The following is a 49,731-nucleotide window of genomic DNA, read 5'->3' as shown; positions in this document are numbered from 1 at the left end:
TTGGATAGGCGTGGCGTTAGCATAAAGTTTGATGTGGCCAGCAATCCTGAGTTTTTGAAAGAAGGAAATGCCATCAAGGATTTCATGAGTCCCGACCGTGTTGTGGTCGGCGTGGAGAGTGAGGAGGCCAAGCGTTTGTTGACAAGACTGTATAAGCCATTCCTTATCAATAATTTTCGTGTGATTTTTATGGATATACCCAGTGCGGAAATGACGAAATATGCCGCCAATTCCATGCTGGCTACCCGTATATCGTTTATGAATGACATAGCCAATCTGTGTGAGCGGGTTGGAGCTGATGTCAACATGGTACGTCAAGGCATAGGTAGCGACACGCGTATAGGTCGTAAATTCCTATATGCCGGGTGTGGCTATGGGGGCAGTTGTTTCCCAAAAGATGTGAAGGCATTGATTAAGACGGCCGATGACAATGGTTATTCCATGGAAGTGTTGAAAGCCGTCGAGCGGGTCAATGAGCAGCAAAAGCGTATTCTCTTCGAGAAGTTGCAGCGTAGTATTCCTGACCTTTCAGGGAAAACAATCGCCTTGTGGGGACTTTCGTTTAAGCCTGAAACTGATGATATGCGTGAGTCTACCGCATTGGTGATGATAAAATGTTTGTTAGACGCCGGTTGTACAGTCAGGGCTTATGACCCCGTGGCTATGGAAGAGTGCAAGCGAAGGGTAGGAGATAAGATAACATACTGCAGGGATATGTACGAGGCAACGCTCGGTGTGGATGCACTTTTATTGCTGACGGAGTGGAAAGAGTTTCGCTTGCCCAGTTGGGATGTTATCGGGAAAACCATGCGCAATAGGCTGGTCATTGATGGCCGTAATATCTTTGATAAGCACGAATTAGAGGAAGCCGGCTTTGAATACCATTGTATAGGAATGCAATAAATGAGTGAGTTTATGGATAAATCATCTTTCTTATTTAAAATAGGAACCGCTTGCGTCTTGTCGATAATGGTTTTAGGGCTGGCAGCTTGTAAGGGGAATAGTACCCACTCGTCGCCTGCGGTAAAAGAAAGCGCGGCGGCCAAGCGAATGCTGCAAGGCATGTGGCTCAATGAGGACGATGAGAGTTTGTCGTTCAGAGCCAAAGGGGATACCATTTATTATCCTGATTCAACGTCAATGCCGGAGTATTTCAAGATTGTGGCCGATACGCTTTTTATGGGTGATGAGGATGATGCTACCGCCTATGCCATTGTGAAGCAAACTCCCCATTTGTTCGTTATGAAAAATCAGGGTGGTGATGTGATTAGGTTAGTAAAGACCGAGGACCGTTTTTATTTGCAGCAGTTTGAGCAGACCAAAAGGCATTTCCTCAACCAAAGGAAGTTAATTAAGAACGATTCTGTTATCGTGTATGGTGACGATCGCTATCATTATTATATTCAGGTGAATCCCACTACTTACAAAGTTGTGAAGGATACATATAACAGTAATGGTGTAGAGGTGGGAAATGTTTACTTCGATAACATTATCCACTTGAGTTTTTTCAAAGGTGCCGGTCAATTATTTTCAAAGGATTTCCATAAAAAGGACTTTGCCCGTATGGTTCCTCCGGAGGTTCTGCGACAAAGTGTGTTAAGCGATTTGAAGTATAAGAACACTGATGTTTCAGGCTTTCATTTCATCGCCTATGTCGTTGTGCCGGATAGTCCCACAAGCTATTTGATAGAGATAACGTTGAGTTTCTCGGGTAAAATGTCAATGAAAGTCTGATGAATCGTTAGAAAGCATTGCTTATACATAATTCAGTGTAGGCAGGATTTATGAGGTTTATCTTTATAGTTAACCGGATCTACGATGGCAATATAACCATCATAGGTCCGGTTTTTCGTATTATCCGGTTAGTATTTTTATTTGTTATTTTGATTTATTTGTGGATATTATGTTTACTTTGCTCTGTGGTTTCAACCTTTTGACAGCCATTTAATCAGCGGTGGGCGTGTAGCGGAAAAAGTCAAACCAAGCGGTGCTGCCATTATAGTTTCCTTCTGCAAACAGTCCTAAGTAGGTACCCGTGAAGCCTCCTTGCGTTTCTGTGCTCAGATAGCGAGTATCCATCTTGCCGGCTTCTTGGTAATGTAATCCATCCGTAGAGTAATAGAAGTAATATGTATCGGGCGTACCTTTTACACGGAGATATACGGTTGGGCCGTTGAGTGTTGTGATGTGTTGCCGGTGGAGTAGGGTTCCTAAACGGTAGTCAAGGTAAAGTTTATTCCCTTTTGTATAGAGGTCATAATGTCCTTGTGGTCCGCGAAACACGGTCAGTCCGGCTTTTGAGGTGCCGCTACGCCGGCAAGTGGTTGCTTGGAAATTGATATGCTGTTGACGGAATCCTACGAATGAGGGTGAGCCGTTATCATCGAGTGTTTGTGTAGACGGCTTGATTCCAAGCCATCCTTTGCGAGCGTTGAGCGTGTAACGGGTGCTGTCGGGGTTGCGAAGGTAGTTCCACTCGGGACCCAATTGAGCTTCGTTAAAGTCATAGTTGGTATTGTGTTTTACGGGATATTGGGGTAATGTCTTTACATTCATCACTTCGCTGATGGTACCGTTGCCGTTCACCACCGGCCATCCCTCTTTATTCCAGCTTACGGGAGCCAAGAATGTTTCTCGTCCTAACAGATGGTGAGTCCCCGTTTGTGGGCGAAAAGCAAGGAATATCAACCACCAAGACCCATCATGTGCTTGTATCAGGTCGCCATGTCCCGTGCCTTGGATGGAACTTTTCTGCGTTTGCTTGTTGATATGTGTCAGGATGGGGTTGGCCGGATTGCTTTCGTATGGGCCGTTAATCTGTTTACTACGGGCAATGGTTATCTTGTGTCCGTATTCAGTTCCTCCTTCAGAAATGAGCAAGTAATACATTCCGTCTTTCTTGTAGATATGTGGTCCTTCCGGGTAGCGCCCGCCGGTGCCTTCCCATATTTTCTTTGATGGTGTCAATGATTTACCGGTCATGGGGTCTATCTCGCAAATCCAAATGGCGTCATCAGGGTTGCTTACCATGTAGCATTTGCCATTCTCAAAATAGAGTGACGGATCAATACCGCCTTGTTCCAGCCATACGGGCTCGGACCATCCTTTTGAGAGGTCGCGGGTATAGACGAGAAAATTGCCTTTATCTGATATGTTTGTCGTTATCATGTAGAACACGCCATCGTTGTATCTTATCGTAGGGGCGTATATGCCGGTCGAAGGATTACACCCTTCCAAATTGAGTTGGGAGCGGCGGGTCAGCACATGCCCAATCTGTTGCCAGTTCACTAAATCGCGACTGTGGAACAGTGGCACGCCGGGAAAAAACTCAAAGCTGCTGTTTACCAAATAATAATCGCTGTCGACACGGCAGACGCTGGGGTCAGGATGGAGTCCTGATATTACGGGATTCCTATACTGCGTTTGCTGTGCGCAGACTGTCGTTGTGGCTGTGGCCAATGTGAGGGTGACCACCCAATTCCTAATCTTCATTTTGTTTCAGGTAATTTAGTTATAATATTTAGTTTGTTTATCAGTGCGATTCCTTTTTCTTAATGCTTGTACTTAGCCATGTTTTCTATAGGCTTGTTCCTATAATGAAATGAGTAGCAGTTCATTTGTCATCACGGGTTCTTGTATTTGGCCTTGACTATGTTGTATGAGTTTCGTGTCAGTTCACGCAGAAGGTCATTGGGCGCAGTGTTCGCGTCAATGCCAAGCCAGTACTTGGGTGACATGTTGAATGGTTTGACAATACAGCTATATTGTGTTTGCAGTTCTTCAATACGCTCTGGCTGGCACTTGAGCGTAATTATACCGAAGTTGTCACAATCAAAGAACGAGAACATGTGGCCATGCACATAGAATACCAAAACGCTACCGGCGTAATGAAAGGCCGTGAAAGGTAGTTTCTCTTCCACGTCATTGCCCAACGAAAGGCAATATTCGCGATAATCTTCAATATTCATATTTCTATCGTTTCTCCTTCTTGGGCTATCTCCCAAAGAGGAATGTTCTTGTTATCAGTAAACTCCTTCATGCGCCAAGCCGATTCAAAACCGCATGCGACGAAGTGCATGGGCACGAATAATCCTACCTTGAAGCGCTCAATAAACTGTCTGCCGCCAAGTGTGTAGCCGTTGCCTATTCGTCCATCTATGGGGAACATGACAATGTCAAAGCTATCGGCAACCTTGCGAATGTCCTTCAGTTCGCCCAAATATTGCTTTTCGTGGGCTATCGGGTCGATATTTTCCTCAAACTCCTCACTGTAGATTGTCTGTCCGGGAATGGCATTAGACAGAAACCTCGCATACCAATTGTTCAAGTCACCGGCATGGAAGATGCGTTTGCCTTCTACCTCTATGATATAAGAAACGCCAATGTCGGTGCTACCTAAGGCCTTGACGGAGATACGATCGTCCGCCCATGAAGCTCCTTTGGCCAACCAAATGTCGGCTTCCTCCCTGCCGGCTCTTCTATGTTTGAGAATGTCTTTGCTCAATAGGTAGGTAATGTTATCTTTACGATTCCTCCATTCGAGGATTTCCCGAGTGAAGTGGTCTTCGTGAAAATGGCTGGCGAAAACATAAAGAGGCTTGGCGCTTCCGAGTATGTTTTGCATTACATTGCAGGGATCCATCCAATAATCGAATACGAGGATGCAACGCTCCGCTTCAATCGCAAATCCGCTATGGAATATGTAGGTCAGTTTCATCTTATCTCTATTCTTGGTGTCACGGGGGCAGAAAGTTGGTTGATGTAGTCGTATTCTACCATTACGATTCCTTTAACTTCCTTAAAGTATTGCATCGTTTCCTCAAGCGTTTTTCCTTCAGGTTTCTTCAGTGCCATGCCGTAGAAGTGCTTGTAATCATAGACAATCTCACAGTTGTATTCCTTGATGGCTTTTAGCAGAGCTGCTTTATCTGTCTTCGCATTATACATGATGAGGAAAACGTTTGGAGAATGATCGCTTTCGAGCTGATGTTTTTGTATGGATGTTGCTGATGCAATGGATTGATTGCCCTTGCAAGAAGTCAGCCATATAAGGACTGTTTGGGTAATGAGAATCAACGGAATGCCATACTTGAATTTCTTGTGCATTGTTTTGTGGTGCCACACTTTCATGCCCAGCCAAGCTCCAACACTGCCACCTATGGCTGCGAGTCCTAATAACGTAGCCTCGGGAATCCGCCATTTAGCGTGCTTTGCTTTCCATTTGTCAATCCCATACAAAAGGAATGTGACGATATTAATGGTTATAATATATATGGATGTGATTTGTTTTATAGTCATATTTTTACTTTTCTGTGGAATTTCCCGGTGCATATACTGTGTAGCTTTCACCCTTTCCAAAGAGTGGGACAGCGTATTTGGGGATGGTTGCCGCATGCAGGTAAAGGCTTCTGCAAGTGTTTGTTGTCAAATAACAGCAGGCAGATGCAAATGTAGTTATTTGCTTTGAATTTATATTCTTTTGCATTCATAAATTCTGTTATTAATCCGTTTTATCTTTGGAATTCCCTTCTTGTTTTATCTTGTTTCTCTTTCAAAACGATATTCTTTTTAGAGTAAGGTTATACTTTTCGTCAGGTAGTAGGTAGCGGGCTATTGTCTTACTTTGCCAAAGCAGCCTTTTGATGAGATAAAAAGGCTGTGGTTGGTGGCTCAAAGCGCTGCTTTGGCATGGCGAAAGGGTAGCTTTGGCAAAGTAAAGGGATGTATTGTAATTGTCAAGAGATAGATGTTTGCTTTATTGTGTCTGTGTAAAGTGTTTGTTGTTAATTGGTTATAGACTGTTCTTAAAGGATTGTTTGTTGTCCTTTTATCCATATACTTTGCAGTATTTATTTGTTATTTGGTTAATAAAATAAAAAAAGTGTTTTGTTAACAAAATTAATCGCTATATTTGAAACATTGTTTTAGCACCTATTTATCTCGGTTGAATACAATCTGTTAGCATTGAATAAAACGTATTGAAGATTTATTTTTATGCGTTGATGATGAATCCTTTAATAATTAAATAATACGAGTATGAGAAATTTGGCATGTGTTTTAATGTTGCTACTGCTGTCGTTTGGTAGCGCGTTGGCCCAAGAGAAAAATGGTTTTTATGTAGATTTTTTAGCGGGCTTCTCTAATGAGTATCCCGATCACTATGCGCTTTTGACACCGGGTATTGGTTATCAGTTGAATGAGCGTTGGGCTGCTGGATTCAGAACGACGTTTGGAACTGATAACAGTCCGGCTATTTGCATTTATACTCCTTATGCCCGTTTTACCTTTTTACGTACGAATCGTTTAGGCGTTTATACGGAAGGAATGTTATCTTGGGCCACGCTTCGTGGCGAATTGGCGGATATACCGGGTGTTGCCACTGAAGATAATCGCCCTTATTTTGAGGGTGGAATGAACCTTGGCGTAAGATATGATGTTTCAAAACATTTCGGAGTGTTTTTGCAAGGGCTGTTCTTGGGGTATAGCCATACGGAGTTTACCCACAAAGGAGCTGTCGTTGGCAATGGCAGATTCGTGTTGGATGCGAATTGGCGCAGGGCGGCGTTAGGCGTAAGGGTGACCTTTTAGAATATAGATAAGTAGATTTTTCAAGGAAAACTTAGGGAAACAGAACGTTTGTGTTGCTAAGTTTGTGTAAAAAAATAGTGCATAATCGAGTAAAATAAGGATATAGCCTTTCAGGAAAAATAGGGCTATGAATCCTAAGTTTATCGATTATGCACTAATTATAGTTGGTTGCTGTTTAAGCCTTAGCTATGCTTAGGCTCCACAGAAGAATAGCACTATGATTTGAGCGGTAAAGATTCTGAGGAACATACTCAGCGGGTAAACCGTACTGTAACCTACCGCCGGGGCTTCCTTAGAGCAAATGCTGTTGGCATAAGCCAATGCAGGTGGGTCGGTGTAGGCTCCGGAAATCATACCCATAATGGTGAAATAATTGAATTTAAACTTCAATCGGGCAATAGGACCAACGATTAAGATGGGGATGATTGTAATGAGGAATCCGGTATAAACGTATTTCAAACCGTCTCCGGCGATAACTGTGTCCCAGAAACCGGCACCGGCTTTAATGCCCACAGACGCAAGGAACAGAGCTAATCCGAACTCACGCAACATCATGTTGGCCGAGGTTGTGGTGTAGGTAACGAGCTTCACACGATAGCCGAAGCGACCTATGAGGATGGCGATAATCAACGGGCCACCGGCAATACCAAGTTTAAGAGGAACGGGCATTCCGGGAATAGCCAATGGAATGCTACCAAAGAGAATACCAACCAATATGCCTATGAAGATGGTTGCGATGTTTGGAGCGTCAAGACGCTTGATGGAGTTACCCATGATTTCGGCTACCCGGTTAACATTATCTTCAGGACCGACAACCATAACGCGGTCGCCCACGTGGAAATGGTGGTCACGGCTGGCAAATAAATCCATGCCTTGACGAGTGATGCGGGTAACATTGACACCGTAAACGCTGTTGAAGTGCATCTTACCGAGTGTCTTTCCGTTCATTGACGGACGGGTAACAACGATTCTTCTTGATACCATCGGTTGCTTTTCAGCTTCAACATTCCAAGGCGTGTTCAGCTCGGGGCCGATAAAAGCTTGGATGGCTTCAGCGTCGGCTTCAGCGCAAACGATGTAGAGTTCGTCATCTAACGCAAAGACGGTATCACGTGTCGGAATTGTAACTTGTCCGTCGTGAAGCATGCGTGAGCAAACCATGTCACGGTTGAGGAATTCCGAAATCTCACCAAGTGTGCGTCCTGCGATGTAAGCATTAGTCACTTTTACGTGCATCTGATGAGGTTTGGCATGGGGATTCTCGGCCTCCTGCTCGTCAAGTGCTTCTTCTTCCTTCTCTAATTTTACACGGCAGATATATCTGATGGCAATTGTCGCACCGATGATACCCAAGACACCAAGAGGGTAGGCACAAGCATATCCGGAGGCAATTTGGGGAACTTCGCCTTTGGCGAATACGCTGTTCAGTGCTTCATTGGCCGCGCCAAGACCCGGAGTGTTGGTTACCGCGCCATAGAGCGTGCCGACCATCATGGGCAGGTTGTTGATACTGCTTGTGTCGAAGAAGAGATAGTAGCAGGCAAACATAACAAGTATGTTAAGCACTATCATTGCCGACGCAAGTCCATTAAGCGCCACGCCGCCTTTGCGGAAGCTCTCAAAGAAGCCCGGACCCACTTGAAGACCTATGCAGAATACGAAAAGTATCAAGCCAAAGTCTTGAACGAAAGTGAGAATGTTAGTCGGGGCAGTGAATCCTACGTGGCCGGCTACGATACCCGCAAACAGAACAAACGTAACTCCCAAAGAAATACCGCCGACTTTCACTTTGCCAAGTAAAACGCCGACGGCAATAACTATGGAATACAATAGGGCGATATGCGCTACTGAATCTTGGGTTGTAAAGAGATTTATTAACCAATCCATTTAAGCATTTAGTTTATAGTTATTAAATAATTGTTTGCAAAATTACATATTTCTTCCTAATTCCCAAAATGTTACTACACATTTCACTTTTCTTTCTATCATTTTGGCATTGATATATTTTTTTGTTACCTTTGCCCTCATTATTTTATATAGTATATTGTAATAAAAAGAAATAAGAATATGGCTAAGAAGTTTGCCGAGCATAATGGACTTGATTTGCATAGAACGAATCAAGAAATACTGGCAGAATGGAATAAAAAAGATGTTTTTCATAAAACGATAGATGAGCGTGAAGGGTGCCCACAATTTATTTTCTTTGAAGGTCCTCCTTCGGCAAATGGCCATCCGGGAATTCATCATGTCTTAGCCAGAGCTATTAAGGACACGTTTAATCGATATAAGACGATGCAAGGGTATCAGGTAAAGCGTAAGGCTGGCTGGGATACTCATGGACTTCCTGTGGAGTTAGGCGTGGAGAAAGAGTTGGGTATCACCAAGAAAGATATTGATAATCATGCGTCGGAAAAATATATTTCCACGGCGGATTATAATAAGAAATGTCGTGAGAATGTGATGATGTTCACGGCCGAATGGCGTGAGCTTACGGAGAAGATGGGCTATTTTGTAGACTTGGATAATCCGTACATTACTTATGATAATAAATATATCGAGACATTGTGGTGGCTGTTGAAGCAGCTTTATAATAAAGGATTGCTATATAAGGGGTATACGATTCAGCCTTATTCTCCGGCTGCCGGTACCGGTCTGTCGAGCCATGAGCTTAATCAGCCCGGCTGCTATCGTGACGTGAAGGACACGACTGTTACGGCTCAATTCCTTATTAAGGATCCAAAGGCTGCATGGACGAACCATGGCAAACCTTATTTTGTAGCATGGACGACCACTCCATGGACATTGGCTTCCAATGTAGCGCTCTGCGTTGGCCCTAAAATTGATTATGCGGTAGTAGAGACTTATAATCTTTATGACGGCACCCCCATGACATTGGTTATTGCTGAAAGCCGTATTAGTGCTTATCTGAATCCGGAGCAAGAAGTGAAGGAAGGAGAGCTTGGTGGTTTTGACAAGGAGAACAAGAAATGCCCTTGGCGCATAATAGACCGTGTAAAAGGTACTGATTTGGAGGGACTTCATTATCAGCAACTCATGCCTTGGGTGAAACCTTGTGAGAAAGTGGATGATTTTGCTCCGGGATTTGTTGTAGACTATGCGGCTTCTTATCCGGAGAAAGTGTTTGTAAGCGAGGATGGTCGTGATAAGTTTGTCGAAATGGAAAGTGAGGCTTTCCGTGTTATCTTAGGCGATTATGTCACAACCGAGGATGGTACGGGTATTGTGCATATCGCTCCCACCTTTGGTGCTGATGATGCCAAGGTGGCTAAAGACGCAAATATTCCGGCTTTATATTTAATTAATAAACAAGGTGAAACCCGACCGATGGTGGATCTTCAGGGTAAATATTATCTTGTAGAGGAATTAGACAGTAACTTTGTAAAGGCGTGTGTAAGCCTTGATGGCTATGGTCGTCATGCCGGTGATTATGTGAAGAACTCCTATGCTCCTAAGTATAATCTTAATGGCGTATGGGACAAAAAGGCCAGTGAGAAGGATGAGGATTTGAATGTTATCCTCTGCATGGAGATGAAGCAGGATGGCACTGCTTTCAAAATAGAGAAGCATGTGCACAACTATCCTCATTGCTGGCGTACCGATAAACCTATTCTTTATTATCCTCTTGATAGCTGGTTTATTAAAGATACGGCAAAGAAGGAGCGGATGGTAGAGTTGAACAAGACTATTTGCTGGCAACCGGAGTCAACCGGTACGGGCCGATTCGGTAATTGGTTGGAAAATCTAAACGATTGGAATCTGTCTCGTTCTCGTTTTTGGGGTACACCATTACCCATTTGGCGTGATGATCGCCGTAATGAAAAGTGTATCGGAAGTTTGGAAGAACTTTATAATGAGATAGAAAAGAGTGTTGCTGCCGGTATAATGGCAAGTAATCCTCTCAAAGAGAATGGCTTTGTTCCCGGCGATTATTCAAAGGAAAATTATGATAAGGTAGATTTGCATCGTCCTTATGTTGATGAAATAGTGCTTGTAAATGAGGCTGGCGAACCCATGCGACGTGAGAGCGACTTGATTGACGTTTGGTTCGATTCTGGTTCTATGCCTTATGCACAACAACACTATCCATTTGAAGGCGAAATTGCAGTTGAAGGGTTGAAGGCAACGGGTAAAAGCGAGGAAGAGTATCGTCGCGAGTTAGTTTCTTCCACATACGAGGGAACGCCTGTACCACCTGCGTTCTATCCTGCTGACTTTATTAATGAAGGTGTAGACCAAACACGTGGATGGTTCTTTACTTTGCATGCTATCTCAACGATGGTATTTGATCATGTTGCGTTTAAAAATGTAATTTCAACAGGCTTGGTGCTTGATGCGAAAGGCAATAAGATGAGCAAGCATGTGGGTAATGTGACCAATCCATTTGAAATGATCGAAAAGTATGGAGCTGACCCGGTTCGTTTCTATATGATGACTAATTCAGAGCCATGGGATAATCTTAAATTTGATCCCAGTGGAGTGGATGAAGTTCGTCGTAAGTTCTTTGGAACTCTTTATAATACATATAGCTTCTTTGCGCTTTATGCTAATGTAGATGGTTTTGACTTGGAGACTCCTCAAGTGGCTTTGGATAGACGTCCGGAGATTGACCGCTGGATTATATCAAGAGCCAACTCATTAATTAAGGGTGTAGAAAAAGAACTTGAAAATTATGATCCTACCCGTGCCGGACGTCTGATTGATACCTTTGTTAATGATGATTTGAGCAATTGGTATGTGCGTTTGAACCGTAAACGTTTCTGGGGTACAGATATGAGTGAGGATAAACTTAGTGCTTATCAAACACTACATACCTGCTTGATGGCTGTTGCTAAGCTGTTAGCACCTTTTGCTCCTTTCTATTCTGATGAGCTTTACCATGATTTGGGTGGCAAAAAGGAGAGTGTTCATTTGGATAAGTTCCCCATAGCGGACGATTCTGCCGTTGATGCGGATTTAGAAACTCGTATGGGAATGGCTCAAAAGATAACCTCCATGACTTTGGCTTTGCGTCGTAAAGTGAATATAAAGGTGCGCCAACCTTTGGCTCAGATTATGGTTCCTGCGGTTGATGAGAATCAAAAGAATCACATTGCTGCTGTTGCAGACTTAATCAAGAACGAGGTAAACGTTAAGGAATTAAAGTTTGTAGAGGGGCAAGGCATTTTGGTGAAGAAGGTAAAATGCAACTTCCGAGTGATGGGCAAGAAGTTTGGAAAGTTGATGAAACTTGTTGCTTCTAAGATGGATGCGTTGAACCAAGATGAGATTGCAGCATTGGAAAGCAATGGCAGTATGAGTTTTGAAGTTGACGGACAGCCCGTAACTGTTGATGCGGCTGATGTGGAAATCATCAGCGAGGATATTCCCGGCTGGCTGGTTAGCAATGAAGGAAACCTTACTGTAGCGTTGGAAGTGGAGCTGACTGAAGAACTTAAACGTGAAGGTATGGCTCGTGAATTAATTAATCGTATTCAGAATTTACGTAAGGAAACCGGATTGGAGATAACGGACCGTATTGTTGTAGCGGTGGCTCCGCATGCTGAAACGGATGCAGCTATCGAATCCTTTGGGGAAATGATAAAGAGCCAAGTCCTTGCTAACGACATCAGAATTGAAGTCAATGACGGTGTAGAAACCGAATTTGATGAATTCAAATTGAATATCAAGGTTGAAAAGAACTAACAAATATGTGGAAGAGGAGTGGAATGTAAATTCCATCCTCTTTTCTACAATTTAATTATACGCAAACGTAATCTTAATATTTATGGAAACAAAAGTAAGATACAGTGATGAGGACTTGGAGGAATTCCGCAAGATCATCAATGATAAGTTAGCGATAGCCCGTCGTGATTATCAGTCAATGATGAGACAGTTGATGAATCAAGAAGGCAATGGAGTAGACGACACGTCTCCTACTTATAATAAAGTATTGGAAGAAGGTGGTGCTAACCAAAGTAAAGAAGAGATGATTCAATTGGCTCAGCGACAACAGAAATTCATTAAAGGATTGGAAGCTGCGCTTATAAGAATTGAGAATAAAACTTATGGAATAGATCGCATTACAGGCGAACTGATACCGAAAGAGCGGCTTCGCATTGTGCCTCATGCTACCTTGAGCGTAGCTTCAAAGAATGCAAGAAAGTAGAATGAATAAAATTAAAAGATTATTCCCTGATTTAGTTTTGGCCTTTATCTTGATGTTTGTTATCGTTTTGATAGATCAAATCATCAAGATAGAGGTCAAGACGAATATGTATTTGGGTGAGTCCATCCGTGTTACAGACTGGTTTTACATAACTTTTATTGAGAATAACGGAATGGCTTATGGGATGACATTTATCAATAAGATATTCTTAACGTCCATGCGACTTGTTGCCGTGGTGCTTCTTATTTGGTATTTGGTGAAACTTTCAAAGATGAAACACAAACGGAGTTATCTTTTTTGTATAGCGATGATAACGGCCGGTGCGGCTGGTAATATCTTTGATTGTGTTTTTTATGGGCAAATATTTACAGCTTCTTCCTCTTTTTATCTTTCAGAATGGACAAATATAGGCAGTGGATATGCTCCTTGGTTGCAAGGGAAAGTCGTAGACATGTTTTATTTTCCTTTGATAGTAACGACTTGGCCAGATTGGGTTCCGTTCAAAGGAGGAGAGCAGTTTATATTCTTTTCGCCCGTTTTTAATTTCGCCGATGCGTGTATTTCTGTAGGAGTAGCTGCCATGTTGCTATTTTTCAGGCATGATTTGGAAAGTATTTCTGAAGTCTTTAGCTTTAAAAAGAAGGATTTGAAGAATGTAAAGAATCTCTTGCTTTTACTTGGTTTTGCCGGTACAGTAGCTTCATGTAAGCCCGGTGTGCCTTCTCGCTACATTCAACCGGACGACATGGAGGATATACTATATGATTATCATATAGCGGATGGGATAGCGCAATTGCCGAATACTGACTCTACGAGCCTGATGACTTATCATCAGGCAGTTTTCAAAAAATATGATATAACGAAAGCTGAATTTGATTCTTCCATGGTGTATTATATGCGGCATACAGAGCTGTTGCATGATATTTATCAGAAATTGTCTGATAGAATGAATGGGGAAGCAATGGCTTTAGGTGGCGCCTCGTCCATAGATAATTCATTTATGGCATCAGCCGGCGATACTGCTAATATTTGGAAAGCTGATCATGTGCTTGCGTTGTCGACCATCAAACCAGCTAATTTATATAGTTTTAAGCTGGAAGCAGATACTTCATACCATGTTGGCGATCGGTTTATGCTAAATTTTGACGCTCAATTTCTTTATCAGGACGGTGTTCGTGATGGGTTGGCCGTAATGGCAGTTGAATTTAAGAATGACAGTGTTGCCAGTCAAACAATCCACATGTCCAGTTCTTCTCATTATACGATGAGTATTGGGGATGATGAGCATGTTGGTATTAAGCGCATTCGAGGGTTCTTTTTATTGAATGGAAATGTTGCGATGGAGCAAAACGTATCTACCTTGAAATTGATGTTTATTCAAAATATTCGTCTTGTCAGAATGCACGAGCGGAAAGAATCTCCTCAAAAACAAGATCCCAATGATTCTGTTCCTTCACCAAGAGAGAAAGGAGTCTTTTCAAATAAAGAGATAAAAATAGAAAGATAAAATACTTATTTAAGGATATATTATGTTGTCAGTAGAAGAATTAGAAGATAAGTTGATTGATTTAGCTTTTGCGGAAGATATTGGGGATGGTGACCATACCACTTTGTGTTGTATTCCTGATGAGGCGCAAGGGCAGTCACATTTGCTTATAAAAGAAGAAGGAGTCTTGGCCGGAGTGGAAATGGCCAAGAAGGTTTTTGCACGTTTTGACCCAAGTTTGCGTGTAAATGTTCTTATAGAAGATGGGGCAGAAGTAAAGCCCGGGGACATCGCTATGATAGTTTCCGGCAAGACGCGTTCCTTGTTACAAACGGAACGTCTCATGCTGAATATTATGCAGCGTATGAGTGGAATTGCGACTATGACCCGCAAATACGTGAAACTTCTTGACGGCACAAATACACATGTGCTGGATACCCGCAAGACAACGCCGGGGCTCAGAATGCTGGAGAAGCAGGCTGTGAAGATTGGTGGTGGTATGAATCATCGTATCGGTCTTTTCGATATGATTCTTTTGAAGGATAATCATATCGATTTTGCAGGTGGCATAGAGAATGCCATAGATCGTTGTCATGCCTATCTTAAAGAAAAGAACTTGGATTTAAAGATAGAAATTGAGGTCCGAAATTTTGCGGAACTCCAGCGGGTATTAGAACATGGTGGGGTAAATCGTGTTATGCTTGATAATTTTTCAATTGCCGATACCAAGAAAGCCGTGGAATTAATCAATCACCGTTTTGAGACCGAATCAAGCGGTGGTATAACGATTGATACGCTTAGAGCCTATGCGGAGCAAGGTGTAGACTTTATCAGTGTCGGTGCGCTCACCCATAGTGTGAAAGGTTTGGATATGAGTTTTAAGGCTTGTTAGTATGAAAAAGTTTGTTTTTTTAGCTGTAAATTTACTGCTGGTATCTGCTTATTCTGTGGCATGTACTAATTTTATAGTAGGTAAGAAAGCCAGTGTTAATGGTAGTGTGATTTGCACATATAATGCCGATGACTATGGCATGTTTATCGGTTTGGCACATTTCCCGGCCGGTACTCATTCTAAAGGTGAGATGCGCCAAGTGTACGATTGGGACACTAATGTATATCACGGACAGATTCCCGAAGCCCCTGTTACTTACAATGTGATAGGTAATATTAATGAGTATCAGGTGACAATAGGTGAAACAACCTATGGAGGTCGTGAGGAAATGGTCGATTCTACCGGTATTCTTGATTACGGAAGTCTTATCTACATCGCCCTCCAACGTTCTCGTACAGCTCGTGAGGCCATTCAAGTCATGACGACTTTGGCCGATACTTATGGTTACAACAGCGAAGGTGAGACCTTCACCATTTGTGACCCGAATGAAGCATGGATAATGGAAATGATGGGATGTGGTGCCGGAAGCAAAGATGTTGTTTGGGTAGCGCAGCGAATTCCTGACGATGCAATCTGTGCTCATGCCAATCAAAGCCGTATCGGTAAGTTCAATATGAAGGATAAGAAGAATGTGCTTTATAGCAAAAACGTTATTTCTTATGCTCGTAAACAAGGATGGTTTACGGGTAAGGATGCGGATTTCTCATGGAAAATGACGTATGCCAAACCTGATTTTTCGGGCCGTCGCTTCTGCGATGCACGTGTATGGGCCTTCTTCAATCATTTTACGGACGGTTTTGAACGCTATCTTCCTTGGGCAGAGGGCAAAGACCCGAACGCGGAAGACATGCCACTTTGGATTATTCCGAAACATAAATTAAGTGTGCAGGATATACAAATGGCCATGCGCGATCATTATGAGGGAACCCCGCTGGCTACTGATACACTCGATATGGGCGGTGGAATTTGGCAAATGCCTTATCGTCCAACGCCACTTACTTTTACGGTCGACGGAAAGAAATATTTTAATGAACGTCCCGTCAGCACGCAGCAAACAGCTTTCTCTTACGTGAGTGAAATGCGTTCATGGCTGCCGAGAGAAATAGGTGGAGTACTTTGGTTTGGCAATGATGACGGCAATATGATAGCTTATACACCCGTTTATTGCGGCAATACCGTGCAGCCTGAATGTTATAATACGCAAGGTGCTGATGCGGTGAACTTCTCTTTTAAGAATGCCTTTTGGGTATGCAACTGGGTCAGCAATATGGTTTATCCCCGTTATAATCAGCTTTTCCCGGAATTAAAAGCTGTTCGTGACAGCTTGGAAAGCAGCTATTTCGCTCAGCAAGCAGAAGTTGAAGCTAAGGCTAAGGCTTTATATGCAAGCGATAAGCCGGCCGCTTTGAAGTTGCTGAATGATTATAGTAACGTGAAAGCTCAGCAAATGCTTGACCGTTGGAATCAATTGGCTGTTTATCTGATTGTGAAATACAACGATATGGCCGAGAAACCAACCAAGAATGGTGTATTCTTGCGTACCAAAACCGGTCTTGGCGCTAAGGTAAAACGCACCGGTTATCCTGAAGCCTTTGCCAAGAAACTTGTTAAAACAACAGGAACAAAGTTTGAGGTTCCCGAAGAAAAATAAGTTGGAGAACCATTATTAGAAAATAATAAGAGGATGTGTTCATAATAGAATACATCCTCTTATTGTTTTAAAGCCTTTCTTCTTTTTTCTACATGTGAGTCTTTTGACTTGCAGGCTTCTTACTTTACCTCGATTTCTTCTTTCATATCAATAAACTGTCCCTCCTGATTGTAGAATTCATATTGCAGGAATGCTAACTTCTGTGATGGTATGATATGAATATTGAAACCATATTTGAGCTGCCATTTTCTCTTGAGAGAAATCATGCCTTGATTAATGTAGGCGGCAACGTAGGGGTGAACGTGAAGATAAAATTTCTTTATGCCGATTTTATTAACCAGTCGGTCGATTTTGCCTTCCAGTTGATCGGTAAATAATATGCTGGATCTGATTTTTCCACTTCCATTGCATGTGGGGCATGTTTCGTCCACATTGACGTCCATGGCCGGGCGCACACGCTGGCGAGTGATTTGCATCAGTCCGAATTTACTTAGCGGCAGGATGTTGTGTCGGGCCCTATCGTTCTGCATATTTTTGCACATGCGCTCGTAGAGCAACTGTCTGTCTTCCGCTAAGTTCATGTCGATAAAATCGACAACAATGATACCACCCATATCGCGAAGCCTTAATTGCCGTGCCAATTCGTCAGCGGCTCCTAAGTTCACGTCAAGCGCATTGGCCTCCTGACCGTTTCCCGAGCGTGAGCGGTTACCGCTGTTGACGTCGACAACATGCAACGCCTCTGTGTGCTCAATGATAAGATAAGCTCCATGTTTGTAATTGATAGTCTTGCCGAAGCTGGATTTTATTTGCTTCGTGACATTGAAATTATCAAAAATAGGAACCTTTCCCGTGTAGAGCTTGACGATATTCTGCTTCTCGGGCGAGATAAGGGTGATGTAGTTTTTGATTTCTTTGAAAACATCCTCGTCGTTGACATAGACATTCTCAAAGGTTTCATTGAAAAGGTCGCGCAGCATGGCGATAGCCCTGCCTGTCTCTTCAAACACGAGCTGAGGCCGCTTTTGCGACTTTTGTATCTTCACTAACGTGGATTCCCACTGTTGTGCTAAAATCTTTAATTCCGTATCCAATTCCGCAACTCTTTTTCCTTCGGCCACTGTTCTTACGATAACGCCGCAATTCTTGGGCTTTACGCTTTGAATCAGTTGCTTCAGACGAGCTCGTTCCTCTCCGCTTTTAATCTTGGAAGACACAGAGACTTTGTCTCCAAAGGGAATCAGTACCAAATATCTGCCGGCAAACGATAACTCGCCCGTCAGGCGTGGACCTTTAGTCGAAATAGGCTCTTTTACAATCTGTACAAGCACTTCCTGTCCTACAGTAAGCGTCTGTTGTACGCTGCCGTCTTTCTTTAAATCGGGTTGCTTAGAAGCCTTGGCATGGGGATAGAGTTTTTTTCTATCGCTCACAACCTGCTTCAGGTATTTGGAATAAGAATTAAATTGGTTGCCTAAATCAAGGTAATGAAGAAAGGCATCGCGCTCATAGCCCACATCTACGAAACAAGCATTCAGCCCCGGCATTATCTTTTTTACTTTAGCCACATAGATGTTTCCTACTGTGAAAGAAGCTTGTTTGGGTTCATTCTGATACTCTACAAGGTTCTTGTCTTCCAGCAGGGCAGTCGAAATTTCTTTCTCACGAACATCAATTACAACTTCGCTGGTCATTTCTTCCTTCCTTAAATGGTTCTTAATACTTAAAAATTGGGGGTATGTCAAGAGATCACTTGATGAAATTGACATACCCCATAGGCTGTTTAGACCATAAAACAAGTAACTAATTACTTGCTCTTATGTCTGTTCTTACGTAATCTCTTCTTACGCTTGTGAGTTGCCATCTTGTGGCCCTTCTTTTTCTTTCCGTTTGGCATAATCTAAAAATTAAAATATTTATTATATATATGTTATTGTTATTATTCGCCCTTCATCTGCTCCACGAAACTCTTGGCCGGCTTAAAGCTTGGCAAGTCGTGTGCGTCGATTGTCATTGTAGTGTTCTTAAGGATGTTGCGAGCGGTCTTGGCTGCTCTGTGTTTGATAATAAAACTTCCAAACCCACGCAGGTACACACATTCTCTTTTTTCTAATAGGCTATCCTTAATAGTTGCCATAAAGCTTTCTACAACTACTGTCACATCTTTTTTAGCAACGCCAGTTTCATTTGCAATCTCGTTGATGATATCTGCTTTGGTCATAATTCGTCTATATGTTATGATTTTTTACTTTTATATCTTTTCGAAATGCAAATATACGAGTTTTTCGGTTGATATGGAAATTTATCTTTGTTTTTTTGTAAATAAGTCCTGCTTTTCTTGACAGAACTGTCTAATGCTCACTTGATTATGGATATTTATGAGGTGAAAAGTGGGAGATTGGAGGGTATGAGACCGGTAGGGTAGTCTGTGTTAGGAACGGCTTGAGTTGTCATGGAAAACAAGTCTGAATAATCTTTACAATGGCTTTGAAATGCGTGCGTTATTTGAAAATAAATTGTCTGTTGATTGAAAAAATGCCTTTTATTTGATTTTAGTAAGTGGTTGATTTTCATCGGGTTGACGAAGTGGTGTCATTAGGAAGGCTTGTTGTGGTCCACTCAAACCTATGTTTTGGGCTTTCTATTGTAGCTTTTTGAGTAGATGAAAGAGGGCTATCCGGGTGGTGAAAGCTATGCTTTTATTCCCTAAAATCATGGATTGGGGCGATTTGTTGTTTCCGAATGGAGGTGTTGTTGTGCAACAAGACTGTTTTGATTTTCTAAATGAAGGAGTTTGAGAGATACATTTTTCGTACAAAAATCTTTACAAATCGTGAATTTGAAAAACACGGAGAAGCGGGATAATCAATGTGTTTTTGCTGCTTCACTTGGGAAGAAGGAAGAACGTTCGTAGATTGGCTAGGAAGTAAAACAGCCGTGCCACCAACTTCAACTTATGAAAGAAGATGTTGGCGGCACGGCGCTTTAGGGCTTCGGTAGCCATAGTAGGGAATGGAATAAATTCTTATTCTATCGCTTATGTGTAAAAATATTGGCCTTTCTTTTTAGTGAATCGCCCAAATTCAATGGCGTGTCGAGGGCAGTGGTGGTAGCAGTTGAAGCATGTAAGGCAGCTATCGTTATGGAGCCACGTCGGTTTTTGGCCGTGTCCACCGGCAATATCGTTCACCGGACAGACGTTTGCGCATATTCCACATTTGATACAACGCTCATCGTCTACCCAAAATTTTTGGTCATTGATGAGTCTTTTCACAAAATATTCACCGATGATGTAGCTCTTGGTTCGTGGAAAACTGCCTTCCTTAATTTTATATATAGGCTTCCGCTTCATGATTTGTTCTGCGACTTCCATCAGTCTGTCAGCAGCTTTTTTTTTCTTGCTCTTGGTGTGGTCAGGCGTATCCACGTCCATCATGGGAAGCCCCACGTAGGTGTTGGGCATAATGATAGAGTAACCACTACGTAATGTTAAACCTTTGCGTGATAAGTCTTTTGCTAATATATTCATAGTCATGCCTATATCATCACCTGCTGTCACAATGCTATAGATGAAACGTTGCTCACTTCCTTCCGAGCGGAGTTGCAGACGGTTGATAAACTCTCTGACTATTTTAGGTGGCCGCCAGCCATGTATAGGAAAGACAAATCCCACCGGCTCGTCGGGTGCTAAGTCAAAAATGCAGTCACCCTGAAGAGCTGATGGGATATAAATTAATTTGTCGTGTAGTAGCTGTGATAGTTTATTAGCGGCCCACCGAGTATTTCCTGTGGCTGAAAAATAAAATATCATTTGCGCTTATTTCTTGTCTTCATTCATTGTTCCTTCAATGTAAAGACGGGTCATTTCGGTGGCGCCATTCGTGCGGATGGTAATGCTTTTCTTGAAATGGCCGGGGAATTTGCCCTTACCGTTGTAAGTAACTTCTATCTTTCCCTTTTCTCCGGGCTTAACGGGAGCCTTAGTGAACGATGGAATGGTGCAGCCACAACTGGCCATGGCCTGATTGATTACAAGCGGGGCATTGCCTGTGTTGGTAAAGACGAAGGTGCATTTCTGTACCGGATCGCTTTCAGAGAATGTTCCAAAGTTATGCACAAGTTTGTCAAACTTGATTTCGGCTTGCTGCTGTGCAAATGCCAGCGAAAAGGTAGCAAACCATGCAATCATAAATATAATAACTTTTTTCATATTCATTTCATTTTTAATAATTATACAATTTCCTTAGTTAAGTATTTGATTGCAAAGTTAATATTTAATTTAAAAGCATTGTTAAGGGTTAACATTATTTTGTATTATTTCCCCGCCAATCCTTTATTGTTTGGGAATTTTATCGTACTTTTGCGTTAAATCAATTTAATAAAATAATGTTTAGGACAAATACTTGTGGCGAGTTGCGACTCTCCGATGCCGGCAAGAAAGTAACCTTGGCGGGATGGGTTCAGCGTACCAGAAAGATGGGCGGAATGACATTTGTCGATTTGCGCGACAGATATGGTATCACCCAGTTGGTATTCAATGAAGCTGTAGACAAAGAACTTTGTGATAAGGCGAATAAATTAGGGCGTGAATTCTGTATCCAAGTGAAGGGACAGGTTAATGAACGCTCAAATAAGAACGATAAACTTGACACGGGCGATATAGAGATTATCGCGGAAGAGTTGGATGTCTTGTCAGTCAGTCAGACACCACCGTTCACGATAGAAGATAATTCGGATGGTGGCGATGAGCTCAGAATGAAGTATCGCTATTTGGATTTGCGCCGTACTCCGGTCAGAAAGAATATGGAATTGCGTCACCGCATGACTATTCTGATACGAAATTTCTTGGATAAGCATGATTTTATAGAGGTAGAGACACCTATATTAATAGGTAGTACCCCGGAAGGCGCACGCGATTTCGTGGTGCCCAGTCGTATGAATCCGGGGCAGTTCTATGCGCTGCCTCAAAGTCCGCAGACATTGAAACAGCTCTTGATGGTGGCCGGATTTGACCGCTATTTCCAAATAGCCAAATGTTTCCGTGATGAGGATTTGCGTGCCGACCGTCAGCCGGAATTCACACAGATAGATTGTGAAATGAGTTTCGTAGATCAGGATGATGTCATCGACTTGTTCGAGGACATGGCGCGATACTTGTTTAAGGAGATTCGTGGCGTGGAACTTCCAAAGTTGGAGCAGATGACTTGGGCTGACGCCATGAAACGTTTCGGTAGCGACAAACCCGATTTGCGTTTTGGTATGGAGTTCGTAGAATTGAAAGAAGCCTTTACCGGTAAGGGTAATTTCTCCGTGTTCGATGAAGCCAAGTATATTGGTGGTATCTGCGTACCGGGCTGTGCTGACTACAGCAGAAAGCAGCTCAATGAACTGACAGACTTTGTAAAGCGTCCGCAGATTGGTGCTAAGGGCTTGGTTTACATTAAATATAATGCAGACGGTACTGTGAAGAGCAGTTTGGATAAGTTCTATTCTGAAGCAGAACTCATGGAGATAAAGCAGGTCATGAACGCTAAGGATGGCGATTTGGTCCTGATACTTTGTGGCGATAATGTTAATAAAACACGTGTTCAGCTCTGCGCCTTACGTTTGGAAATGGGCGATAGGCTCGGACTCCGTGATAAGGATGTGTTCAAGTGTTTATGGATTGTCGATTTCCCACTCTTTGAATGGAGCGAGGAGGAGAATCGTCTGATGGCTACCCATCATCCGTTTACCTTGCCTAATATGGAGGATTTGCCTTTGTTGGATTCGCATCCGGAGCAGGTACGCGCCAAAGCCTATGACTTTGTTTGCAATGGAATAGAAGTTGGTGGTGGTTCTTTGAGAATTCATGACACGAATTTGCAGGAGCGCATGTTCGAGGTGTTGGGCTTTACTAAGGAGCGTGCCGAGGCTCAGTTTGGCTTCCTGATGAATGCGTTTAAGTATGGTGCGCCTCCTCATGCCGGTTTGGCTTTCGGTCTCGACCGCTTTGTAAGTATCATGGCAGGCCTTGATAGTATTCGTGACTGCATCGCGTTCCCGAAAAATAATAATGGACGTGATGTCATGCTGGACGCTCCGGGAGAATTAGATCCCAAGCAGCTTGATGAACTTCAGATAAAGATTGATTTAAGTCAAGAAAACGAATGATAGAGCTGTGTGGCCTTTGAAATTGTTACTTTAATCCGCAATTAACGCAATAAATAGAAATTATTGTGCTAAATTTGTAGCCGTAATGAAGATATAATTTCTAATAACATTAGATGGATTAAATATTTTTACTGAATTATGGCAGAAAAAAAAGCAACAACTAAGGCTGCGGCAGCAAAGGTAGCGCCGAAGAAGGCAGTCCCTAAAAAAGCAACTCCAAAGAAAGTAGAAGCAGTAGTTAATGCTGAGAGCGTAGGCTTCCGTGCCGGTGATGTTTATCAGGCTTTGGCCGCAGCGGGCAAGGCTATGAGCATAGCAGAGATAGCTGGCTTGGCTAAAATTACCGTGGAAGAAGCATATCTTGGTATTGGCTGGCTTTTCAAAGAAGGTAAAGTTAAAGATGAGAACGGTCTGATTGCCTTGGCATAAACCGATCGTCTTTATTGATAAAGTTAAAAAGAGTTGCGATTCTGATACGAATTGCAACTCTTTTTTTATATTTGCGAATGACTTACGATAGTGAGATAATAAAGGTGCTGGCCGAAGCCGGTGACAAAGGGTTAAGTGTAAAGAAAATTGCGCAGCATGTCTTTAATGCGTCGAATAGCTTATTTAATATGATAGTCTATGAGGACGTCTATGCGTATGTAGCCCAATTTTTGGCACAAAATGCGAAATCGCAAAGCTCATTGATAGTCCGAGGTGAGGCACGTGGCATCTATAAACTAAATACTAAAATAGATGAGGGACAGCAGCTGATGATAAAATTCGGGCGTCATGAGGAGGAAGATTTTATTACGCCTCCTATAGAGGAGGAGAATGAGTTGTTTCTCTTTTGACAAAGTCTCTTTAGTCTTGTAACTATTTAAAACTATTCATTATAAAACACGCTATGAAATCTCAAAACTATATCCTTGGGTTTGATATTGGAAGTAGTTCCGTTAAAACCTCTTTGGTGGAGGCTGCCACTGGTAATGTAGTGGCCTCGGCTTTTTATCCTAAGACCGAAGCGCCAATCATATCGCTAAAGCCCGGTTGGGCCGAGCAAGATCCACAAATGTGGTGGGAGAATCTGAAGCTGGGCTTGGCAAGCGTTATGCGTGAGGCGGGTGCTTTGCCTGCGAATATCATGGCCATCGGTATATCTTATCAGATGCACGGTTTGGTGTGTGTAGATAAGCAACAGCGAGTTTTGCGTCCGGCTATCATTTGGTGTGATTCACGGGCTGTACCCTATGGGGATAGGGCTTTTCAGGAGTTAGGAGCCGATGTGTGCCTTCCTCGTCTTTTAAATTCACCGGGCAATTTCACTGCGTCAAAGTTAGCATGGGTAAAGGAAAACGAACCTGAAATCTTTGAGCGAATTGATAAAATCATGTTGCCCGGAGACTATATAGCCATGAAGTTGAGCGGAATTGTCAATACGACAGTCAGCGGGCTCTCTGAAGGTATGTTATGGGATTTTCAAAATCATTGCCCCGCCAGTTTCCTGACGGATTATTTTGGGTTCTCACAGACGATATTGCCGGATGTAGTGCCCACGTTTTCAAAGCAGAGTGTGGTTTCCAAGGAAGTGGCTACCGAATTGGGACTGTGTGAGGGTATTCCTATAGCTTATCGAGCCGGCGACCAGCCTAACAACGCATTGAGCCTGAATGTTTTGAATCCGGGAGAAATAGCCAGCACGGCCGGAACGTCGGGAGTGGTCTATGGTATTTTGGACAAGATAAATTATGATAAGCAGAGCAGGGTTAATACGTTTGCTCATGTGAATCATTCAGCGGAGCAAACACGGCTGGGCGTATTGCTGTGTATTAACGGAACAGGCATACTCAATGCGTGGATGCGACGGAATATAGCACAAGAACTTAGCTACAGTGATATGAATGAGCTGGCTTCCGGTGTTTCCATTGGAAGTGACGGAGTAAAGGTGATTCCTTTTGGGAACGGTGCGGAGCGTGTTATTCAAAACAAGGAATTGGGATGTTCCATTCATGGGGTGAATTTTAATAACCATACGAAAGCGCATTTGTTACATGCGGCGCAGGAGGGAATTGTGTTCAGTTTCTGTTATGGTATGGAAATCATGCGACGGATGGGTATGGATATTCATAAGATTCATGCGGGCGAGGCCAATATGTTCTTGAGCCCAATCTTCCGTGATATGCTTGCCGGTGTCAGCGGTGCTACAATAGAGTTGTATAATACGGATGGCAGTGTTGGTGCGGCGAGAGGTGCCGGACTGGGCGCCGGTATCTATCAGAGTGCGGAGGAGGCTTTCGCTACTTTAGCGAAAGTTGCTGAGATAACGCCAAAAGAGAATTTGCGAGGACACTATCTTGAAGCCTATGCGGCATGGAAAGAAGTGTTAGAGCAATCTATTAAATAAGAAAATGACTATATTATTTTAAAACCTTAAAATTAAACAAACTATGTCGAAAGAATTTTTTCCTCAAATCAGTAAGATTCCCTTTGAGGGAACTGAAAGTAAAAATCCTTTAGCATTTCATTATTATGATGCAGAGAAGGTTGTATTAGGTAAGAAAATGAAAGATTGGTTGAAGTTTGCCATGGCTTGGTGGCACACGCTGGGACAGGCTTCAGGAGACCAATTTGGCGGTCAGACCCGTGATTACGAGTGGGATAAGTCAGCTGATCCGATACAGCGTGCAAAGGACAAGGCCGACGCGGGCTTTGAAATCATGGATAAATTGGGTATCGATTATTTCTGTTTTCATGATGTAGATTTAATAGACGAGGCTCCGACAATCGAGGAATATGAGTCGCGCATGCAAATAATAACGGATTACCTAAAAGGGAAAATGGCACAGTACCCGGGTAAGAAATTGCTTTGGGGAACGGCGAATGTCTTTGGGCACCAGCGTTATATGAACGGTGCGGCTACGAATCCTGATTTCGATGTGGTAGCTCGTGCTTGCGTTCAGATTAAGAATGCCATTGATGCGACCATAGCATTGGGTGGAAGTAATTATGTTTTCTGGGGTGGTCGTGAAGGTTATATGTCCTTATTGAACACCGATCAAAAGCGTGAGAAAGAGCATTTGGCAACAATGCTTGCCGCTGCACGTGATTATGCACGCTCAAAAGGTTTTACGGGAACATTCTTAATAGAGCCTAAGCCGATGGAGCCTACCAAACACCAATACGATACTGATACGGAAACGGTAATAGGATTCCTGAAAGCTCACAATCTTGATAAGGATTTCAAGGTGAATATTGAAGTTAACCATGCGACATTGGCGGGCCATACTTTTGAGCATGAACTTTGTGTCGCAGTAGATAATGGCATGTTGGGTTCTATTGACGCAAATCGTGGTGATGCGCAGAATGGTTGGGATACGGACCAGTTCCCCATTGATAATTTTGAATTGACGCAGGCTATGATGCAAATTATTCGCAATGGCGGTTTGGGTAATGGTGGTTCTAACTTTGACGCAAAACTGCGTAGAAATTCTACCGATCCGGAGGATATATTCATCGCTCATATCAGTGGTATGGATGCAATGGCTCGTGCATTGGAGAATGCCGCTGCTATTTTAGGTGAAAGTGGAATCCCCGCTATGGTTAAGGAACGCTATGCAAGTTTTGATACCGGTATCGGTAAAGATTTTGAGGAAGGCAAATTGACCTTGGAGGAAATAGTAGCTTACGCAAAGCAGAAGGGCGAGCCTAAAGTTATTTCAGGCAAACAAGAGCTTTATGAGACAATCGTTGCTCTATATACGAAATAAAAAGATAGTATAGTAAATATGTAAATAGAAAGAGAGGACGTGTAAAGAGCGTCCTCTCTTCTGTTTTTTATAGAATATCATCTTTTATTTGCTTGGAATCTGTTTTTGACATCGATTCCGTTATTTTATGGAGCTGATATTATGTTTGTTAATATATTTTTTATAACTTTGGCCTAAACTATTATTTTTTAGAATATGAACAATCACTTGGTAATTATGGCCGGTGGCGTCGGAAGTCGATTTTGGCCAATGAGTACATCAGATAGACCAAAGCAGTTTATTGATATTTTAGGTGTAGGAAAATCTCTGCTTCAATTGACTTTTGCAAGATTTAGCGGTATTTGTGAACCGTCTAATGTGTGGATTGTTACAAATAAAAAATATTTCAATCTGATAAGAGAACAGCTACCGGAAGTCTTAGAGGATCATATTCTGTTAGAACCTTGCAGGAGAAATACTGCTCCTTGCATAGCTTACGTAAGTTGGAAGATTAAATCGCAGGACCCTAATGCGAATGTTGTCGTAACTCCGAGTGATCATATTGTTACAGATGAGGTAGAATTTAGGCGTGTGATAGAGTCTTGCCTTAAATTTACGGCAGAAACGGACGCTATCGTTACCTTAGGAATGAAGCCTAATCGTCCGGAAACCGGTTACGGATATATACAAGCGGACCTTACAGCTCGGTCTCCAAGGAATAAGGAGATATTCAGAGTAGATTCTTTTAAAGAAAAGCCTGACTTGCAAACTGCGGCCACTTATATTCGACAGAATAACTATTTTTGGAATGCAGGAATTTTTATTTGGAGCGTAGAGACAATTGTCAATGCTTTCCGAGTATATCAGCCTTCTGTATCTAAAGTGTTTGAACGGCTGCTGCCTATCTATGGTACTGAGAATGAACAGCGGATTATCGATGAGCTTTATCCTGAATGCGAGAATATCTCTGTGGATTATGCCATAATGGAAAAAGCTGAAGAAATATTTGTTTGTCCGGCTAATTTTGGATGGAGTGATTTGGGTACATGGGGCAGTTTGATGCAGCAGTCTCATAAAGACCTTTATGGTAATTGTGCTATTGGCTCGGACATTGAATTTCATGACAGTCATAATTGCATTGTTCATGCTACACAGGAAAAGAAAGTTGTCGTACAAGGCTTGGAGGGTTTTATCGTATCAGAGAAGGATGGAGTTCTATTAATTTGCAAGTTGAGCGAAGAGCAACGAATCAAGCAATTCTCGGGTGAGGAATAGTCATCCTTTAATATAATCTTAATTACTCTATATGAAAAACAAAATCTTTTTAGTCATGTACTGCTTTTGGAGCATAGTGGCTATGGCTCAGCAAGCGGGTAAACCTACTTCTTATGAAGCGGTAACCTCTATTGATAATATGAATGAGGGTGAAGATTACTTCATTACTTATAAAAATGTAGATAGGTATTATGCTTTTGCAGAAAGAGGTAGCAGCAATGATCTTTCGTTGATAGGGTATAGTCATTATAAGGATGGCGTGAAAGTTGACAATATCATGGATAAGATGTTCTTGGTAACTTCTGTCAGTAACTTATTCAGGCTTGAAAAACGCGATGGTAGAGTCGCTTTGGTTGATAAAAAGCATGGAGCTTATTTGGCTAATAGTAGAGATAATTTTGGTTCTTTTAAGTTGAAAACCGAGTATGACGAGTCATGTGCTGTAACTTTTAGTAAGAGTAAGACGGGGATTGATATACTGATTGATGGGAAATACCTTCGTTTGAGGACGAGCGATGATGAGTATAGACTGTATTCTTCTAAGACATCTGCGGCTAAAGATATAACTATCTTGCATGTGGAGTATGGCGAGAAATATGTTGATAAAGTCAGCGGGTGGGGAGTAGATACGAAGTTTCATGCTACATCAAATATCCATTTTAAATGTAATTTTGTAGATGATACGGATAATACCTTTATTGCTCCTTTCTATGTTTATGATTATAAAAAGGTTTTTGGCAATCAAGTAACAGCTTATGAGATAGATGATGTAAACGAGAATGAATTAACTTTCCATGAAGTCAAGCGTGATTTAAAAGCTGATACACCTTATATATTAACGGGTAAATTCGATAAAACAAGTACAAATGAGTATATAGCCCGAGCTACTCAAGTGGCTTATGAGGGAATGGATATAGAAAAAACAGTCGGAAATTATACCTTTAAAGGTGTGTATCGAGAGTCTGTTGATGTAAGCGGAAAGGACTCTAAAGGTCAAGTATTGACTTCTAACGCTTTTATTCTTTATAATGGAGCATTCTATGCAACAGCCAATAGTCGTAATATAAAAGTAGCGCCCTATCGTTGGTATTTTACAAGAAAGGCTTCATCTGCCATAAAGATGAATAAAATAGCTTTCAAATTGGAAAGTTTAAATGCGATTCCTAAGCATGACACTACAACTTCCGTAAATCTTGTTCATAAGAAGTGTATTAATGATGAACGTATTTTTGATTTGTGGGGAAGAGTAGTGAGAGAACCTTTGCGTGATGGTATCTATATTCAAAATGGCAAAAAGTTTGTCGTTCGTCATTAAAGTGGAGTTGCAAATCCTAACATGTTAAGAATATTTTTGTGGCATATTACGCTTTAAAACCATAGAAGTGAGGTGATAGAAGGATAGCTTTTGTGCTCCAATTTAGGCTTTATTCCATCAAGTATCATGCGTAATTCCTATAAAAAACATAAGAAATATTTTGGTGTTGTATAAAAAAATATTACCTTTGCACTCGCTATTCAGAAAGGCGGTAAGCCTAAACTAATAGTGTGTAGGCGCCCTTAGCTCAGTTGGTAGAGCAACTGACTCTTAATCAGTGGGTCTAGGGTTCGAATCCCTAAGGGCGTACCTAACATTAAATACATTATGCACCCTTAGCTCAGTTGGTAGAGCAACTGACTCTTAATCAGTGGGTCTAGGGTTCGAATCCCTAAGGGTGTACTCCCTTGTATTAATGTATTTAAGCACCCTTAGCTCAGTTGGTAGAGCAACTGACTCTTAATCAGTGGGTCTAGGGTTCGAATCCCTAAGGGTGTACACTGCTAAGATTAGAGAAATATCTCTATTAGAATAGTCCTCGGAAGTAAATATAAATACTTTCGGGGACTATTTTTTTTATTTAATTTGATAAATGTCTTATCTTTGTAATATGGAAAAAGAAAGAGTATTATTCAGCAAGAGGTTTTTGATTTTGTGTGGAGTTCTGTTTGGGTTCATGGTAACAACAACACACGCACAAAGCCGACTTGCTCCATGTAACAAGCAGGATTATGAACTGTTGTCTACTTTTCTAAAGGAATATTTTGAACCTTGGGCTTCGGAGCAGTATTTGGTGATGGGTGGTAATAAAGATAAATACGCTTTGTACCTAAAGAAAAAGGGGATTACTTATCAACCTTATGGAACTTTATCCGTAAAAGACACTACGGGGACTTATGTAATGCGTGATGATAGCTTGTGTTATCGCAAACTGGCTTCCTTGTTAAGATTTTCTGTATGTGCTTCCTCTTCTTTTGTACGGGATAAACTTGGAAGCAAAACATGGTATCTTTTCTTTGATTTATATGATGGAGCACAATATTGGGGTGACAAGAAAGATATACAAGATGGGAGTCTGATTGATATTCTTGAAAAGACTTGTCATGCGGTAAAGAGTAATAATCCGCAGATGATTAGGCATTTGTTTCCGCAGATAGATTCATTAACTCAGCATTTTAAAACTTATGAATTAGAGGATAGTTGGGCTGTTGAAACCTCGGAATACTATCAAAGAGAGGTATTGGTGACAAAGTTATCAACTCATTATCATGGCTATAGTTTTGATTTCTTCAAGACAAATGTTTCTCGGGAAGCGCTGTTAGAGCAATATGGACCTTTGTTGAGGAAAACTGCTAAATGGCTATTTACACATTCGACAGTACTTGATTTTAATGAGAGAGTGTATGTTCGTATTGTCCCTGATATGCCTACGGAGGAAGAACGATACTCGTATAGTTACGGACATTATTATCTAACAGTGGCTGAAAGTGAGTTGACAGAAGGTAAATTGCTGCAGTTGTTAGCAAAATATTTCGGCAATGCTTATAACTGACAGTATGCTATGTGAAGAAAAAAGAAGGGAATTAAAAGTGATAAGAATAATCAATTGATTATTAATTGTGAGCGGTATACGGGGGTCGAACCCGCGACCTTCGGCTTGGGAAGCCAACGCTCTGCCAACTGAGCTAATACCGCATACCAAAAGATGTAGGAATTTTACCTTGGAGCCGATACCGGGACTCGAACCCGGGACCTATTCATTACGAATGAATTGCTCTACCAACTGAGCCATATCGGCAATGTTTTATTTGCTCGTGCAAAGGTAAATTATTTTTGGTTAAACACCAAATTCTTGCATATATATTTTTTCGAATTTATCCCTTAATAAGGACTTGTCTGCTATGATTTCCCTTATTTTAGTCAGGTTGTGTTCATTTGGGGAATTTCTAATCCAAAGACGAATATATCCATTGGTTGCATATTTTTCTTCCATGTGGTCGCGGAATCTTTCCCACATTTGCTCTTTGGAATGTGAGGGATAATGTTCTGCTCCATATAAAATAGCTCTTTTAAAAACAATTTCCGGGTCTAAATCTCTATCAGCTTCTGCAACAATTTTACCATAAATGCTTCGTGGTGCATGGCTACTGCTGGCACGATGGTCTTCCACGGCTTCTTTCATGAATTGAATTTGCTGAGTGGTAAACCATTTCTTTAACCGTATATCTGCCATTAGTATTTTGCCACTTGTTATATGATGGATGGCTCTTGGGCCCTCCATGCCTAAGTCATGGTAGGCAGCGATCGTATATGCCATGTTAATGTCGGCTCCGGCTTGTCGTGCTAGTATCAGGGAGTTCCTGATAACGCGAGTTACATGTTCCATTCCATGGCTTCGGCCAAAAGCATTATATCTTGGGAGAATGTTTTTCTCGACAAACTCCATAAGATCCAAATTCACTTGTTCTTGCATAATGTCTGATATTATAGAATGAGAATGGCTAAGGATGTGGTAAGACCGAAGATAAACATGTTACGCGCCGTTTCTCCTAAGATGATATTTAACTCTTTCCCTTCCCATATTTTTTTCATTTTCATATATGTTAGAGTATGAAAAATGGAATATGGGAAAGTAATTAGCAGTAGGCTGGGGATAATCTTTTGCAGGCTATCTGTAGAATAGATACAAGACGTAATGGCAAGGCTTATACCAATATAACCAGCTAATAGATAAAACAGCAGGCCCGTTGTGGGGCCTACTTTGGTAATTAACGTGTATTTACCTGAAGCTATATCATTGTCTCTATCGCGAAAATTGTTGATGAGTAATAATGTATCGATTAAAAATCCACAAGCCAATGACATCAAAAAAACTTGGAGGGTGATAGGTGTTGTGGCATGAAGTTCTACATAAAATGTCACACAAATAGGGACTATTCCAAAAAAGACAAGCACCAAAACATCACCCAGTCCCATATAGGATAGGGTAGTTGTGTAGAGGAAACAAAATATTGTGCACAGTAGTCCTACAATAATCATTTGCCATCCTCCGAAATAGACGAGTGGCAAGCCTATGAAACAAGCCAAAAGGGTGGTTATCCCTATGCCGTATTTCATAGATTTAGGAGCTATCCAACCTTCAGAACAAGCACGCAAAGGTCCCAATCTATTCTCTTTATCGTTGCCATGCTTGAAATCGAAATAGTCATTGATGAAATTTGCATCGATTTGCATGATAAAAGCAAACAAGAAACATAACATTGCTGCTATTGGTTGGAAGGATTGGCTTCCTTCGTTTTTTAACGCAAGAGCTGTTCCTATCATGATAGGAACAGCTGCACCGGTTAGCGTCTTAGGTCTGGCTGCTTTCAGCCATGCTGTAAGTGAATTTGTTTTGATTTGACTATTTACCATCGTGCTAATTAAAGAAATTCCAACTTAAACCGAGACGTAATACTCTTTCATTAAATGGATAATGGGGTGATGAGAAATAACGTTTGTCGCCCAAACCGGCGTTTATATGGCTCATCATAACGAAGAAGCGTGTATGTTTGAGGTGGAAATTAGCATATACATTAACGATAGGATAGTTTCCTATCTTTACACGATTATCAATAGTGTTTGCGTCTGTTGTAGTAGGAATGGCTTGCACTGCGAATTGACCAAGAGCCGGGCTATAGTCCGGCGCATAGTAATTTGAGAAATACCTGACATCTGCTCCAAAATCACATTTTAAGACCTTGGCAATCTTGAACTTGAAGTATAGGTTAGAATACAAGTTTAAATCTGGCACCGGAAGTTGGTTTTGATCGCTGGATTTCTGATAGGTAATTACGTTTTCCCATCTTAATGGACCAAAAGCAAAGTCTTGGGTCAATTGCGCCGTTAGCAGATTGATATTTTTATTGCTTTGAACCACCCATACATTTGTTTTTGTATGAGCTTCTCCATTGCTAACATAGCTCCGGCTTAAATACGTATAGTTGCTTATATTATCAACAGCCACACGAAGTCGTGTTTTTGTTTTGGTATAGCTCAAGGTGCCTTGTATTCGCGTATGAGTTATTTTTTTCAAATCATCATTATCCCATTGGAAGTGACGACTGCTGTAATGCCTATAATAGAAATTGGGCCTTTCATTGTGCATGAAGGCTTTTGCGTCAAGTGTGATGGTATCTCCTAAAAACTTTAGGTTGATGTCTGCGTTGGCATCTATCTTTAAATCGCCGATATTAGGGCCGGCAACGTTTGCTTCAATCATAGCTTGGTAGTGTAGGAATTTGCCTTGGGTCTTTGCCAATTGGCCACCAACGCTAATGTCGTTTTCTGTATAAGTGTGTGTACCAACCTTTGCCGGTAGTTGATAATGCTTTAAATCCCATGAGGCAAAACCTTTCAAACCGGCTTTCGCCCACTTATTGAAGCCCTCAAGAAGGGATATGGCAAATGTGTTATTAAGACGATAGTGGGTTGTCTTGTCGTAAATTTGATCCGGTTCAAGTTTTTCCTCTACATCATACTTGTTGGCATAATAATCTGCCGGAGTATATTGGGCCACATATATTCTCTTGTAATTATCGAACCGAGCTGTATGGATAAAACTTGTAACGGGAACATATTCATTTTTAAGCCATGCCGTATCTTGAGCCTTTTCCTTTTGGACTTGGATAAGACTATCGGCCATTGCCTTGTCTATCTTGGTCCTTTCTGTGTTTGCAACGCCTATTTGAGGCTCTGCTCCAACGATAACAGCGTCCTTAGGTCTTCCTTCTAATCTCTTTTCTTCGTCTTTAGAAGAGCCTCTATCAAGGCGTTGCCCGTCTTCCTTCTTTTTATTATTCTCTTCCATCGAGGCCATGGCAAATTTCTTAGCCTTGATTTCCTCCTCCGTCATCGGGACTTTTCGATTAAAGCCTATGCTATATTTGTGATTGAAGAGAATGCGTTGGTTGTCATTTCTATTCCCGTTTTGATCCAAAACTGTTGGTATTTCACTGGTAGAATAGTTATCTGCAAAGCTCTCGGGGTGTGTGATATAATCATCATTGGTCACACCACCGTTCTCTGAATATTTCTGATGATTTAACGCTATGAGTAGGTGAGCTTGGTACCTATCACCTAAATAACTTCCATACATGGAGTAGTTGAAGTGTGATGTGTTTTGGTTTTGATAATAGCCCTTAGCGTAGAGATAATCAAATTTAAAGCCGAGACCAATTCGTTTACCTGTATTCACTCCGAATTTAGCTGTAAAATGGTCATCACCATTCGTGCGATTACCGGCGGTATTGTAACTTAAATTGGTAAATGGCGACAAAGTTTGTGTGAAATGGAAATCTTCAAAGGGAGTAATGAAGAAGTCGAGTGGGTTAGCAAAGATGAAAGGATTATTATCTTTCCTATCAATAAAGATTCTATTTAGGCGCGGAGTTCCTAAATTACCGGTAGTATTATATTCTCCCCGAAGGCCGGAGGTGAATATAGTATTCATAAACATGTGGGAAAGTGTATCAGGAACAGCTGGTTTCCTATCTCCAAATTTAGTGTCAATAGTCCAAACTTTTATTCCTTTGGGTATTTCTTTGTCATGGCCCAATGAATCCGGTTTATTGGAATTATGTCGGGTAATATTGCCTGACGGGTCTATTTGATTGAATTCGTTGTCATCAATTTGCGCCTTTATGGGTAACGCAAACACCAAGAATGTCAACAAAGAGGTGATTATCTTCATCTTTTATTTATGAAAAATACGCAATGAAACTTCGCTGATTTTAAACGATACAGCGATGATTAGAATGATGGAAGCCATCGTTTCTCCCTTGTCTGAGAACAAATAGAGATAAACTCCGATGATGGCTATAATAATAAACAAGAGATTTAATATATTGCGTATCTTAAATAATAAATCTGCTTTCTGTTTCTTATTCTTCAACTGATGACGGGGCTTAATGGCGTAGCCTTTTTCATCATTGGTTTGTGTATCCTGTGTCATTGTTATAATTTAAATGCACTTTTTATATTTTCAAATATTTGCTCTTTCCTATCAATGGTCTTACGTCTGAATTTTCCCGTAAGCCTATTCAGCTTATTACCTTTCTTATTGAGCGCTTCCTTGTCGGTAATTAATTCCTCTGCCTTAGCCTTAAAGCCTGAAGGACGATCAGTTTCGTATTCATAGGAGATGCGTTCGAGTGTTAAGTTGAGCTTGTTATCTTCACATTGGGCTATGATCGTGTAGTTAAAAATAGCTCGGTCAAGTGAAAGGAAGTTGTTATTGAATACAAGCCATTCTTTATATTTGGCCGCAATAACCTTTGTCTGTGGATTTACGAGGGCAATAGAACTCTCATCAAATTGGTTCTCATCTTCCGTCAACATGTAGAGTTGTTCGTAGATGGTATCGTATATTTCTTTTGCGGTTTTATTGGGGATATTGAGTTTGAGTGCAAACTTTACTTTTCCGTCAGCGTCTGTGGTAACGGCGCCGGCGTGATATTTCTCGTCGTTTTTATTATCTTTTGCGTTATTTGTAGTTGATTTGGCAACCGTGTTGTTTTTTTTGCTTTTAGTTACGGGCACCACCCAACCTGCTGAATTAGATTGTTTCTGCTCTTTGCTTTGAGAAGCCTTGGCCGCTTCCTCCATTTCTTTTTTAGCTTTTTCCAGTTCTTTTTGAGCCTTTTCTAATTTCTTTTGGGCTTCCTCCAGCGAACCGTTGGTGCTTTGAGCGTGCATGGATACAGGCATGAGTACAACGAACAATAAGGTTGTAAACAGTTTGTTGATTTTTTCAGTACGCATAATCATTTTTTTTCTTATTGTATAGAGCAAAATTACAAAATAAAAGTGTTAACGTATGGCTCGTTATGGATTATCTTGGAATATTTAACATCCTTTCAGTGGCTTATTGAGCCTAATCTTTTGTCAGCGGAGTTTCTATGACTATTTTAATTCGAGTTGCTCTTGTAATCTCGCTATTTCGTCTCGATACTGCGCTGCTTGGATAAAGTCGAGGTTACGGGCAGCCTCTTTCATTAATTCCGTTGTGTTGGCAATACTCTTTTCAAGCTCAGGGCGTGTCATCCGCTTAATGATGGGATCAGCGGCAAAAGTTCCGAATTCGGGTTCCATATACACCTGCTTAGTCGGCTTGTTAACCATCGGTATAACCTCGTCGCTCTTGCTTGTAGGTAATGTGTTGCTAACGGCTTTAACGATTTGCTTGGGTTTCAGACCGTGAGTTTCGTTATATTGCATTTGTATGATGCGTCGCCGTGCGGTCTCGTCAATGGTTTTTTGCATGCTTTCAGTGATGGAATCAGCATACATAATCACTTTTCCATTGACATTTCGGGCCGCTCTTCCGGCTGTCTGTGTCAAACTTCGGTGTGATCTTAGGAAACCTTCTTTGTCAGCATCGAGGATAGCTACAAGTGATACTTCCGGCAAATCAAGGCCTTCCCTTAGAAGATTGACTCCCACGAGAACATCAAACAATCCGGCTCTAAGGTCATTCATAATCTTCACTCGGTCCAAAGTAGCGACGTCACTGTGTATGTAATTGGCTTTGATATTATGATTGAGTAAATATTCAGTGAGTTCCTCGGCCATTCGCTTGGTCAATGTCGTGACGAGTGTTCTTTCTCCTTTCTCATTACGAGTGATGATTTCATCCAATAAGTCGTCAATCTGATTCTCGCTGGGCCTGACTTCTATTTCCGGGTCGAGTAAACCGGTAGGACGTATAATCTGCTCTACGACTACTCCTTCAGCCTCGTTCAATTCGTAATCTGCGGGGGTTGCACTGACATATATGATTTGATTGATGAGACTATGGAACTCGTCAAACTTGAGTGGTCTGTTGTCGAAAGCGGCCGGGAGTCGGAAACCATATTCTACCAAATTCTGTTTGCGTGCCCTGTCTCCACCATACATGGCGCTGATTTGGGGTACGCTTACATGACTTTCATCAATAACCACCAAAAAATCTTTAGGGAAGAAGTCAAGCAAACAGTAGGGACGGTCGCCGGCTTGTCGGCCATCGAAGTATCGGGAGTAGTTCTCTATTCCGGAGCAATGCCCGAGTTCTTTAATCATTTCCATGTCGTACTCTACACGCTCTTTAATCCTTTGAGCTTTAATAGGATCATGAATTTCGTTAAAGTAATCTACTTGTCTTGTTAAATCATCTTGAATATGACGTATGGCTTCGTTTGTTTGCTCTTTTGAGGTTACGAATAAGTTAGCCGGATATATCTTATATTCATTGAACGTGGCAATCCTATGGAATGTTATAGCGTCAAGTTCCTCTATCGTATCTATTTCGTCGTCCCACCATGTCACTCTAAGAATGTGGTCGCTATACGCCATGAATATGTCTACCGTGTCCCCCTTGACACGGAAGTTGCCACGTTTCAACTCTATGTCGTTACGTGTATATAAGGCGTCGACCAATCGTCTGAGAAAGACGTTACGGTCGATGATTTGGCCTTTTTTTATGCCGATAACACTGGATTGCATAGCGACGGGACCGCCCATACCGTAAATGCAGGAGACGGACGAAACCACAATAACGTCTTTGCGCCCGGAGAGTAAAGCTGAAACGGCACCCAATCGTAATTTGTCGATTTCATCGTTGATAGCCAAATCTTTTTCTATGTAAACATCTGTGGCCGGCAGATAGGCTTCGGGCTGGTAATAATCGTAATATGAGACGTAGTATTCAACAGCGTTTTCGGGAAAAAAGTTCTTCATTTCCTGATATAGCTGAGCTGCCAAAGTCTTGTTGTGGCTCAATATCAGCGTCGGTTTATTGACATTCGCGATTACATTTGCCACCGTATAAGTCTTTCCCGAACCGGTAACACCGAGTAGAACTTGTGCGAAATCGCCGTTCTCTATGCCTTGGGTTAATTGCTCAATGGCTTGTGGCTGGTCACCCGTGGGAGAAAACTTTGAGGTCAGTTTAAAATTCATTTCTATAAGTCTTGTGTGTTGCAAAATTACTAAAAAACCATATATTTATGTAAATAAGGATTCCGTTTTTACTAAAAAATAGTTATTAAGCTTTGTAAATCATCGAAATATAATTAACTTTGCAACTCAAAATTGTAAATATAGATGAAGAAAACAACAATTTTTTCACTCACATTTAGTGTTTTCTTATTGTGTAGTTGTGCACATGAGTTTAATCAGGTCTATAAGTCCTCTGATAACAACTACCGTTATGAGTTTGCGAAAGAATGTTTTGTAAAAGGCAAATATACCAATGCGATTACGCTTTTATCAGAATTAATTACTGTTCAGAAGGGTACTGAAAACGCTCAAGAAAGTCTTTATATGCTGGCTATGGCTAATTACTTTAACCGTGATTACGAAACAGCCGCCCAAACTTTCAAGCGCTATTACCAGTCTTACCCAAGGGGCGTGTATGCAGAAATGGCTCGTTTCTACGAAGGACATAGCCTTTACCTAAGTACTCCTGAACCTCGTTTGGACCAATCGCAGACAGTTAGCGCTATCGCAGCTTATCAAGAATACCTTGACGCTTATCCTGATGCGAAGTTGAAGAAGGAAGCCCAGCAGCATTTGTTCGAGTTACAAGAGAAATTAGTTGACAAAGAACTCTATACCGCTCGGCTTTATTACGACTTGGGGCCTTACTTCGGTAACTGTACTGAGGGTGGTAACAATTTTGAGGCTTGCATCGTGACGGCTCAAAACGCGTTGAAGGATTATCCATTTACAGATAAACGTGAGGAATTTTCGGCGCTTATCATGAAAAGTAAGTACGAATTGGCCCGCCAGAGCGTGGAGGAAAAGAAACTGCAACGCTATCAGGACGCGGAAGATGAGTGCTACGGATTTATCAATCAATATCCTGACTCAAAGTTGCGGAGTACTGCCGAGAAGTATATTGCCCGTTGCAAAAGTGTGACAGGGGAGCAAAGTGCTCCGGTGGAGTAGTTAAACGATAAATTAATAAACAAAATATAATTATGGATTATAAAAAGTCTAAAGCTCAGGTAAACACCGTTACGCGTAATATTATGGATCTTTGCGAAGATACCGGGAACATTTATGAGAGTGTTGCCATCATCGCGAAGCGCAGTAATCAGATTTCGCTTGAGATTAAGCAGGACCTTAACAAAAAACTTGCAGAATTTGCTTCGTACAACGATTCTTTGGAAGAAGTGTTTGAAAACCGTGAGCAAATCGAGATTTCACGCTATTATGAGAAGCTGCCCAAACCAACTCTTTTGGCAACACAAGAGTTTATTGACGGTAATATTTATTGGCGTGATCCTGCTAAGGACGTAGAAGAAAATTAATAGGAATGATTCAGCGCAAACAAACTCTGTATCTCTTCCTTGCGGCAATACTTAGCTTGGCTTGTCTTTTTATCCCTTTAGGGAAACAGATTCCCGAGGGGATGGGCTTGCCCGCAGTTCTTTATAATATTGGTATAAAGAATCCGCAAGGAGCCATTAATTTTATAGCAAGTCCTCTTTTTGTGCTCTTGGCCACAAGTGTTTTACTCGCTGTGTATGCGATATTTCAGTTTCGTAAGCGTATGTTTCAGGCGAAACTTTGCTTAATGAACATCTGTATATATGTCGTATGGTGCGCGTATTTTGCATTTGTAGTGGCAAGCCAAATGATGGCTTCCGGCAATTTTAAAGCGAATATAGGTGTATGTATGCCACTATTGGCTTTGATTTTCACGGTGATGGCCCGTCGGGGAGTGCTTGCCGATGAGAAATTAGTAAAGAGTATGGATAGAATCAGATAGTCTATCCATACTCTTTATTGATTGTATAGATTTTTATTTTAGTTGTTTTCCCTTTTTATGTGCGGATAGAATATTATGATTTTGGGTTATCCGTGAATCATTTTAGACTGTTTCTTTTACCGCTGAATTACTTATGAAAAAGCTTGTTTATCTTCTTATAGCATGTGCTTTCTGTCTGAATTCTTATTCGCAGATGCGATGGAATTCCGTTTATCAGGCTTATATCAATCAGTATAAGGACTTGGCTATTCAGGAAATGTTGCGTTACAACATTCCCGCCAGTATCACGTTGGCACAAGGTCTATTTGAAAGTGGGGCCGGGAGAAGCGAGTTATCAGTAAAGGGAAATAACCATTTTGGTATAAAATGCCACGGCTGGTCGGGCCGAACGCTTTATCATGATGATGACGAGCGGGGCGAATGTTTCCGTGCTTACGATAATGCCTTGGAAAGTTTTGAAGACCATAGCAAGTTCCTGAGCAGACAGCAGCGTTACGCCCGATTGTTCCAATTGGACCGGCGCGACTATAAAGGTTGGGCTCGGGGACTAAAGGCTTGTGGTTATGCCACAAATCCGCGTTATGCCGACCGACTGATAGAGATTATTCAACTCTATCGGCTCTATCTGTATGACGAGGCGACGAGTTACGACAAGTTCATGGCCCATCATTCGGCGGTCGATCAACCGGCTGCCAAGGGGCAGACATTGCACCCTATTTCTATCTATAACAAGAACTATTCTATAAGGGTAAGACCGGGTGATACGTTTAAGTCGATAGGTAAGGAAATCGGTATATCCTATAAGAAGATAGCCAAATATAATGAGCGTGACAAGGACGACGTACTTACGGTAGGTGAGATTATCTATCTTAAAAAGAAGCAGAAGCATGCCGAGAAGATTTATAAACGCAGACCGCATGTTGTAAAGGCGGGCGAGAGCATGTACTCTATAGCCCAGTTCTATGGCATACGATTGAAGAGCCTTTATAAAATGAATCATCTTTCACCTGACCATGAATTGCGAGTGGGTGAGGAGTTGCGTGTTTACTGATAAGGTCTTTGGTTTGATTGTGCGTATTATTATGGCGTGGTAATGTGTACGTAGCTTTCGTTATAGGAAGTTTTTATCTGAGAATTATTTTGTCTTATCATTGAGGGCAAAAGTTGATAGTCTGTTTTCGGTTTTATAAAAGTAGCGTTATGGGCATGCTAAAGCAGGCTTTTGACCGCATGAGAGTGGGCTTTTCACAGTGTAAAAGGGTTACTTTTAGAGTGTAGGAAAGCTGGTGTTAGTAAACGAGAGAATAACAGTGTAGCTGTTGTATATGAAGAAATTGCAGATAGAATAACTGCTTTTCCAACGTTTTAAATCTTTTGGGATATAGCGAAAATAAAGAGGTGAGCCAATATAAGATTTGGTTCACCTCTTTACTTTTTTAGTTAGTTATGACTATGGGGCGTGTAGTCTTTGGCTGTTTATTTGATATTAGGTTCTTCAAGGCCCAATCCTTTCTTCTTATCAACAGCCTTCAGGATAAGTCCTATGATGAGTGCTGCCACGCCCAAGCCGGCCAACATGATAAGCGGAGCGGTGTAGTTGAGTTGAGTTGCGTCTGTAATGCCGGGGTTGGTCTTATCGAGCACCTTACCAATCAATAGGGGGAAGAGCCACAAACCGATATTCTGAATCCAGAAAATCAAGGCATAAGCCGAACCGATAATCTTAGCGTCAACGAGCTTAGGCACGCTGGGCCACAGCGAAGCAGGCACCAATGAGAACGAAGCGCCAAGCACGAGAATTGTCAGGTAGGCTACGATAACGCCACCGATTTCATTACCCTTGAATGCAGGCAGTACGAAAGCGAAAGTAAGGTGACAAGCAATGAGCAGCAATGAGCCTAATACGAGCATGGTTGCGGCTTTACCCTTATGGTCTACGTAGTTGCCAAGAATAGGAGTGATACCTACGGCCAACAGTGGGAATACTGCGAAGATAGACTCGGCCGACTGGCGCATGTAGCCCATGTAGCAGTAAGTGATGAGCGCAAGGATAGACACGCAGAGTACGCTGTATTTAACAGTCTTGTTCTTCATGAAGTTAAACATGAAAGCCGTTGCGGCTACCAAGAGCATGATGAGGTACTGTGTAATCGTAACAGAGGTAGAAGCCCAAAATGAGTTAGCGGGCACCTCGGTGAACGTAAGGTTGCACTGAAGCATGTTGACCGCATATTTCTGGAAGGGGAATATAGCGGAGTAATAAAGTACACAAAGCAATGAAACGAGCCAAAAGCCGCTGCTGCCAAGTATTTGGCCAAGGTCGCTAATCTTGAATGGGTCATCTTTTTCCTCGGCTTCACCCGTTTGCGCGTCGAGTTTTTTATCCATGAAGAAATAAACAACGAACATCATGAGGGCAATGCAAAGCAGGATAACGCCGAATGCCACTGAGCGTGAAACGTCAATATTGCCTCCCAATTTGGCGAAGAAAGGCGAGAAAATCATGCAAGTAGCGACACCTAAGCGGGCCAAAGCCATTTCAGAACCCATGGCCAATGCCATTTCGCGGCCCTTGAACCATTTAACGATACCTCGGGAAACCATGATACCGGCCATTTCTACGCCACAACCGAATACCATAAAGCCGATAGCGGCCAATTTTGCGGACGCAGGCATGCCTTCATAAAAAGGTGAAACGCCGAGTTGTTCAAAGACCGGGATGTGATTGAGGTTATTGGTAAACCATGTCTCCAAGCCTGTTCCGATAAAGCTCTCGCTAATGGCATAGTACTTGATAAGGGCGCCACACAGCATGACGATTCCTGACAGAACAGCGGTAAAGCGTACGCCCATCTTGTCGAGGATGATACCGGCGAAGATGAGGAAGAAGATAAAGACATTCAAGAAGGTCTCCGATCCCTGCATGGTTCCGAATGCGGTAGAGTCCCATCCACGCTCTGTAAGCATGAGGTCTTTGATGGGTGAGAGGATGTCCATGAAGATGTACGCGCAGAACATCGCAAGGGCGAGGAGCAAGAGAGCGGTCCAACGAAGGGCGGCCGAGTCTCTAAGAGTTTTCATTTGATCTGACATAATTTTATTTATTGTTATTTGTTATCTTTATTAAAGTGGCCTTTATTATTACTTCTTCAGCCATTTGTCGAGCCATGAGAAGAAGGTGCGCTGCCAAAGAATGCCGTTTTGAGGTTTTAGTACCCAATGATTTTCATCAGGATAGAGCAATAGTTCGGCGGGAATGCCTTGCATACGGGCCGCGTTGAAGGCGCCCATGCCTTGATTAGCGTTGATGCGATAGTCTTTCTCACCATGGATTACGAGGATAGGTGTGTCCCAATTGGCCACAAACTTGTGGGGACTGTTGTCGTAAGTACGCTTTGCGTTTGGCGTGAGGTCCTTTTTCCAAAAGGCGTCTTCGTACTCCCAATTCGAGAACCATGCCTCTTCTGTGTCGGTGTACATGCTTTCAAGGTTAAAAGCTCCATCGTGGGCGATAAAGGCTTTGAAGCGTTTCTGATGGTGACCTGCTAAGTAGAAAACGGAGAATCCGCCAAAGCTGGCACCTACACAGCCTAACCGATCCTTATCGACAAAGGGCAGATTCTGTGCCGCGTCGTCAATGGCTGAAAGGTAGTCGTTCATACATTGTCCGGTCCAATCACCGCTGACTTTCTCATTCCACTCACTTCCGAAGCCGGGAAGACCGCGTCGGTTGGGAGCAATAACTACATAACCGTGGGCTGCCATGATTTGGAAGTTCCAACGGTAGCTCCAAAATTGGCTGACCGGACTTTGGGGGCCACCCTCGCAGAACAAGAGCGTGGGGTATTTCTTATTGGCGTCGAAGTGAGGAGGAAGAATCACCCATACGAGTTCTTTCTTGCCATCGGTGGTGCTGACCCAGCGTTGCTGAATCTTTCCCATTTCGAGTTGGTCCAATATATGCTTGTTTTCAAACGTTATTTGAGTGGCGGAAGACTTCTTCTCTGTTTTGGAAGGCTTAACAATATAAATATCATCGGGACTGCTGATGGAGTGTCGGGTAGCCAACAATTCCTTGCCGTTGCCCAGCATTTGCAGGCTTCCGTAGTCATTCCAGCCATCTGTTAACTGCATCACTTCGCCATTGAGATTGGTCTGATACATATTGACACAAGCGTGCCAACAGCCTAAGAAGTAGAGGTTTTTGTTGTTGTTGGCCCATACATAGTCATCAACGTTCGAGTCAAACCGTTCTGTCACATAAGTCTTCTTGCCGGTTTGAAGGTCTAAGATACAAAGACGGTTTCTATCGCTTTCGTATCCATTATTCTTCATACTTTGCCAAGCGATGTATCGGCCGTCGGGAGAGAATTTGGGATTGGTGTCGTAACCAACCTGATAATCTGCATCCTGATGATTGATAGCCTGATCCTTCATCGTGTGTGTGGCGTCTACTTTAGGTTCTTGATAGTTCTCCGGCTTACACAGATTGCGTGTTTTACCCGTTGAAAGTTCATACAGATAGATGTCGGAGTCTGTAGAAATGGCATATTGCAGGCCCTCTTTCTTGCGGCTGGTATAGGCTATACACTTTGAGTCTTTACTCCAATCAATCTGTTCTATGCCGCCGAATGGTGCGAGAGGGGCCTCAAAAGGTTCGCCTTCCATGATGTCGGTTGCGGTTCCTATGCCGTCGGCTGTTACGTCAGCGATGAACGGATGGGCAATCGTTTCTACATAATGATCCCAGTGGCGATAGTTCATGTCGGTTATAACACGCCCCGTAGCCTTGGGAAGGTCAGAAGGATTCTCCTTGATAGTTCCGTGATAAGGAATGCTTTTGATGAATACGACTTTCTTACCGTTAGGAGAAAATTTATATCCTTCAATGGCATTGCTTGTGTGAGATAACTGTTTACGGTCTGAACCGTCAGGATTCATGCTCCATAGTTCGCCTTCACGGAGGAAAGCAATCTTCTTTCCGTTCTCAATCCATGCGGCGTCGCTTTCGCTTTTGGTATCAACGGTAAGTTGCTTTTTATTCTTTCCGTTTGCATCCATTACGTATAGGATCGTGTGGCTGGCATTTTCTGCTACGCTATAGTAAGATACCTGATAGATGATGGATTTGCCGTCAGGTGAGGCTTGTACCTGACCGATGCGTCCCATGGCCCACAAGGCTTCGGGAGTCATCAAGTCTGAATTGAGTTTTATTTGGTTCTTCTGAATCATAGTCTGTGCACTTGCATGACCACTTAATAACAAAGCTGTCAGTGCGCTTAGTAAAAAAGTCTTGTTCATAATGCCGGATAAAGTTTAATTAAAAATAGGTTAGGGGGAAAGTCCCTAACCTATAAATATGTTTTAAAGTTCTCTTTTCTTTCTTTCCAGTTCTTTGCGCTGATTTTGGAGCTTAGTTTGCTCTTCCTGCATAGCCTGAAGTCTTGCTGCCAGTCCGCTTAACTTTCGTTGCGGATTATTCTTATTTTCAGCGTAGTTTGCCTCAAGTTTCCTAAGCAACTTCTCATCATCAGTGGTTTTACGAAGAGCCCACATGATGGCGGCACTGAAGAATAAAGATATAAAGTAGTAGAAGTTCAAGCCTGCGCTATAGTCATTGAACATGAAGAAGAACATGACTGGCATTAAATACATCATCCATTGCATCATCTTCATTTGCTCGGCTTGCTGTCCTACCATCTGATCTTTCTGCTGCCTCATGGTCATCCACGAGTAAAGCACGTTGGCGATGCAGAAGAGAATGCAAGTTAAACTGAGGTGATCGCCAATGAGCCATAGGTTCGTTTCCCATTCCCATATTGGGTCAAATGTACTTAAATCTTTAATCCAAAGGAAACTTTCGCCTCTAAGTTGTATGGCATTGGGCACAAAGTTAAACATTGCGATCCAGATAGGTGTCTGTATCAGCATGGGCAGACAGCCGCTTAGTGGACTTACCCCGTACTTACTGTACTCGGCCATCATGGCTTGTTGTTTCTGCATTTGGTCCTCGGGCTTGTCAAATTGAGCTGTGGCAGCGTCCAATTTTGGCTTTAAGACCCTCATCTTAGCTGAGCTCATATAGCTTTTCTTGACCATCGGATAGGTGATGAGTTTCAAGAGAAGCGTAATCAGAATGAGCACAATACCCATATTGATGTTAAGACCTGTCAGGAAGTCAAATACATAGATAGTGAACCAACGGTTGATAATTCTAAAGAGTGGCCAGCCTAAGTAGACAAGTTGTTGTAGTTCGAGGTCCTTGTCAAACGAGCTTTCTTTCTCCATCTTCTTTAATAGACGGTAGTCGTTTGGACCAAAATAGAAATCAAACTCCGAGGGAGTTTTGCCTGATGGATCGAAGAATGCCTTTAATTTGGCCTCATATTGTTTGAGGTATCCGGTTCCTTTTTCTTGTGGGATGGAGGTCATGAGGGCGTTGGTCTCAAAGTTGTTCTTGGCAATCATTACCGCCGAAAAGAACTGATTCTTGAAAGCAACCCAATCAATAGGCTCTTCTATGGCCTCGTTAAGGCTCTCTTTGGTCTCATTTAGGTAGTCCGTACCTCCGTCAGCATGGTGATAAGTAAGTGTGGCATAGCGGTTTTCAAAGGTAAAACCACGTTCTTGCTGTCTGATTTTGTCTTTCCAATTGACGTTGAGGTTATTGGTGTTGCGGTCAAAAAGCCCTTCCATTCCCATAACAGATATTTGGGAGTGGAGCATATAGTTCTTACCCAGCTTATAACTTAAGGTAATGTTTTGGTTAGGACCGGCTTCCGCAGTAAATACAACGGTAGAGTCTGTGACTTGAGTTGGTGAGAAATATAAATCTTGCGTGCTTATATTGGCAGTCTTGGTTGCAAAAGTAAAATCCAATTGTTGGTCTGCGCCATCAAAAAGAGTCACTGATGGGCTGTCATTGGAACCATCTTTTACCTTGATGTCATGACCAATGTAATTTTTGATAATGGCTTTGGTCACGGTAGCACCCTTACTGCTGAAGGTAAGCTCTAATTTGTCATTATGCAATACAACATTTTGGTTTTGTCCTTTCAGTGCCTTATGGAACAAAGCCGTCGTATCATCTAAAATCTTTTCTTGAGCTTCTCTCTGCTTTTGCTGGGCAATGAGTTTAGCGTTTTTCTCCGCAGTTTGGCGTGCAACATTCTCTATCGAGTCTTTTACGAAGGCTGCACGCTGCTCTTCTGCGGAGGGTTGGGAGTACCATGTGAATCCAAATAGTACTAAGGCAATGAGAGCAAAGCCTATGATTGTATTCTTATCCATTATTTTTTATTTGCAATTGCAGTTTTAACGAAGTCAACAAATAGTGGGTGGGGGTTAAGTACTGTGGACTGATACTCCGGATGATATTGTGTTCCTATATACCATTTTAATCCGGGTATTTCAACAATCTCTACCAAATCGCTTTCCGGATTATGGCCGACACACATCATGCCGTTCTTCTCATACTCCTTTTGGAAATCGTTATTGAATTCATAACGGTGGCGATGTCTTTCCTGAATGTGCTCTTTCTTATAAATATCAAAAACACGAGAGTTCTGTTTCAATACACATTCATAGGCTCCGAGTCTCATTGTGCCGCCCATATTTGAGATATTCTTTTGCTCTTCCATAATATCTATTACATTATGGGGAGTCTTCTCATCCATTTCCCGGCTGTTGGCATCGTGGTAGCCCAAGACGTTTCTTGCGAATTCAATGACCATCATCTGCATACCTAAGCAGATACCGAATGTGGGGATGTCATGTGTTCGGGAGTAATGAGCTGCGATAATCTTTCCTTCGATTCCTCTTTGCCCAAAGCCCGGACAGATTACGATACCGTCTTGTCCTTCCAATTGCTCCGCGATGTTATTCTCTGTAACTTCTTCAGAATTGATGAAGTTGATGTTCACCTTATAATCATTATATGTACCGGCGTGGGAGAGACTTTCGCGGATACTCTTGTACGCATCTTGGAGATCGTATTTACCAACAAGACCGATATTGACGGTTTTAGTGGCTTTTTCCCTGCGCTCGATGAAGGTTTTCCATGGGCCTAAAGCCGGTTTCTCGCCAATTTCAAGTCCTACCTTTCTAAGGATGGCAGTATCCAATCCTTGGTCTTGCATGTTAACCGGAACTTCGTAAATGCTTGGTAAATCCTCGCTTTGGAAGACACAATCGAAATCAACATTACAGAAAGCGGCGACTTTCTTACGGATATTTTCCTCAAGATTCATTTCTGTTCGCAGCACAAGAATGTCAGGCTGAATGCCCACACTCTGCAATTCTTTCACACTGTGCTGCGTTGGTTTGGTCTTTAATTCACCCGCCGCTTTCAGGTACGGGATATAAGTGAGGTGAACATTGATGGCATTCCTGCCTAATTCCCACTTGAGTTGGCGGATAGCTTCCATGAAAGGCGCACTCTCGATGTCGCCGATGGTACCACCAATTTCTGTTATGACAAAGTCATAATGGTATTTTTTGCCGAGCAACTTGACGTTGCGCTTAATTTCATCAGTGATGTGTGGTACTACCTGAATGGTCTTACCCAAGTAATCTCCTCTGCGTTCCTTGTCAATAACGGCTTTGTAGATACGGCCGGTAGTTAACGAATTAGCCTTTGTTGTCTGGATTCCCGTAAACCGCTCATAATGTCCCAAGTCAAGGTCTGTCTCCATACCGTCGACTGTAACATAGCATTCTCCATGCTCATAGGGGTTAAGGGTTCCGGGATCAATATTAATGTAAGGGTCAAATTTTTGGATAGTAATGTTATATCCTCTTGCTTGAAGCAACTTGCCAATTGAAGCAGATATAATTCCTTTGCCGAGCGAGGAAACCACGCCACCTGTAACGAAAATGTATTTTGTCTCAGCCACGATAAATAAAATTTATAAATTCCAAGTTGCAAAATTATACTATTTTTGTGAACTATGCAAGTTAAAAGAAGCCTTTTAATGGCTTTCATTCAACTAAATAGCAGTGAAAACTTGGTTTTTCTTTTTGTTATTTATGCTGATTGCACTATCTTTGCAGCATATATGGCTTACAAGAAAATTTTTACAGTATTGTTGTTGCTTCTTTTGTTGCAACCTATTGGCGCTCAAAGAAGCCGGAATGTTTCTGTAACAGAAACGCGTTCCTTTGTTGATAAGTATATGGAATCGCTTCAATCGTTGTATAAACAGATTTATACGGACTCGGTTGCAAGCCCATCTGTAAAGGCATCGCATAGAATAAACTATGCGCCATTGTTTTTGCCTTTGACTTATTATAGGCAGGTTCCGGATGAATATTTGCAGTTGGATAGTGACGTGGAGTCACATGATGGCTTGTCAAAGATTTTGTTGCATGCCTATCTGCAGCGTCCTGATTTGGTGCAAAGCACGGGCAGTGAGCTGGATGTTATCGGTGCGGTGGGTGCGACTGAGAACTCAAAGATACAGAATCATACCAGTCTTGTCAAAAAAGTAGCCCCCGTAGCGGTGGAACCGGACGTGAAAATGATAGATGTAAAAGTTTTCAAGCCTAATTTTTGGTCTTATCATAACGATTATTTCCTACAGTTTTTACAGAATTTCGTAACCTCAAACTGGTATAAGGGAGGCGAAAGTAACTACAGCATGGTGGCTGCCGTTACGCTTCAGGCAAACTATAATAACAAACA

General features: G+C 42.1%; 40 protein-coding genes, 5 tRNA genes and 1 pseudogene (1 of these 46 running past the window's edge). 25 read left to right on the top strand and 21 right to left on the bottom strand.

Going from position 1 to position 49,731, the window contains the following annotated elements; genetic code table 11:
* Both VIR50_RS07550 and VIR50_RS07545 read left to right on the top strand, forming a co-directional pair.
* A partial coding sequence (locus tag VIR50_RS07550; RefSeq protein ID WP_331934514.1) for a UDP-glucose dehydrogenase family protein occupies positions 1–903 on the top strand: 903 nt, incomplete at its 5' end.
* A gap of 12 nt (positions 904–915) precedes the next feature.
* A complete protein-coding gene (locus VIR50_RS07545; protein ID WP_331934513.1) occupies positions 916–1,734 on the top strand; it encodes a DUF4738 domain-containing protein in 819 nt (272 codons plus the stop codon).
* A gap of 210 nt (positions 1,735–1,944) precedes the next feature.
* On the opposite strand, the gene VIR50_RS07540 is transcribed toward VIR50_RS07545, so the two are convergent.
* The 4 genes from VIR50_RS07540 to VIR50_RS07525 form a co-directional block, all read right to left on the bottom strand.
* A complete protein-coding gene (locus VIR50_RS07540; RefSeq protein ID WP_331934512.1) occupies positions 1,945–3,492 on the bottom strand; it encodes a glycoside hydrolase family 43 protein in 1,548 nt (515 codons plus the stop codon).
* A gap of 131 nt (positions 3,493–3,623) precedes the next feature.
* Entirely contained in the window at positions 3,624–3,968 is a 345-nt protein-coding gene (locus VIR50_RS07535; protein WP_331934511.1) for an MmcQ/YjbR family DNA-binding protein, read from the bottom strand.
* Positions 3,965–4,717, bottom strand: coding sequence for an MBL fold metallo-hydrolase (locus VIR50_RS07530; RefSeq protein ID WP_331934510.1), 753 nt, complete (start codon positions 4,715–4,717; stop codon positions 3,965–3,967). The genes VIR50_RS07535 and VIR50_RS07530 overlap by 4 nt, the downstream gene beginning before the upstream one ends.
* Entirely contained in the window at positions 4,714–5,298 is a 585-nt protein-coding gene (locus tag VIR50_RS07525) for a DUF1294 domain-containing protein (RefSeq protein WP_331934509.1), read from the bottom strand. Before VIR50_RS07525 ends, VIR50_RS07530 begins: the two co-directional genes overlap by 4 nt.
* A gap of 738 nt (positions 5,299–6,036) precedes the next feature.
* On the opposite strand from VIR50_RS07525, the gene VIR50_RS07520 reads away from it, so the two are divergent.
* On the top strand, positions 6,037–6,588 hold the full coding sequence (locus VIR50_RS07520; RefSeq protein WP_331934508.1) for a hypothetical protein: 552 nt from the start codon (positions 6,037–6,039) through the stop codon (positions 6,586–6,588).
* A 192-nt stretch (positions 6,589–6,780) separates the two neighbouring features.
* On the opposite strand, the gene VIR50_RS07515 is transcribed toward VIR50_RS07520, so the two are convergent.
* Positions 6,781–8,475 (bottom strand): putative transporter, encoded by a 1,695-nt coding sequence (locus tag VIR50_RS07515; protein WP_331934507.1) that lies wholly within the window; start codon positions 8,473–8,475, stop codon positions 6,781–6,783.
* Between the two features lie 180 nt (positions 8,476–8,655).
* Here VIR50_RS07515 and ileS point away from each other — a divergent pair, with 180 nt between their 5' ends.
* From ileS to VIR50_RS07485, 6 genes and pseudogenes are all read left to right on the top strand, one after another.
* On the top strand, positions 8,656–12,291 hold the full coding sequence (ileS, locus tag VIR50_RS07510; protein ID WP_331934506.1) for an isoleucine--tRNA ligase: 3,636 nt from the start codon (positions 8,656–8,658) through the stop codon (positions 12,289–12,291).
* A gap of 82 nt (positions 12,292–12,373) precedes the next feature.
* Positions 12,374–12,754 (top strand): TraR/DksA family transcriptional regulator, encoded by a 381-nt coding sequence (locus VIR50_RS07505; protein WP_331934505.1) that lies wholly within the window; start codon positions 12,374–12,376, stop codon positions 12,752–12,754.
* Position 12,755: 1 nt separating this feature from the next.
* Positions 12,756–13,397: pseudogene (locus tag VIR50_RS07500) on the top strand (lipoprotein signal peptidase); the annotation flags it as partial.
* 72 nt (positions 13,398–13,469) lie between these two features.
* A complete protein-coding gene (locus tag VIR50_RS07495) occupies positions 13,470–14,261 on the top strand; it encodes a DUF4296 domain-containing protein (protein WP_331934538.1) in 792 nt (263 codons plus the stop codon).
* A 22-nt stretch (positions 14,262–14,283) separates the two neighbouring features.
* The gene (gene nadC, locus VIR50_RS07490) at positions 14,284–15,132 is read left to right on the top strand and encodes a carboxylating nicotinate-nucleotide diphosphorylase (protein WP_331934504.1); all 849 of its coding nucleotides are present in this window, start codon (positions 14,284–14,286) and stop codon (positions 15,130–15,132) included.
* A gap of 1 nt (position 15,133) precedes the next feature.
* Positions 15,134–16,783: a dipeptidase gene (locus tag VIR50_RS07485; RefSeq protein WP_331934503.1), complete on the top strand. Its 1,650-nt coding sequence runs from the start codon at positions 15,134–15,136 to the stop codon at positions 16,781–16,783.
* A 119-nt stretch (positions 16,784–16,902) separates the two neighbouring features.
* On the opposite strand, the gene VIR50_RS07480 is transcribed toward VIR50_RS07485, so the two are convergent.
* From VIR50_RS07480 to VIR50_RS07465, 4 genes are all read right to left on the bottom strand, one after another.
* Positions 16,903–18,477, bottom strand: coding sequence for an Rne/Rng family ribonuclease (locus tag VIR50_RS07480; protein ID WP_331934502.1), 1,575 nt, complete (start codon positions 18,475–18,477; stop codon positions 16,903–16,905).
* A 245-nt stretch (positions 18,478–18,722) separates the two neighbouring features.
* Positions 18,723–19,004: an HU family DNA-binding protein gene (locus VIR50_RS07475; RefSeq protein ID WP_331934501.1), complete on the bottom strand. Its 282-nt coding sequence runs from the start codon at positions 19,002–19,004 to the stop codon at positions 18,723–18,725.
* A gap of 816 nt (positions 19,005–19,820) precedes the next feature.
* Positions 19,821–20,594 (bottom strand): EFR1 family ferrodoxin, encoded by a 774-nt coding sequence (locus VIR50_RS07470; RefSeq protein WP_331934500.1) that lies wholly within the window; start codon positions 20,592–20,594, stop codon positions 19,821–19,823.
* Positions 20,595–20,600: 6 nt separating this feature from the next.
* Positions 20,601–20,993, bottom strand: coding sequence for a DUF1573 domain-containing protein (locus VIR50_RS07465; protein ID WP_331934499.1), 393 nt, complete (start codon positions 20,991–20,993; stop codon positions 20,601–20,603).
* Between the two features lie 176 nt (positions 20,994–21,169).
* Between VIR50_RS07465 and aspS the strand changes: the two genes are divergently transcribed.
* From aspS to VIR50_RS07410, 11 genes are all read left to right on the top strand, one after another.
* Complete coding sequence (aspS, locus tag VIR50_RS07460) at positions 21,170–22,936, top strand: aspartate--tRNA ligase (protein WP_331934498.1); 1,767 nt, start codon at positions 21,170–21,172, stop codon at positions 22,934–22,936.
* Positions 22,937–23,074: 138 nt separating this feature from the next.
* Positions 23,075–23,365 carry a winged helix-turn-helix domain-containing protein gene (locus tag VIR50_RS07455; protein WP_331934497.1) on the top strand — a complete coding sequence of 97 codons (291 nt, stop codon included), beginning with the start codon at positions 23,075–23,077 and terminating at the stop codon, positions 23,363–23,365.
* Between the two features lie 77 nt (positions 23,366–23,442).
* Complete coding sequence (locus VIR50_RS07450; RefSeq protein WP_331934496.1) at positions 23,443–23,775, top strand: hypothetical protein; 333 nt, start codon at positions 23,443–23,445, stop codon at positions 23,773–23,775.
* Positions 23,776–23,828: 53 nt separating this feature from the next.
* The gene (locus VIR50_RS07445) at positions 23,829–25,325 is read left to right on the top strand and encodes a xylulokinase (protein WP_331934495.1); all 1,497 of its coding nucleotides are present in this window, start codon (positions 23,829–23,831) and stop codon (positions 25,323–25,325) included.
* A gap of 43 nt (positions 25,326–25,368) precedes the next feature.
* Positions 25,369–26,688, top strand: coding sequence for a xylose isomerase (gene xylA / locus VIR50_RS07440; protein ID WP_331934494.1), 1,320 nt, complete (start codon positions 25,369–25,371; stop codon positions 26,686–26,688).
* Between the two features lie 195 nt (positions 26,689–26,883).
* Positions 26,884–27,942, top strand: a complete 1,059-nt coding sequence (locus VIR50_RS07435; RefSeq protein ID WP_331934493.1) for a mannose-1-phosphate guanylyltransferase — start codon at positions 26,884–26,886, stop codon at positions 27,940–27,942.
* A gap of 31 nt (positions 27,943–27,973) precedes the next feature.
* Positions 27,974–29,257, top strand: coding sequence for a hypothetical protein (locus tag VIR50_RS07430; RefSeq protein ID WP_331934492.1), 1,284 nt, complete (start codon positions 27,974–27,976; stop codon positions 29,255–29,257).
* Positions 29,258–29,493: 236 nt separating this feature from the next.
* A tRNA-Lys gene (locus tag VIR50_RS07425) sits at positions 29,494–29,566 on the top strand.
* Between the two features lie 20 nt (positions 29,567–29,586).
* Positions 29,587–29,659: transfer RNA gene (locus VIR50_RS07420), tRNA-Lys, on the top strand.
* A gap of 23 nt (positions 29,660–29,682) precedes the next feature.
* Positions 29,683–29,755: transfer RNA gene (locus VIR50_RS07415), tRNA-Lys, on the top strand.
* Between the two features lie 112 nt (positions 29,756–29,867).
* Positions 29,868–30,809, top strand: a complete 942-nt coding sequence (locus tag VIR50_RS07410) for a hypothetical protein (protein ID WP_331934491.1) — start codon at positions 29,868–29,870, stop codon at positions 30,807–30,809.
* 70 nt (positions 30,810–30,879) lie between these two features.
* Here the strand turns inward: VIR50_RS07410 and VIR50_RS07405 are convergent.
* From VIR50_RS07405 to uvrB, 8 genes are all read right to left on the bottom strand, one after another.
* A tRNA-Gly gene (locus tag VIR50_RS07405) sits at positions 30,880–30,952 on the bottom strand.
* A 27-nt stretch (positions 30,953–30,979) separates the two neighbouring features.
* Positions 30,980–31,055: transfer RNA gene (locus tag VIR50_RS07400), tRNA-Thr, on the bottom strand.
* 39 nt (positions 31,056–31,094) lie between these two features.
* Complete coding sequence (locus tag VIR50_RS07395; RefSeq protein ID WP_331934490.1) at positions 31,095–31,730, bottom strand: HD domain-containing protein; 636 nt, start codon at positions 31,728–31,730, stop codon at positions 31,095–31,097.
* Positions 31,731–31,741: 11 nt separating this feature from the next.
* Positions 31,742–32,671, bottom strand: a complete 930-nt coding sequence (gene menA / locus VIR50_RS07390; protein WP_331934489.1) for a 1,4-dihydroxy-2-naphthoate octaprenyltransferase — start codon at positions 32,669–32,671, stop codon at positions 31,742–31,744.
* Positions 32,672–32,675: 4 nt separating this feature from the next.
* Entirely contained in the window at positions 32,676–34,988 is a 2,313-nt protein-coding gene (locus VIR50_RS07385) for a putative porin (protein WP_331934488.1), read from the bottom strand.
* 3 nt (positions 34,989–34,991) lie between these two features.
* Positions 34,992–35,249 (bottom strand): mechanosensitive ion channel protein MscS, encoded by a 258-nt coding sequence (locus tag VIR50_RS07380; RefSeq protein ID WP_331934487.1) that lies wholly within the window; start codon positions 35,247–35,249, stop codon positions 34,992–34,994.
* 2 nt (positions 35,250–35,251) lie between these two features.
* Positions 35,252–36,058, bottom strand: coding sequence for a DUF4468 domain-containing protein (locus VIR50_RS07375; RefSeq protein ID WP_331934486.1), 807 nt, complete (start codon positions 36,056–36,058; stop codon positions 35,252–35,254).
* A gap of 141 nt (positions 36,059–36,199) precedes the next feature.
* Complete coding sequence (gene uvrB, locus VIR50_RS07370) at positions 36,200–38,233, bottom strand: excinuclease ABC subunit UvrB (protein WP_331934485.1); 2,034 nt, start codon at positions 38,231–38,233, stop codon at positions 36,200–36,202.
* 144 nt (positions 38,234–38,377) lie between these two features.
* Here uvrB and VIR50_RS07365 point away from each other — a divergent pair, with 144 nt between their 5' ends.
* From VIR50_RS07365 to VIR50_RS07350, 4 genes are all read left to right on the top strand, one after another.
* Positions 38,378–39,223 (top strand): outer membrane protein assembly factor BamD, encoded by an 846-nt coding sequence (locus VIR50_RS07365; protein ID WP_331934484.1) that lies wholly within the window; start codon positions 38,378–38,380, stop codon positions 39,221–39,223.
* Between the two features lie 32 nt (positions 39,224–39,255).
* Entirely contained in the window at positions 39,256–39,588 is a 333-nt protein-coding gene (locus tag VIR50_RS07360) for a DNA-directed RNA polymerase subunit omega (RefSeq protein ID WP_331934483.1), read from the top strand.
* A gap of 5 nt (positions 39,589–39,593) precedes the next feature.
* Positions 39,594–40,049, top strand: a complete 456-nt coding sequence (locus VIR50_RS07355; RefSeq protein WP_331934482.1) for a DUF4293 domain-containing protein — start codon at positions 39,594–39,596, stop codon at positions 40,047–40,049.
* A gap of 133 nt (positions 40,050–40,182) precedes the next feature.
* Positions 40,183–41,100, top strand: a complete 918-nt coding sequence (locus tag VIR50_RS07350; protein ID WP_331934481.1) for a glucosaminidase domain-containing protein — start codon at positions 40,183–40,185, stop codon at positions 41,098–41,100.
* Between the two features lie 425 nt (positions 41,101–41,525).
* Here the strand turns inward: VIR50_RS07350 and VIR50_RS07345 are convergent, their stop codons facing one another.
* From VIR50_RS07345 to VIR50_RS07330, 4 genes are all read right to left on the bottom strand, one after another.
* Positions 41,526–43,142, bottom strand: coding sequence for an MFS transporter (locus VIR50_RS07345; RefSeq protein WP_331934480.1), 1,617 nt, complete (start codon positions 43,140–43,142; stop codon positions 41,526–41,528).
* A gap of 48 nt (positions 43,143–43,190) precedes the next feature.
* Entirely contained in the window at positions 43,191–45,350 is a 2,160-nt protein-coding gene (locus VIR50_RS07340; protein WP_331934479.1) for a S9 family peptidase, read from the bottom strand.
* A 63-nt stretch (positions 45,351–45,413) separates the two neighbouring features.
* Complete coding sequence (gene yidC / locus VIR50_RS07335) at positions 45,414–47,339, bottom strand: membrane protein insertase YidC (RefSeq protein ID WP_331934478.1); 1,926 nt, start codon at positions 47,337–47,339, stop codon at positions 45,414–45,416.
* Positions 47,339–48,943: a CTP synthase gene (locus VIR50_RS07330; RefSeq protein ID WP_331934477.1), complete on the bottom strand. Its 1,605-nt coding sequence runs from the start codon at positions 48,941–48,943 to the stop codon at positions 47,339–47,341. The genes yidC and VIR50_RS07330 overlap by 1 nt, the downstream gene beginning before the upstream one ends.
* A 279-nt stretch (positions 48,944–49,222) precedes the next feature.
* Between VIR50_RS07330 and VIR50_RS07325 the strand changes: the two genes are divergently transcribed.
* On the top strand, positions 49,223–49,731 hold the start of the coding sequence (locus VIR50_RS07325; protein WP_331934476.1) for a DUF3078 domain-containing protein. It continues 655 nt past the right edge of the window; only the first 509 of its 1,164 coding nucleotides appear in the window; the start codon lies at positions 49,223–49,225; its stop codon lies off the right edge, out of view.

Source organism: Prevotella sp., from assembly GCF_036570325.1.
Lineage (GTDB): Bacteria > Bacteroidota > Bacteroidia > Bacteroidales > Bacteroidaceae > Prevotella.
The sequence above is the reverse complement of the archived record's forward strand: the minus strand, read 5'-3'. Positions and strand labels throughout refer to the sequence as shown.

Excerpts from the sequence above, each read along its gene's own strand:
- ileS (WP_331934506.1), top strand. The coding sequence starts at position 8,656 with ATGGCTAAGAAGTTTGCCGAGCATAATGGACTTGATTTGCATAGAACG.
- menA (WP_331934489.1), bottom strand. The coding sequence starts at position 32,671 with ATGGTAAATAGTCAAATCAAAACAAATTCACTTACAGCATGGCTGAAA.
- VIR50_RS07455 (WP_331934497.1), top strand. The coding sequence starts at position 23,075 with ATGGCAGAAAAAAAAGCAACAACTAAGGCTGCGGCAGCAAAGGTAGCG.
- VIR50_RS07355 (WP_331934482.1), top strand. The coding sequence starts at position 39,594 with ATGATTCAGCGCAAACAAACTCTGTATCTCTTCCTTGCGGCAATACTT.
- VIR50_RS07360 (WP_331934483.1), top strand. The coding sequence starts at position 39,256 with ATGGATTATAAAAAGTCTAAAGCTCAGGTAAACACCGTTACGCGTAAT.
- uvrB (WP_331934485.1), bottom strand. The coding sequence starts at position 38,233 with ATGAATTTTAAACTGACCTCAAAGTTTTCTCCCACGGGTGACCAGCCA.
- VIR50_RS07535 (WP_331934511.1), bottom strand. The coding sequence starts at position 3,968 with ATGAATATTGAAGATTATCGCGAATATTGCCTTTCGTTGGGCAATGAC.
- VIR50_RS07345 (WP_331934480.1), bottom strand. The coding sequence starts at position 43,142 with ATGTCAGATCAAATGAAAACTCTTAGAGACTCGGCCGCCCTTCGTTGG.
- VIR50_RS07340 (WP_331934479.1), bottom strand. The coding sequence starts at position 45,350 with ATGAACAAGACTTTTTTACTAAGCGCACTGACAGCTTTGTTATTAAGT.
- VIR50_RS07350 (WP_331934481.1), top strand. The coding sequence starts at position 40,183 with ATGAAAAAGCTTGTTTATCTTCTTATAGCATGTGCTTTCTGTCTGAAT.
- xylA (WP_331934494.1), top strand. The coding sequence starts at position 25,369 with ATGTCGAAAGAATTTTTTCCTCAAATCAGTAAGATTCCCTTTGAGGGA.
- VIR50_RS07545 (WP_331934513.1), top strand. The coding sequence starts at position 916 with ATGGATAAATCATCTTTCTTATTTAAAATAGGAACCGCTTGCGTCTTG.
- VIR50_RS07520 (WP_331934508.1), top strand. The coding sequence starts at position 6,037 with ATGAGAAATTTGGCATGTGTTTTAATGTTGCTACTGCTGTCGTTTGGT.
- VIR50_RS07525 (WP_331934509.1), bottom strand. The coding sequence starts at position 5,298 with ATGACTATAAAACAAATCACATCCATATATATTATAACCATTAATATC.
- VIR50_RS07485 (WP_331934503.1), top strand. The coding sequence starts at position 15,134 with ATGAAAAAGTTTGTTTTTTTAGCTGTAAATTTACTGCTGGTATCTGCT.
- aspS (WP_331934498.1), top strand. The coding sequence starts at position 21,170 with ATGTTTAGGACAAATACTTGTGGCGAGTTGCGACTCTCCGATGCCGGC.
- VIR50_RS07450 (WP_331934496.1), top strand. The coding sequence starts at position 23,443 with ATGACTTACGATAGTGAGATAATAAAGGTGCTGGCCGAAGCCGGTGAC.
- VIR50_RS07480 (WP_331934502.1), bottom strand. The coding sequence starts at position 18,477 with ATGACCAGCGAAGTTGTAATTGATGTTCGTGAGAAAGAAATTTCGACT.
- nadC (WP_331934504.1), top strand. The coding sequence starts at position 14,284 with ATGTTGTCAGTAGAAGAATTAGAAGATAAGTTGATTGATTTAGCTTTT.
- VIR50_RS07365 (WP_331934484.1), top strand. The coding sequence starts at position 38,378 with ATGAAGAAAACAACAATTTTTTCACTCACATTTAGTGTTTTCTTATTG.
- VIR50_RS07505 (WP_331934505.1), top strand. The coding sequence starts at position 12,374 with ATGGAAACAAAAGTAAGATACAGTGATGAGGACTTGGAGGAATTCCGC.
- VIR50_RS07375 (WP_331934486.1), bottom strand. The coding sequence starts at position 36,058 with ATGCGTACTGAAAAAATCAACAAACTGTTTACAACCTTATTGTTCGTT.
- VIR50_RS07380 (WP_331934487.1), bottom strand. The coding sequence starts at position 35,249 with ATGACACAGGATACACAAACCAATGATGAAAAAGGCTACGCCATTAAG.
- yidC (WP_331934478.1), bottom strand. The coding sequence starts at position 47,339 with ATGGATAAGAATACAATCATAGGCTTTGCTCTCATTGCCTTAGTACTA.
- VIR50_RS07475 (WP_331934501.1), bottom strand. The coding sequence starts at position 19,004 with ATGACCAAAGCAGATATCATCAACGAGATTGCAAATGAAACTGGCGTT.
- VIR50_RS07540 (WP_331934512.1), bottom strand. The coding sequence starts at position 3,492 with ATGAAGATTAGGAATTGGGTGGTCACCCTCACATTGGCCACAGCCACA.
- VIR50_RS07385 (WP_331934488.1), bottom strand. The coding sequence starts at position 34,988 with ATGAAGATAATCACCTCTTTGTTGACATTCTTGGTGTTTGCGTTACCC.
- VIR50_RS07515 (WP_331934507.1), bottom strand. The coding sequence starts at position 8,475 with ATGGATTGGTTAATAAATCTCTTTACAACCCAAGATTCAGTAGCGCAT.
- VIR50_RS07430 (WP_331934492.1), top strand. The coding sequence starts at position 27,974 with ATGAAAAACAAAATCTTTTTAGTCATGTACTGCTTTTGGAGCATAGTG.
- VIR50_RS07445 (WP_331934495.1), top strand. The coding sequence starts at position 23,829 with ATGAAATCTCAAAACTATATCCTTGGGTTTGATATTGGAAGTAGTTCC.
- VIR50_RS07465 (WP_331934499.1), bottom strand. The coding sequence starts at position 20,993 with ATGAAAAAAGTTATTATATTTATGATTGCATGGTTTGCTACCTTTTCG.
- VIR50_RS07530 (WP_331934510.1), bottom strand. The coding sequence starts at position 4,717 with ATGAAACTGACCTACATATTCCATAGCGGATTTGCGATTGAAGCGGAG.
- VIR50_RS07470 (WP_331934500.1), bottom strand. The coding sequence starts at position 20,594 with ATGATATTTTATTTTTCAGCCACAGGAAATACTCGGTGGGCCGCTAAT.
- VIR50_RS07410 (WP_331934491.1), top strand. The coding sequence starts at position 29,868 with ATGGAAAAAGAAAGAGTATTATTCAGCAAGAGGTTTTTGATTTTGTGT.
- VIR50_RS07395 (WP_331934490.1), bottom strand. The coding sequence starts at position 31,730 with ATGCAAGAACAAGTGAATTTGGATCTTATGGAGTTTGTCGAGAAAAAC.
- VIR50_RS07435 (WP_331934493.1), top strand. The coding sequence starts at position 26,884 with ATGAACAATCACTTGGTAATTATGGCCGGTGGCGTCGGAAGTCGATTT.